At 63.9% G+C, this 41,685-nt stretch carries 32 protein-coding genes and 1 pseudogene (1 of these 33 only partly in view); 14 read left to right on the top strand and 19 right to left on the bottom strand.

From position 1 onward, the window contains the following. The first annotated feature begins 84 nt into the window (after positions 1-84). Together ACNFCH_RS17500 and tssI are read left to right on the top strand one after the other, a co-directional pair. A complete protein-coding gene (locus ACNFCH_RS17500) occupies positions 85-411 on the top strand; it encodes a hypothetical protein (RefSeq protein WP_416743206.1) in 327 nt (108 codons plus the stop codon). Positions 412-461: 50 nt separating this feature from the next. Further along, positions 462-2,318 (top strand): type VI secretion system tip protein TssI/VgrG, encoded by a 1,857-nt coding sequence (gene tssI / locus ACNFCH_RS17495; RefSeq protein ID WP_416743205.1) that lies wholly within the window; start codon positions 462-464, stop codon positions 2,316-2,318. 11 nt (positions 2,319-2,329) lie between these two features. Here tssI and ACNFCH_RS17490 read toward each other — a convergent pair whose 3' ends face one another. Beyond that, positions 2,330-2,995 carry a DUF3313 domain-containing protein gene (locus tag ACNFCH_RS17490; protein ID WP_416743204.1) on the bottom strand — a complete coding sequence of 222 codons (666 nt, stop codon included), beginning with the start codon at positions 2,993-2,995 and terminating at the stop codon, positions 2,330-2,332. A gap of 39 nt (positions 2,996-3,034) precedes the next feature. Further along, positions 3,035-3,346: a hypothetical protein gene (locus ACNFCH_RS17485; protein WP_337159159.1), complete on the bottom strand. Its 312-nt coding sequence runs from the start codon at positions 3,344-3,346 to the stop codon at positions 3,035-3,037. A gap of 147 nt (positions 3,347-3,493) precedes the next feature. Between ACNFCH_RS17485 and ACNFCH_RS17480 the strand changes: the two genes are divergently transcribed. Both ACNFCH_RS17480 and ACNFCH_RS17475 read left to right on the top strand, forming a co-directional pair. Beyond that, complete coding sequence (locus ACNFCH_RS17480; RefSeq protein ID WP_337159184.1) at positions 3,494-4,219, top strand: response regulator; 726 nt, start codon at positions 3,494-3,496, stop codon at positions 4,217-4,219. Next, complete coding sequence (locus ACNFCH_RS17475) at positions 4,216-5,550, top strand: ATP-binding protein (protein ID WP_337159158.1); 1,335 nt, start codon at positions 4,216-4,218, stop codon at positions 5,548-5,550. Before ACNFCH_RS17480 ends, ACNFCH_RS17475 begins: the two co-directional genes overlap by 4 nt. A gap of 12 nt (positions 5,551-5,562) precedes the next feature. Here ACNFCH_RS17475 and ACNFCH_RS17470 read toward each other — a convergent pair whose 3' ends face one another. Beyond that, the gene (locus ACNFCH_RS17470; RefSeq protein WP_416743203.1) at positions 5,563-6,183 is read right to left on the bottom strand and encodes a LysE family translocator; all 621 of its coding nucleotides are present in this window, start codon (positions 6,181-6,183) and stop codon (positions 5,563-5,565) included. Positions 6,184-6,248: 65 nt separating this feature from the next. Further along, positions 6,249-9,041, bottom strand: a complete 2,793-nt coding sequence (locus ACNFCH_RS17465; protein ID WP_416743202.1) for an amino acid adenylation domain-containing protein — start codon at positions 9,039-9,041, stop codon at positions 6,249-6,251. A gap of 234 nt (positions 9,042-9,275) precedes the next feature. Between ACNFCH_RS17465 and ACNFCH_RS17460 the strand changes: the two genes are divergently transcribed. After that, positions 9,276-9,896, top strand: a complete 621-nt coding sequence (locus ACNFCH_RS17460; protein WP_196162109.1) for a TetR/AcrR family transcriptional regulator — start codon at positions 9,276-9,278, stop codon at positions 9,894-9,896. Positions 9,897-10,548: 652 nt separating this feature from the next. Here ACNFCH_RS17460 and preA read toward each other — a convergent pair. The 3 genes from preA to hydA all read right to left on the bottom strand — a co-directional run bounded on the left by preA (position 10,549) and on the right by hydA (position 14,749). Beyond that, positions 10,549-11,823 carry an NAD-dependent dihydropyrimidine dehydrogenase subunit PreA gene (gene preA / locus ACNFCH_RS17455; RefSeq protein WP_337159156.1) on the bottom strand — a complete coding sequence of 425 codons (1,275 nt, stop codon included), beginning with the start codon at positions 11,821-11,823 and terminating at the stop codon, positions 10,549-10,551. After that, complete coding sequence (locus ACNFCH_RS17450; protein ID WP_337159155.1) at positions 11,824-13,191, bottom strand: NAD(P)-dependent oxidoreductase; 1,368 nt, start codon at positions 13,189-13,191, stop codon at positions 11,824-11,826. 118 nt (positions 13,192-13,309) lie between these two features. Then, a complete protein-coding gene (hydA, locus tag ACNFCH_RS17445; protein ID WP_416743201.1) occupies positions 13,310-14,749 on the bottom strand; it encodes a dihydropyrimidinase in 1,440 nt (479 codons plus the stop codon). Between the two features lie 541 nt (positions 14,750-15,290). Here hydA and ACNFCH_RS17440 point away from each other — a divergent pair. Further along, a complete protein-coding gene (locus ACNFCH_RS17440; RefSeq protein WP_416743200.1) occupies positions 15,291-16,781 on the top strand; it encodes an NCS1 family nucleobase:cation symporter-1 in 1,491 nt (496 codons plus the stop codon). 47 nt (positions 16,782-16,828) lie between these two features. After that, positions 16,829-18,115 (top strand): Zn-dependent hydrolase, encoded by a 1,287-nt coding sequence (locus ACNFCH_RS17435; RefSeq protein WP_337159152.1) that lies wholly within the window; start codon positions 16,829-16,831, stop codon positions 18,113-18,115. A 460-nt stretch (positions 18,116-18,575) separates the two neighbouring features. Here ACNFCH_RS17435 and ACNFCH_RS17430 read toward each other — a convergent pair whose 3' ends face one another. The 6 genes from ACNFCH_RS17430 to ACNFCH_RS17405 all read right to left on the bottom strand — a co-directional run bounded on the left by ACNFCH_RS17430 (position 18,576) and on the right by ACNFCH_RS17405 (position 25,242). Beyond that, entirely contained in the window at positions 18,576-19,148 is a 573-nt protein-coding gene (locus ACNFCH_RS17430; protein ID WP_416743199.1) for a nucleotidyltransferase family protein, read from the bottom strand. Beyond that, positions 19,145-20,116: an XdhC family protein gene (locus ACNFCH_RS17425; RefSeq protein ID WP_337159150.1), complete on the bottom strand. Its 972-nt coding sequence runs from the start codon at positions 20,114-20,116 to the stop codon at positions 19,145-19,147. The genes ACNFCH_RS17430 and ACNFCH_RS17425 overlap by 4 nt, the downstream gene beginning before the upstream one ends. A gap of 3 nt (positions 20,117-20,119) precedes the next feature. After that, complete coding sequence (locus ACNFCH_RS17420) at positions 20,120-21,331, bottom strand: cytochrome c (protein WP_337159149.1); 1,212 nt, start codon at positions 21,329-21,331, stop codon at positions 20,120-20,122. 2 nt (positions 21,332-21,333) lie between these two features. Beyond that, positions 21,334-21,873 (bottom strand): (2Fe-2S)-binding protein, encoded by a 540-nt coding sequence (locus tag ACNFCH_RS17415; protein ID WP_337159148.1) that lies wholly within the window; start codon positions 21,871-21,873, stop codon positions 21,334-21,336. Then, positions 21,866-24,697, bottom strand: coding sequence for a xanthine dehydrogenase family protein molybdopterin-binding subunit (locus tag ACNFCH_RS17410; RefSeq protein ID WP_337159147.1), 2,832 nt, complete (start codon positions 24,695-24,697; stop codon positions 21,866-21,868). The genes ACNFCH_RS17415 and ACNFCH_RS17410 overlap by 8 nt, the downstream gene beginning before the upstream one ends. A gap of 245 nt (positions 24,698-24,942) precedes the next feature. Next, positions 24,943-25,242: a hypothetical protein gene (locus ACNFCH_RS17405; protein ID WP_337159146.1), complete on the bottom strand. Its 300-nt coding sequence runs from the start codon at positions 25,240-25,242 to the stop codon at positions 24,943-24,945. Between the two features lie 244 nt (positions 25,243-25,486). Between ACNFCH_RS17405 and ACNFCH_RS17400 the strand changes: the two genes are divergently transcribed. The 5 genes from ACNFCH_RS17400 (at position 25,487) to ACNFCH_RS17380 (ending at position 30,353) form a co-directional block, all read left to right on the top strand. Beyond that, positions 25,487-26,350 (top strand): diguanylate cyclase domain-containing protein, encoded by an 864-nt coding sequence (locus ACNFCH_RS17400; protein ID WP_416743198.1) that lies wholly within the window; start codon positions 25,487-25,489, stop codon positions 26,348-26,350. 90 nt (positions 26,351-26,440) lie between these two features. Continuing rightward, entirely contained in the window at positions 26,441-27,070 is a 630-nt protein-coding gene (locus ACNFCH_RS17395; RefSeq protein ID WP_337159144.1) for a hypothetical protein, read from the top strand. A gap of 92 nt (positions 27,071-27,162) precedes the next feature. Beyond that, positions 27,163-27,819, top strand: a complete 657-nt coding sequence (locus ACNFCH_RS17390; protein WP_416743197.1) for a cupin domain-containing protein — start codon at positions 27,163-27,165, stop codon at positions 27,817-27,819. 488 nt (positions 27,820-28,307) lie between these two features. Continuing rightward, on the top strand, positions 28,308-28,982 hold the full coding sequence (locus ACNFCH_RS17385) for a cysteine hydrolase family protein (protein WP_416743196.1): 675 nt from the start codon (positions 28,308-28,310) through the stop codon (positions 28,980-28,982). A gap of 15 nt (positions 28,983-28,997) precedes the next feature. Further along, entirely contained in the window at positions 28,998-30,353 is a 1,356-nt protein-coding gene (locus tag ACNFCH_RS17380) for a purine-cytosine permease family protein (RefSeq protein ID WP_416743195.1), read from the top strand. A 119-nt stretch (positions 30,354-30,472) separates the two neighbouring features. Here the strand turns inward: ACNFCH_RS17380 and ACNFCH_RS17375 are convergent, their stop codons facing one another. Further along, positions 30,473-32,671, bottom strand: a complete 2,199-nt coding sequence (locus ACNFCH_RS17375) for an OsmC domain/YcaO domain-containing protein (RefSeq protein WP_337159140.1) — start codon at positions 32,669-32,671, stop codon at positions 30,473-30,475. A gap of 399 nt (positions 32,672-33,070) precedes the next feature. Between ACNFCH_RS17375 and ACNFCH_RS17370 the strand changes: the two genes are divergently transcribed. Next, positions 33,071-34,252 (top strand): GGDEF domain-containing protein, encoded by a 1,182-nt coding sequence (locus tag ACNFCH_RS17370; RefSeq protein WP_337159139.1) that lies wholly within the window; start codon positions 33,071-33,073, stop codon positions 34,250-34,252. Here the strand turns inward: ACNFCH_RS17370 and ACNFCH_RS17365 are convergent. After that, positions 34,249-34,377 (bottom strand): annotated as a pseudogene (locus ACNFCH_RS17365) (LysR family transcriptional regulator); the annotation flags it as partial. The gene ACNFCH_RS17370 and the pseudogene ACNFCH_RS17365 sit on opposite strands and share 4 nt — an antisense overlap. Positions 34,378-34,564: 187 nt before the next feature. Between ACNFCH_RS17365 and ACNFCH_RS17360 the strand changes: the two are divergent. Continuing rightward, positions 34,565-36,283, top strand: coding sequence for a hypothetical protein (locus ACNFCH_RS17360; RefSeq protein ID WP_416743194.1), 1,719 nt, complete (start codon positions 34,565-34,567; stop codon positions 36,281-36,283). Between the two features lie 54 nt (positions 36,284-36,337). On the opposite strand, the gene lipA is transcribed toward ACNFCH_RS17360, so the two are convergent. The 4 genes from lipA to gcvP all read right to left on the bottom strand — a co-directional run. Further along, positions 36,338-37,321, bottom strand: a complete 984-nt coding sequence (gene lipA, locus ACNFCH_RS17355) for a lipoyl synthase (RefSeq protein ID WP_416743193.1) — start codon at positions 37,319-37,321, stop codon at positions 36,338-36,340. 24 nt (positions 37,322-37,345) lie between these two features. Beyond that, positions 37,346-38,467 (bottom strand): glycine cleavage system aminomethyltransferase GcvT, encoded by a 1,122-nt coding sequence (gene gcvT / locus ACNFCH_RS17350; RefSeq protein WP_337159136.1) that lies wholly within the window; start codon positions 38,465-38,467, stop codon positions 37,346-37,348. Between the two features lie 77 nt (positions 38,468-38,544). Next, positions 38,545-39,798 (bottom strand): serine hydroxymethyltransferase, encoded by a 1,254-nt coding sequence (gene glyA, locus ACNFCH_RS17345; RefSeq protein WP_323113777.1) that lies wholly within the window; start codon positions 39,796-39,798, stop codon positions 38,545-38,547. A 247-nt stretch (positions 39,799-40,045) separates the two neighbouring features. Continuing rightward, on the bottom strand, positions 40,046-41,685 hold the 3' portion of the coding sequence (gcvP, locus tag ACNFCH_RS17340; RefSeq protein ID WP_337159135.1) for an aminomethyl-transferring glycine dehydrogenase. Its footprint extends 1,231 nt past the window's final position; 1,640 of the gene's 2,871 nt are visible here — the last part of the coding sequence; its start codon lies off the right edge, out of view; the stop codon is at positions 40,046-40,048.

Genomic DNA, 41,685 nt, shown 5'->3' with positions numbered 1-41,685 from the left:
TTGACCGCTTCGATCTTGAATTCTTCGGGGTAACGCTGACGACTCATGGCACCTCCTATTTGGGCCTCATTATGAGGCTTGGAGGTGTCTACGAAACCAGGGGCGATTCAAACAGCCACTATCAATGCAGTATTCTGGAGCGGCATATCCGTCAGTTGCGCAGGCGTTTTAGAATCGCTGTTTCAAGAGCATCCTAGAATCGTACTGATCGGCTCAGCTCTGTTTCCCTCGATTGTAGTGCTAGCAGCCTGGCGAACCCTTGCAGGCCTCGCCCAACTCAAATCAGAAGAAAAACGCAAAGGCGTCCGCTACACCTTCTCGAACCTCGAAGAAATCCAAGCCATCCGCGCCCGCTCCTGGGCCGCGCGACTGTTCATTCTTCTGAACAACGCCATCAGCAAACCCCGCTGACATCCAACGCTATCGAACCAACTCCACCGCCTCAGCACAGGAAGCACACAATGCCAATGGATGACCTCGCCACCCTCTTCGCCCCGCAACATCGCCGCCTGATAAAACTGACGACACCGCTTTCATCCGACCAAATGTTGCTGGTCGACCTGTTCGCTGGCAGCGAGGGGCTTTCTTCGCTGTTCAGCTACGACCTGTCCTTGATCAGCCAGGACGCCCATATCGCCCTCAAGTCGCTGATCGGCAAACCGGTATTGCTGGAAATCGAGTTGGCCGAAGGCAGTACGCAACCCATCCATGGCTACATCACGCATTTTGCCAATCAGGGGAGCGATGGCGCCCTGGCGCGGTATACCGCCACCCTTGAGCCCTGGCTGTGGATGCTCAGCCGACGCTTCGATTCGCGTATTTTCCAGGACCAGACCGTCGAACAGGTGCTCATGCAGGTGTTCTCGGCCTATGGCACCCTGCCCAGGTTCGAGTTCCGCCTCACCCGCCCCCTCAAGGCCCACAGCTACATCACCCAGTATCGCGAGAGCGACTTCAACTTCGTCCAGCGCCTGCTGGACAGCGAAGGCCTGTTCTATTACTTCGAGCACACCCACGAGCACCACACCTTGGTGGTGATGGACAACTCCGGCCTGCTCGACCCTTTGCCGGCCCAACCCAAGATCCGCTTCCACAGCGCCTCGGTCACCGAAACCGCCGACGCCATCACCCACTGGGGTGGTTCGCGCGAATTGCAGTCAGGACGCATGGCCGTGCAGACCTTCGACTACAAGCAACCGCGCAATCTGCTGCCGGTGACCATGAACAGCATCAACGAACAAGGCGATGTCGAAGCATTCGAGATCTTCGATTTCCCCGGCGCCTATACCCACGACACCTACGATGAGGGCGAGCGGCTGGTGCGCAACCGCCTGGAGGCCATGGAAGCGCGCGCCAAGGTGTTCTTCGGCAAAAGCAACTGCCGCGCCATGTGCATGGGGCATACCTTCGAGTTGTTGCAGCATTACGAGCACGACCTGGGCACTCTGGACGACCGTCGCTTTCTGTTGCTGGCCATCCAGCATCGAGGCGCCAACAACTACCTCAACGGCACACCGGCGCACTACGGCAATGACTTCACCTGCATCCGCAGCAAGGTGCCCTTTCGCCCTCAGCCCAGCACGAAGCGCCCACTGCTGCACGGCCCGCAGACTGCCATCGTCGTTGGCCCTCCGGGCGAGGAGATCTTCACCGACAGTCTTGGTCGGGTGAAGCTGCAATTCCACTGGGACCGCAACGGTCAGCACGACGATCACAGCTCATGCTGGGTACGGGTGGCACAGGCCTGGGCCAGCGGCGGGTTCGGCAGCATCCAGATCCCTCGCGTGGGCGATGAAGTGGTGGTGTCGTTCCTCGATGGCAACCCGGACCGCCCACTGGTGACCGGCAGCCTCTACAACAGCCAGAACCAGCCGCCCTGGTCGCTGCCACAGAACAAGACCCAGAGCGGGTTTCTCACCCGTTCGACCCAGAGCGGCGCGGCGGCGGCCAACTTCATCCGCTTCGAGGACAAGCAAGGCGCCGAACAGGTGATGATCCATGCCGAGCGTTTCATGGACACCGAAGTGGAGCTGGACGAAACCCACACTGTCGGCAACAACCGCACCCTGGCCGTGGGCGGCAATTACATCGAGACCATCAAACAGGACGCCCTGATACATGTCGAACAAGGCGCCTACACCCTGGTGGTCGAAAAGAAGCACATCCAGATCCAAGCCAATACCTGCATCACTTTGCAAGTCGGCGGCACCAGCCTCACCCTCACCCCCGACGCCATCACGCTCAAGGCCAACACCATCGTCAGCGAGAGCCAGGGCGAAACACGGATCGAAGGCAACCCCATCAAGCTCAACCGCTGACCCTAGGCTCGTCAACGCTGCAGGGTCGAATACGCCGTGCGCAGGTCCCCTGCCCAGCCATCGAGCACCGCCTTGACGTTATGGGCAGTCAGCACCTGCTTGTCGTCCTCCAGCGGATCCCCCGTGCCCTGACGCACCAGCTCGGCGACGACCGCGCCGGTCTCTCCATCCTCGAACGACACTTCCGTGGCGATCTCGCTGTCCTGATCGCGAATCCCGGTCGCCGCGCTCACGCCAGCGGCCACCAGCGTGACCGGCAGCCACTCATAGAAGCGCAAGCCTTGGGTAGACGTGGCGATTCGGGTGATGGCCGGCCTGACGACCAGCGTGTCCGGGCCAGGCTTCGAGGCCAGGGGGATGACTTTTCCCAACTCCAGCCTCAGGGCCGCATCGTAGTAGCCGGTCACATTGATCAAGGTGCTGCGGGGAATCCGCTCGGTCGGCTCGGGCCGTGGATAGAACTGGCTGGGCTCCAGGTACACCTGCTTGTAACGACCGGCTTTGAGCGTCGGACTGACCCAACTCGACACACGCTGCCCCGAGGGCAGCTGGTGGGGCGCCAACTGGCTGTAGTCCTTCAAAAACCCTGTGTACATCTTGGGGCTGACCGTCTTGCTGCTGCACGCCGACAGGCTCAGGGTGGCCGCCAGCACCAGCGGTAATGCGCGCTTGTTCATCAATCAAGGATCCTTGTTCTGCTCGATGGCCGGCGCCGTTCAGGCGTGGCCGTGGGTGTCCGGGGTGTTGTCCGAGCATTCGACGCGCAGCTGGCCATGGGTCATGATCCAGTGGACGAAGTCGGCCGTGGGGATGGAATGGACGTATTCCACCCAGTGGCCGCAGTCCGGGCTGTAGCGTTCGAAGTAGCGGCGCAGGACGATACGCTCCTGATCCTCGGCCACGCCCAGGCAGGACTGCTGAAATAGAATCGGTGCATCCTGCGCGGGCGCGGTGGTGCGCTGGGCCAGGATCAAGGGGCGTGCGTCAACGCCCCGTTCGGTGGTGTACCTGTTGCTCAAATCCTTCATGCAAGCCCCCAAAAACGAAGGCGTGCAGGGTGCCCGAGGCGTTTTGCCAGAGGATGTCCGCTTGATGTCAGGCCTGCAGGAATATTGCACGATTGAAATAAATGACCCAGGCAGCAGAATGGTTTTAGATACCGCCTTTTTTAGCCTCTGGATCCTGTGAACGTGAGCCGATTGCTGATCGTCGACGACGACGTGGAAATCCTGACCCTGCTGAAGAAGTTCTTCGTTCAGCACGCCTATGAGGTGGACGTCGCGCCTGACGGCGAAGCCATGTGGGCAGCGATCGCAGCGCAGCGGCCCGACACGCTGATTCTCGACCTGATGCTGCCAGGCGAGAACGGCCTGAGCCTGTGCCAGAAGGTCCATGCCCAGACCGGGATTCCGATCATCATGCTCACCGCCATGGCCGAGCTGAGCGATCGCATCGTGGGCCTTGAACTCGGTGCGGACGACTACCTGACCAAACCCTTCGCGCCGCGCGAGTTGCTCGCCCGGGTTCGCGCCCTGCAGCGCCGCGCCGGTCAGCCAAACACCCCGGCGAGCGAACCGACACGGCCGGTGATCAGCTTCGCGGGTTGGCAGCTGGATATCACCTGCCGCGAACTGCGCTCCTGCGAGGGTGTGATGGTGCCGCTCTCCGGTGGCGAGTTCGATTTGCTGGTGGTGTTTCTCGAGCATCCCCAACGCATTCTCACCCGCGAGCAACTGATCGACCTGGCCCACGGCCAAGGCCATGAGGCCTTTGACCGCAGCATCGACGTGCAGGTCAGCCGCCTACGGCGCAAGATCGAGCCGGACAGCAAGCGCCCGGAGCTGATCCGCACCGTGCGCAACGGCGGTTACCTGTTCACGGCCAAGGTCACCCGCTCATGATCGGCACACTGCTGCGCCGGGACACCCTCAGACGCCGCATCGCCCTGACCATCGTCGCCGCGATGCTCGCCTCGCTGGCCCTCAACGCCTTGTTCGTCCAGGTCGCAGGCACCTGGGCGCGCCCCCCCATCGAGCGCACCGGCCTGCTGGAGCAGATCGCCTCCACCACTCGGGTGATCGAAGCCGCGCCCGCCCCGCTGCGCGCGCAACTGGCGGGCGCCGCCAGCAACCCCATGCTGCTGGTGGACTGGCAAGCACAGCGCATCGACTTCAAGCTGCCCAGCGATGGCGCGCGGCTCGATGCGGGCCAGGTGCCGGTGCTGCACCGCTTGCTCGGCGATGGCCGGGAAATCGACGTCCTCACCCCTGACGACTGGCCCAGCGACAGCGCCCAGGCCCGCTACGCGGCGCTCGTGCAGCTCCAGGACGGCAGCTGGCTGTCGTTCACCCCGCCTGAGCGCAGTTGGGGCCTACGCGCCAATGTGCGCATCGCGGTGATCATCGCCCTGGGGCTGGTGGCCACCCTGCTGGTCGCCTGGATCGCCACGCGCCAGCTGGCCAGCCCCCTGCAACGCTTCGCCAGCGCGGCCCGGCGCTTCGGCGATGACCTGCGCGCCCCGCCCATCGAGGTGCAAGGCCCCGAGGAAATCCGCCAGGCCATCATCGCCTTCAACACCATGCAGGCGCAGATCCAGCATTTCGTCGCAGAGCGCACGCACATGCTCGCCTCGATCTCCCATGACCTGCGCGCCCCGCTGACACGCATGCGCCTGCGCAGCGAATTCATGGAAGACCTGGATCACCAGCGCAAGCTCATTCGCGATGTCGAGGACATGCAGTCGATGATCAACGCGGCCTTGGCGTTCTTTCGCGAAGACACCCAGCGCGAGCCGAGCACCGCGTTCGATCTCTCCGAACTCTTGCACACCATCGTCGACGACTACCGCGACCAGGACATCGCCGTCGACTTCACGGGCCCTGCGCACCTGGTGCATGTGGGCCGACCGCTGGGCATCAAGCGGGTGATCGTCAACCTGCTGGAGAACGCCATCAAGTACGGGCGACAGCCGGCCATTACGCTGGCCCAGGACGCCCAGGCGGTGCGCATCGACGTCAGCGACGAAGGCCCTGGGATACCCGAGGCGGCACTGGAACAGGTGTTCGATCCGTTCTTTCGCCTGGAGGCCTCGCGCAACCGCGACACCGGCGGCGTTGGCCTGGGCCTTTCAGCGGCGCGGGCGATCGTTCGCGAACAGGGTGGCGAGCTGACGTTGCGCAATCGCGAAGGCGGCGGGTTGCTGGCACAGGTGGTACTCCCCGTGCGCCGCTAAGCCCCGCGCCGGTCAGCGCCTGCTCAAGGCCAGGCGCGCGGCGAAGGCCACGAAAATCAGGCCGGTGGTCCGGTCCATCCACTTGATCACCGGGCCACGGCGCAACACCGTAGCCAGAGGCTGGGTCGCGGCGATCAGGGCGGTTGCCCAAAGCAGCCCCAGCACCACGTGGATCCCGACCCGGCCGAAGGTCCAGACCACCAGCGGCTGGCCCTGGGGAATGAACTGGGGCAGAAAGGAGACGTAGAAGATTCCGACCTTGGGGTTGAGCAGGTTGCCCATCATGCCCTTGAGAAACCAGTTGGCCACAGGCCTGGCCTGCTCACCCGCAGGCGACAACGCCTGGCGCGGGCGCAGCAGCATGTTCAGGCCAAGGTAGGCGAGATAGGCCGCGCCGCAGTACTTCAGCAGGCTATAGGCCAACTCCGAGACCGCGATCAGCGCCCCAAGCCCGAATGCCACCGCAGCCCCCCACAACAGGCAGCCGGCGTTGATGCCCAAGGCGGCGTGCATGGCCTGTGCCCGGCTCTCCACCGTGGCCGTGCGTAAAATCAGCGCAGTGTCCAGGCCTGGCGTGAGGGTCAATACCGTGGCGGCGAAGGTGAAGGCGATCAGGTTGTCGACGACGGACATGGGGCGAGGCCTGTACGGGTTCAAAGACGCACGTTAGCAGGCCGGTCGCCCCGCGCACAGCCCCGTCACAGGACGCGCTCGAGCTTGTCCGCGCTGCGCTTGGCGCCTCCATTCCAGCGCATCGAAACGAAACGGACAGCTTTGTTCCAGGCATAGGCCACCACGATCCCGCCGATAATGGCCAGGACCACATCGAGCCCAGGCACATCGCCCAAGCGCCGCGCGACGGACTGGAACTGGTAGTGGGTCAAGTAGATGAACAGCGTCGAGGACGCGATCAAGGCGGCCCCACGGGCAAGGAGGTCTGGCAGGGGAACAGCGCGCCACCAGATCATCGCCAGCACGGCCGGTATGGCGACATCGATGTATTGGCTGAAGTCCACCCCATGCACCACCACATCCACCACGCGTTGCCCGCCCAGCACGAGCACCACCACCCCACTGGCCAGCCACTTCTGCGGCGTGGTCCGGGCAAAGTGAATCGCCATGCCCAGCACCAGGACGGCCAGATAATGCTGAGGCACGCGGTTGTAGAGCGCACTTGCGTCGAAGACATAGGCATTGATCAACAGGCCCGCCACGGCCACCGCACAGGCGCCGACCAGCAGCACGCGAAACGGCGCCGCCATGATCACCGCCCTGACCCGCGCGAACGACAGCACCACCGCCATGATCGCCAGCATCTGCACCAACAGTTCGATGTACCAGTACGAAAAACCGCCCGTGACCGCCGGTGGATACCAGTTCGCGATCAACAAGAAGGCCTGCCAATGCACATTGCCGAACACGACCTGGGTCAGCAGCGTGTAGAGCAGCGTTGGCACCACGATGACCGCGATCGAACGGATCAGCGTACGCACACTGCCGTATTCGTCGATGGCCTTGAGCTGAAACCGCGCCAGGGCAAGGCCGGACACCGCGAACAGCACCGAAGTTTCGCCCACGATCGGCCACCCCGAGCCGCCGTGAAAATGCCCGATGACGATCAGCAGGATCGACAGCACCCGCAACAGCACGGGGATCTCCACGGCGCGGAACACCGGTTTGGCCGCCGGGCGCATTGCGCTCAGCCGGCACAGCTCATGGATCGGCTTGAGCTCCCATTGCACCGGTAGCGGGCCAATGAGCGTCTCCAGCACCATCGAGGCCTGGACGAACGACAGCGAATCGCCCCCCAGTTCCACGAACGACAGATTCGGGTCGATGTCAGGCGTCTGCAGGATTTCTGACCAGGCGCTGACCAGCTTCAGTGCCACGGGCGACAGTGCCTCGCTTGCCTGCCCGGTGCCCGTGTCGGTGTCGCCGCGCAATGCCAGCAAGGCACGCTTGTCGACTTTGCCGTTCGGTGTGATGGGGATCGCCTCCAGCATCACGAACAGCGCCGGCACCATGTAGTCCGGCAGTTGGCTCGCCGCATGCTCGCGCAATGTGAGCGACGACACCGGTGAGCTGGTAACGCAATAAGCCACCAGCTTGAGGGCCGGGCCATCGGTGTCAGCCAGCACCACGCACTGCTTGACCTGCGGATGGCGCGCCAGCACCCCCTCGATCTCGACCAGTTCGATCCGGTGCCCCCGGATCTTGACCTGGCTGTCGCCCCGGCCCAGGAAAGTAACGCTGCCATCGGCACGGTAGCTGCCCAGGTCACCGGTTCGGTAGCACACGTCGTCTTCGGCCTGGGTGAACGGGTTGGGCACGTAGCGTTGCCGAGTCTGCGCCGCATCGCCCCAGTATCCTTGGGACAGATAGGGGCTGCGGATCAGGATTTCCCCGACCTGCCCCTCCCCGGCCAGTTGCTGGGTGTCATCCACAACCAGCAATTGCGCGCCGTCGATGCCCTTGCCCAGTGGGATCTTGCTGTTGTCGGCAGCCGGGTTGATCCGGTGATACGCCATGGCCTGAGGCGTTTCGGTGGTGCCGTAGAAGTTGACGCTGCACGCATTGGGGGCGACTTCGCGTATCTGCCCATACAGCGCGCTGCCCAGCGCCTCGCCACCCCAGAACAGGTAGCGCAGCGCATCGAGCCGGATGCCCTCGAGCCGGGCGCCGGTCTCGATCAGCTTGCCCAGAGGCGGTGTGAGGTGAACCACCGAGACCTCCCGGGCTTGCAGCCAGGCCGCCAACGCCGCCGGGTCGATCACAGTGGTTTGTGAAGGGATTGCAACCCTGGCGCCAATGGACAGCGGGGTGAACACATCCCGGTACACCGGGTCATGGCCCAGCCCGGAGAGCAGGGAGAAACAGTCGTCTTGGGAAAACCCATGCTGGCGGACGTGCCAGCCGATGAAATGCACCAGCGGTGCATGGGTCGTCACCACGCCCTTGGGCTCGCCAGTGCTGCCAGAGGTGAAGGTGATGTAGGCCGGTTGCCCCGGATCGACCGACGGCAACGCGTGGGTGTAAGGGGCAAAACGCGACAGCGCTTCGCCTGCGGACTCCGGCACCCTTGCCACCTCAATGGACGCGTCATCGAGCTCGACCTGCGCCGCCCCGCCCAACAAGATGAAGGCGGGTTGCAGCGTGCGAATGATCTGGGCGATACGCGCCTTGGGGTAGGCCATGTCGGCTACCGTGAAGATCGCTCCGGCGCGTGATGCGCCGAGCATGGCATAGACCAACCCCGCACAACGGCTCGAGACGATCACGATGCGGTCGCCTGGACGCACGCCGCTTTCGATCAGGAACGCTGCGATACCCCGGCTGATCGCCTCGAGCGCTCGATAGGAGCATGTGCCTTCCTGGGAAACGATGGCAGGCGCTTGCGGCGAGCGCTGAGCCTGCTCCAGAAATCCCGTGAAGATCGGTTGCCCGGCATCGTGGGGCAAAGGAAGGCGTGGGTTCGGACGGACATCCTGCATTTGCTTGTCTACTCCGTAAGCCAAACGAGTGACGTCGTCCTGACAACTCTGATCCGTGGTCTGGGCATGAAAGTAAGCGATGGATGGCCTATGGATGGCGCCGGCCCCGTTGCTTGAACGGTAGTGCACAGTGGCCAGAGATGCCAGCCAGGGGCTTGGCGGTGATGCATTCGCTTTGGGCCGTGCCCTGTAAAGCTGTTAGCCTTGGCGGGTGAAGGTTGCAATGGACAGGCTATGACCAACCACAAGATCGAGATCCGTCGGCGCAATGTCGAAAAGATCCTGCAGGCTGCCGAAAAGGTATTTGCCGAAAAAGGCTACGCCGGCACCTCCATGGGCGATATCGCCGAACACGCCGAACTGCCTCGCTCCAACCTGCATTACTACTTCAGCACCAAGGACGAGCTGTACCAGGCCGTGCTGCGGGATCTGCTGGAAGTGTGGAAACAGGACGCACAGTGCTTCGAGCGCTTCGACGATCCGCGGGTCGTTTTGACCAGCTACATTCGCGCCAAGATGGGCCATTCGCGTTCACGGCCGCTGGGGTCGAAGGTCTGGGCTGAAGAGATCCTGCATGGTGCGCCCTTGCTCGGCGCCAGCCTGGACGACGACCTCGTGCCCTGGGCGCTGATGAAGGAAGCCAAGATCCGTCGCTGGGTGGACGACAAACGCATCCTGCCGGTGGAGCCCTCGGCCCTGCTGTACATGATCTGGGCCGCGACCCAGCACTATGCCGACTTCGGCTACCAGGTGACGCTGCTCAACGGCGGCGAGCCGCTGTCGGACCCGGCCTTCGAACGGGCCGTGCAGACCGTGACCAGCGTGATCCTGCGTGGCATCGGCCTGGAGCCCTGAGCCCCTGTCCATGAACTGGGCACAACTGTCTTGTCTCGATCTCCTGGCTTACGTTGGCTCTTGTGGGGGCACCCGCGAATACCGGCAACGCCGGTGCCATCCACCACGCAATCTGCTCCGCAGGTAAACCACGCCCGCAAGGCTGGCGGTGATCCTTGTGGGAGCGGCGGTTCGGCGCTCCGATTCACCCGCGAACAACGGCAACGCCGGTGCCATACACCGCGCCGTCTGCTTCGCGGGTAAACCCGCTCCTACAGGGCTGGCGGTGACCTTTTAAGAAATGGGTTCACCCGCGAACACGGGCCAAGCCCGTGCCATCCACCGCGCCGTCTGCTTCGCGGGTAAACCCGCTCCTACAGGGCTGGCGGTGACCTTTAAGAAATGGGTTTACCCGCGAACACGGGCCAAGCCCGTGCCATCCACCGCGCCGTCTGCTTCGCGGGTAAACCCGCTCCCACAGGGCTGGCGGTGACCTTTAAGAAATGGGTTTACCCGCGAACACGGGCCAAGCCCGTGCCATCCACCGCGCTGCCTGCTTCGCGGGTAAGCCCGCTCCCACAAGGATCGTCGCAAGCATTCAAAAGCAAGCCATCCCTGGCGCTACGGCGGTGTGGGCCTTGCGTCGAGCAGCCCCAAATCCAGGCACTTGGGATCAACTGGCTTCGCGATAGGGATTGCGCGGATCCTGGGTCCAGTTGAGGTAGGGCTTGCCGGTGTCCTGCGCCACCATGTCGATGCAACCCTCCACCGGGCAAGTGATCTGGCAGAGGTTGCAGCCCACGCATTCCTTGTCGATCACGCTGTAGGTATGGGTACCGTCGGCCTTGAGGGTGCTGGCGATGGCCTGGTGCGAGGTGTCCTCGCAGGCGATGTGGCAGCGGCCGCAGCCGATGCAGGCCTGCTGGTCGATGTGCGCCACCACCTGGTAGTTCATGTCCAGGTACTTCCAGTCGGTGGTGTGTCCCACCGCCAGGCCACGGAAGGCCTCCAGGCTAGTGTGGCCATGCTGGTCCATCCAGCGCGACAGGCCATCCTTCATGTCCTCGACAATCCGGAAACCATGCAGCATCGCTGCCGTGCACACCTGCACCGCGCCACAACCCAAGGCGACGAACTCCGCAGCGTCCCGCCAGGTGCCGATACCGCCGATGCCGCAGATCGGCAGGCCACGCGTCTCGGGATCCCGGGCAATCTCGGCGACCATGTTCAACGCAATCGGCTTGACCGCCGAACCGCAATAACCGCCATGGGTGCTCTGATCGCCCACGATCGGATGAGCGACCATCCGATCGAGGTCGACACTGGTGATGGAGTTGATGGTGTTGATCAGCGACACCGCGTCTGCCCCGCCACGATGGGCGGCGCGGGCGGACTGTCGGATGTCGGTGATGTTGGGTGTCAGCTTGACGATCACCGGCAGCGAGCAATGGGTTTTGCACCAGCGGGTGACCATCTCCACGTACTCCGGCACCTGGCCGACCGCCGCGCCCATGCCCCGCTCCGGCATGCCATGGGGGCAGCCGAAGTTCAGCTCGATGCCGTCGGCACCAGTGGCCTCCACCAGCGGCAGGATGAATTTCCAGGACTCCTCGACGCACGGCACCATCAGCGACACGATCAATGCGCGGTCGGGCCAATCCTTCTTCACCTGGGTGATCTCGCGCAGGTTGATCTCCAGCGAACGGTCGGTGATCAGCTCGATGTTGTTGATGCCCTGCACCTGACGGTTGGGGCCGTAGTGCGCGGAGTAGCGCGACGACACGTTGACCGCCGCAGGGTCCTCGCCAAGGGTCTTCCACACCACCCCGCCCCACCCGGCCTCGTAGGCGCGTACCACGTTATAGGCCTTGTCGGTGGGCGGCGCGGAGGCCAGCCAGAAAGGATTGGGCGCCTTGATGCCGGCGAAGACGATAGACAAGTCGGCCATTTACGCAGCCTCCACGTTGAGCATGAGTTCGGCATGGATGGCTTGGGCAGCCAGTTTGCCATGTTGCACGGCCTGGACGGTCAGGTCCTGGCCCAGCGCGGTGCAATCGCCACCGGCGTAGACGCCCGGCAGGCTTGTACGCATCTGCGCATCGACGCGGATGCGCTCGCCATCACGTTCCAGTTGCGCCGCCAAGGGGTCGGCCAGGCTTGCGTCATCGAAGCACTGGCCAATGGCTTTGAAGATGGCGTCGGCGGCCAGCTCGAACGTTTCGCCGGTATCGCTCAGGCGTCCATCGACCAGCGCCGTGCGGGCAAAGCGCATGCCGCGCACCCGGCCATTGTCATCGAGCAGTACCGCATCGGGGCGCGCCCAGGTGTGCAGGCGCACCTGGTTGGCCTTGGCGATGTCCTGCTCATGCCCGGTCGCGCCCATGTCGGCCTGGCCGCGGCGATATACCAGGTTGACGTCCCGTGCACCCAGGCGGCTCATCTGCACGGCCATGTCGATGGCCGTGTTGCCCGCGCCGATAACCAGGCAGCGATCGGCCAGCGGCAATTGCGCCAGGTCGCTGGCCTGGCGCAACTCGCGGATGTAGGCGGTGGCGGCGAGCATGCCCGGGGCCTCTTCATCCGCCAGGCCCAGTTGACGCACAGCGCCCAGGCCCAGGCCGAGGAACACTGCATCGTACTGCCCACGCAGCTCCGTCAGCGTGAGATTGCCGCCCAAGGACTGGCCATGGCGGATTTCGATACCACCGATACCGAGCAGGAACTCCACCTCGCGCTGGGCGAAGTCGTCCACCAGCTTGTAGCGGGCAATGCCGTACTCATTGAGGCCACCGGCCTTCTCCCGCGCTTCGAAGATCACCACCTCGTGGCCATGCATGGCCAGGCGATGGGCACACGAGAGCCCGGCCGGGCCTGCACCGACCACGGCAATGCGCTTGCCGGTGGCGGGTGAGCGCTGGAACGGGTGCTCGGTGAACCCTGCGTTATCCAGCGCGTAGCGCTGCAACTGGCCAATCAGCACCGGCGCGCACTCCTGGGCGTTGTTACGCACGCAGGCCTGCTGGCAAAGGATCTCGGTCGGACAGACGCGGGCGCAGCTGCCACCGAGGATGTTCGCCGAAAGAATGCGCTCGGCGGCGCCCTGCAGGTTCTCGTCGGCGATGCGATGGATGAACGAAGGGATGTCGATCTCGCTGGGACAGGCGTTGACGCAAGGCGCGTCGTAGCAATAAAGGCAGCGAGCGCTTTCCACGGCGGCCTGGCGTGCGGTCAGCGGCGGCGCCAGGTCGGTGAAGGCCTCGGCCAGCTGCTCACGGCTGGCACGGGGCTTGGGCAAGTGGTTCAGGGCATCGATCACGGTTGTAGCCTCTCTTTTCTTATTGGCCGGGCAGCGGTCACTCGCCCGGCCGTTCTCGGGATGGCAGTCAACGGCAGTTCGTGGTGGTTTCAGGGGCTGCAAGGGCAGCCCCGCAGGCTCAGCGACTGACTGGCGTCGGCCGCTGCTGCTCAGCTCGCCGGCCCAGCACTTCGTACACCGCAGGGTAAGCCGGGCGCTCCACGTAGCGCCCGGCTCCCGGCTCGGCGCGCAGATCGCCATCGGCCCAGCACACGCGGCCCTGGCTGATGGTGTGGCTGGGCACGCCACGTACCGTGCGCCCTTCGAAGATGTTGAAGTCCACGCGCTGGTGGTGGGTCTGGGCAGAAATCGTGCGCGTACCCTGAGGGTCCCAGAGCACCAGGTCGGCGTCAGCCCCAACGCGGATGGCGCCCTTGCGCGGGAACAGGTTGAAGATCTTGGCGGTGTTGGTGGACGTCAGCGCGACGAAGTCGTGCATCGACAGCCGCCCGCTGTTCACACCGGCATCCCACAGCACCGCCATGCGGTCCTCGATGCCGGCGGTGCCATTGGGGATACGGCTGAAGTCGTTACGCCCCATGGCCTTCTGCTCGGCGCAGAAACAGCAATGGTCGGTCGCTGTGGTGTGCAGGCTGCCCGATTGCAGCCCGCGCCACAGCGCCTCCTGGTGTTCGCGCGGGCGGAACGGAGGGCTCATCACAAAACCGGCGGCGGTGGCCCAATCCGGGTCACGGTAGACGCTGTCGTCGATCAGCAGGTGGCCCGGCAGCACCTCGCCGTACACCGGCTGGCCCTTGGCCCGGGCGTAGGTGATCTCGTCCAGGGCTTCCCGGCTGGAGACATGCACCAGGTACAGCGGTGCCCCGAGTGTTTCGGCAATGCGAATGGCACGGCTGGCGGCTTCACCCTCGACCTGCGAGGGGCGCGACAACGGATGCGCCTCCGGCCCGGTCAGGCCTTGGGCAAGCAACTTCTTCTGCAAGTGGAACACCAGCTCGCCGTTCTCGGCGTGCACCGTGGGCACCGCGCCGAGTTGCAGGCAACGCTCGAAGCTGGCAACCAGGGTATCGTCGGCCGCCATGATGGCGTTCTTGTAGGCCATGAAGTGCTTGAAGCTGTTCACCCCGTGGTGAGCGACCAGCTCGCCCATCTCCTCGGCCACCTGCTCGCTCCACCAGGTGATGGCGACATGAAAACCATAGTCGGCGGCGGATTTCTGCGCCCAGCCACGCCAGGTGTGGAAGGCCTCCAGCAGCGACTGCTGCGGATTGGGGATGACGAAGTCGATGATCGACGTGGTGCCACCGGCAAGGCCTGCGGCAGTGCCGCTGAAGAAGTCCTCGCTGGCGACCGTGCCCATGAACGGCAACTGCATGTGGGTATGGGGGTCGATGCCACCTGGCATCAGGTACTGGCCGCTGCCGTCGAGGATCTCGCAATCGACGGGTGGGTCGAGGTGTTCACCGATGGCGCGGATCAGGCCGTCGGCGCACAGGACATCGGCGCGATAGTGTTCTTCATGTGTAACCACGGTGGCGCCACGGATCAACAGGGACATGCCGTTTTCCTCGCAGGCTGACCGGTCGGGGCCGGTTTTTGGAATTGTTATGTGGCCAAGGCCTGGAGGGGAACACTCAATCCTGTCAGACCTGACAAGATTGGAATCTAGTTGCTGATCTGACTTTGGTCAAAAAAATAATTGGCAAACATAAATATCAATAACTAATTGTTTTTTAAAGATATTAAGCGAAGACAGCAAAAGCGCGCGGCCTCGAAGCAATTTGACGAACTTGACAAGAAGCGAAATTGGTCGAGATTTTCCATGCAAAATCAGCTGTTTGAAATCTGGTCCGAATAGCACGAAAACAGCGGGCGCGGCAGGTACCGCGCCCGCTGTTGTTGTCGATGAATGCTTTGCAGCGCATTACCTTCGGTCGGCGGCGGCCATCCGGGAAGGTCCAGGGCCAACCCGGCACGTTTATTGAGTGCGGCCCCAACCGCCTGGCCGGACCGAAGGTGCAGTACTGGTGGTGTGTGTACTCCGGCCATCGCGTTAGCCCGATGAGCGAACAACTACAAGAAAAAACCTGGAGAGCCCCATGCAACAGAGCAGATCGCAAGTGATCGAGCAGGATGGGCTGTTTGAGCTGTCCGCCGGCAGCGATGTCCTGGACAGCCCCCGCTACAACCACGACATCGCACCGACCAAGGTCCATCAACGGACCTGGAACAAGTGGCACATCACCGCACTGTGGGTCGGGATGTCCATCTGCGTGCCCACCTACACCCTCGGCGGCGTGCTCACCGCCTACTTCGGCCTGAGCGTCGGCGAGGCGTTGCTGGCGATCCTGCTGGCCAACCTGATCGTATTGATCCCGCTCACGCTCAACGCCTTTCCCGGCACCAAGTACGGCATCCCCTTCCCCGTGCTGCTGCGCGCGTCCTTCGGCATTTTGGGCTCCAACGTACCCTGCCTGATCCGCGCGGTGGTCGCCTGTGGCTGGTTCGGCATCCAGACGATGTTCGGCGGTCTGGCCATCCACCTGTTCCTCGGGTCGCTGTTCGAGGGCTGGAAGTCGTTGGGCGGCACCGGCGAGGTGATTGGTTTCATGCTGTTCTGGTCGCTCAACCTGTGGGTGGTGTTGCGCGGTGCGGAGTCGATCAAATGGCTCGAGACCCTGTCGGCCCCGCTGCTCGTGGCGGTGGGCTTTGGCCTGCTGATCTGGGCGCTGCCGCACATGTCGATGACCGAACTGCTGGCCCAACCGCCCAAGCGCCCGGAAGGCGCCAGCGTGGTGGGTTACTTCTGCGCGGGGCTCACGGCGATGGTGGGTTTCTGGGCGACGCTGTCGCTGAACATTCCGGACTTCAGCCGCTATGCCAGAAGCCAGAAGGACCAGATCCTCGGGCAGATCTTCGGCTTGCCGCTGACCATGTTCCTGTTCGCGTCCCTGGGCGTGATCATGACGGCGGCCTCGGCCTCGCTGGTCGGCCAAACGGTCTCGGACCCCGTGAGCCTCATCGGCCACATCCAGAGCCCAGGCTGGGTGGCCCTGGCCATGGCGCTGATCATCATCGCCACGCTGTCGACCAATACGGCGGCGAACATCGTCTCGCCGACCAACGACTTCCAGAACATCGCCCCGCGACTGATCGGCCGCAGCCGCGCCGTATGGCTCACCGGCCTCATCGGCCTGGCCCTGATGGCCCATGAGCTTTTGAAAAAGCTTGGCTGGATCGTTTCCGACCTGAGCCTTGAGAGTGTCTATTCCAACTGGCTGCTGGGCTACTCCAGCCTGCTCGGCCCCATTGCCGGGATCATGGTGGTGGACTACTTCCTGGTCCGCCGGCAACGCCTGGACCTGGCCGGGCTCTACTGTGACGACGTCTATCCGGCCTGGAACTGGGCCGGTTTTGCCGCCTTCGCCCTGCCCGTGGCGCTGACGATCATGGCCATCGGCAACGACCGCTTCAGCTGGTTCTACGACTATGGCTGGTTCACAGGCTCCCTGCTCGGCGGCACGCTCTACTACGCCCTGGGCAGTGTCGCGCTGCGCAAGACCAGCCGCCTGGCCAAACCCATACCATGATGCAGGCCCCGCGCCCAACCGGATAACAACAGCCTGAGGAGAAAACCATGAGCACTCCCGCCCAGCATGTCTTGCAATCGAGCGAGCGCCACGTCGACAGTGCGCGCCTGTGGCAATCCCTGATGGACCTGGCGCGCCTTGGCGCCACCGCCAAGGGTGGCGTCTGCCGCCTGGCCCTGACCGACCTCGACCGCCAGGCACGTGACCTGTTCGTCCAATGGTGCGAAGCCGCCGGATGCAGCGTCAGCGTCGATGGGGTCGGCAACATTTTCGCCCGCCGCCCGGGGCGCAATCCGAAGCTGCCACCGGTGATGACCGGCAGCCACATCGACACTCAACCCACCGGTGGCAAGTTCGATGGCTGCTTCGGGGTCATGGCTGGCCTCGAGGTGATCCGCACCCTCAACGACCTGGGCGTTGAGACAGAAGCCCCCTTGGAGGTGGTGGTATGGACCAACGAGGAAGGTTCGCGCTTCGCCCCGTGCATGATGGGCTCGGGTGTATTCGCCGGTAAGTTCACCTTGGAAGAGACGCTGGCCAAGGTCGACGCCCAGGGCGTGACTGTCGGCGAGGCGCTCAATGCCATCGGCTATGCCGGTCAACGGGCCGTGCTCGGTCACCCGGTGGGTGCCTATTTCGAGGCGCACATCGAGCAGGGGCCGATCCTCGAGGACGAAGCCAAGACCATCGGCGTGGTGCTGGGCGCCCTGGGCCAGAAGTGGTTCGACCTGACCTTGCGCGGCGTCGAGGCCCATGCTGGCCCAACGCCCATGCACCTGCGCAAGGACGCCCTGGTGGGGGCCGCCGACGTGGTGGCGGCGGTCAATCGCACGGCGTTGGGGCACCAGCCTCACGCCTGCGGCACGGTAGGCTGCCTGCAGGCCTACCCAGGCTCGCGCAACGTCATCCCAGGTGAAGTGCGCATGACCCTGGATTTCCGTCATCTGGAGGGTGAGCAACTGGATGCGATGATCGCTGAGGTCCGCGAGGTGATCGACAGCACCTGCAGCCGGCATGGCCTGACCTACACGCTGACGCCGACCGCGGACTTCCCTGCCCTGTATTTCGATCGTGGTTGCGTCGATGCCGTGCGTGACTCGGCACGCAGCCTGGGCCTGGCGCACATGGACATCGTCAGCGGCGCGGGGCACGACGCGATCTTCCTCGCCGAACTGGGCCCAGCGGGGATGATCTTCGTGCCCTGCGAAGGCGGCATCAGCCACAACGAAATCGAGAATGCCACGCCAGAGGACCTGGCCGCAGGCTGCGCGGTATTGCTGCGCGCCATGCTGGCGGCCTCGGAGGCCATCGCCAGCGGGCGCCTGGCGGCATAGCCAGCCGGGAGATTGCCGGGGGCTGCTGCGCAGCCCATCGCGGGACAAGCCCCGCTTCTACGGGTACAGCGCCATCTTCAAGCCCAGCGTTGAACCTGTCGGAGCGGGTTTATCGAGCGTCGAACCGCCGTGAAGAATCCGCCGCGGTGAATGGCACGGGCTTCGCCCGTGTTCGCGGGTGAACCCGCTCCCACAGGGATGGCGTAAGTCTTAAGAGCGACGCAATCCCGGTCGGAGCCTGGGCCTCATATGCACAGTTCAGAAGTATCAAGGAATACCAACCAAAGGCAATTTGAGCTTGTCTAGCACCATAGAATCTCCCACAGGGATAGCGCAGGCCGTGAGAGCGGCGCAATTCCGGTGGGAGCCGGCCTAGTATCGGAGCGTCGAACCGTCGCAAAGCAGACGCCGCGGTACATGGCACCGGCTGCGCCGGTGTTCGCGGATGACGCCCAAGGGATTACGCTGTTGCGGCCAACGCGTCCGGTGTATCCACGTCACGCAAGACACCCGTGTCATCCACCTCCAGCGCCACGCAGCAATCCCGGTGGGCCCGCACCACTGCGCGTGCCCCTTCGTCACCACGCAGGCACTTGAGCTCGGACCAGTAGGCGCGGCCGAAGACCACCGGATGCCCCTGCCGCCCCTCATGCACAGGCAACAGGATGCTGGACGCCGAGGCGGCCTGCACCATCCGCTGTAAGGTGTCCGGCAAGATCCAGGGCATGTCGCCCAACAGGATGGCGACCGCATGAGCATTGCTTTCCTGAAGCGAGGCCACGCCCGCAGCGAGGCTATGGCCCATACCCAAGGCGGCATCCGGGCTAGGGATCACCTGGCATCCCGCAGGCAGTCCCAGCCCCTGAGCCGTTTCGCCCTCACGCAGCACCACCCGCACGTCGTCGAACACCGCCAAGGCCCGCTCGACACTGTGCGCCAACAGGCTGCGCCCGTCGGCCAGAGGCGCACGGCGTTTGTCGCCCCCGAACCGCCTGCTGCAACCGGCGGCCAGCACCAGCGCGACGACCGTCACAGCGCCTCGCGGGCGATGCCGCTACGGGTACGCAGTACATCCGCAAGCACCGCCAGGGCGATTTCCGCAGGGGTCTTGCTGCCCAGGTTAAGGCCGATGGGGGCGTGAATCCGCGCCAGCGCCTGCTCATCCAGCCTGCCGATGCGTTGCAGACGCTCGCGGCGTTTTTCGGAGGTGATGCGCGAGCCCATCACACCGATGTAGAACGCCTCGGTGCGTACCGCTTCGAGCATGGCCAGGTCATCGATCTTGGGGTCATGGGTCAGGGCGACGACCGCCGTGTCACGGTGGCAGCCGCCATTGGCGATGAACACCGACGGCAGCTCACGACGAATCTCGATGCCTTCGAGTTCCACGCCGTCGAGCACCTCCTCGCGGGGCTCGCAGAGGATGACTTCAAAGCCAAGCCCCTTGCCGAACTCCGCGCAAAAGTGCGCGACGCTGGAATACCCCGCCAACAACAAACGCTGGGCCGCACCCACCCGCAAGTGGACGACGGCCTCGTCATAGGCCACACGAGGGCCCTGCTCGATGTCATCGCTCAAGCGGCGCTGGCCATCGCACAGGTTCACCTGGCGCAACAGCCGGCGCTGGCCGAGCAATGCCGACTCCAGTTCACGCAGGTGCGCCTGCACCTCGCAATCCGCTGGCAGGTTCTCCACCAGTACATCGAGCACGCCGCCGCAGGGCAGGCGAATGTTCGAGCGGCTGTCGCTGCCGTCGCCATAACGCACCACCGCGACCGGCCCTGCGAACTCACCCTCGCCCACCCGCGCCAGGAAATCCTCCTCGACGCAGCCGCCGGAGAGCGACCCCACCCACTGCCCTTGCGCGTTGACCGCCAGCAGGGAGCCCGGCGCGCGAGGCGCCGAGCCATAGGTGAAGAGCACGGTACACAGCCACACGCGCTGGCCCTGGCCGGACCATTGCAGCGCCTGTCGCACCACTTGCAGATCAAGATGCTGCACGACTCACTCCGTCTTGAGGTCCGCCAACTGCTGGGTATTCAGGTCCCCGGGCAGCCCGCCCCACGCTTCACGCAGGTAGTTGACCAGATCGGTGACCTGCCCATCGTCGAGTTTTTCAGCAAAGCCCGGCATGGGCTGCATGCGCTCGAAACCGGTGAACTGCTGCTCGCGGATGCCTTCGAGGATGACCTTGGCCAGGTTGCGCGAGTCGGCCTGGCGCAGCACGGTGTTGCCCTGCATGGCCACGGCGATGTGCGGCTTGCCCTCGCCCTCGACACCATGGCAGCCGGCGCAGACGTTGAGGTACTGCTGGCGGCCACGCTTGGCGCTTTCGCCGAGCTGTTCCACCGGCACGGCCTGCACCACCTTGGCCTGGGGCGGCTGGTCGCCCAGCAGGTAGGTGGCCATGGCGGACAGGTCGGCGTCGTCCAGATGCTGGGTGCTGTGGTGCACCACCGGGAACATCTCGTTGAACATGCTGCCCTGGGCGCTGATGCCGTGCTTGAGGAAGGTGGTCAGATCCGGTTGGGTCCAGCCGCGCTCGGCCAGGTCCTGGGCCAGCAGGCTGGGCGCCAGGTAGCCGGCCAGCAGGCCACCGGTCAGGCGTTTGTCCTGCTCCAGGGCGCCGATGCGGTTACGCGGAGTGTGGCATTCGCCGCAGTGGCCAAGCACCTCCACCATGTACTGCCCGCGCTGCCAGGCCTCGCTCTTGCCCTCGGTGGCCTGCAACTGCACGCTCTTGCCGTACAACATGTTCCAGCCAGCCAGGCCCATGCGCACATTGAACGGGAAGCTCAGGCTGGTTTCAGGCGCGGGCCGGTTGATCGGCGGCACGGTCATCAGGTACGCGTGGATGGCGTCGGCATCCTCGCGTTTGATCAGGTGATACGAGGTGTAGGGCATCGCCGGGTACAGGTTGGCGCCGTCCTTGCGCTTGCCCTCGGTGAGGGCGGCGAAGAATTCGTCGCTGCTGTAGTCACCGATGCCGAACTGCTTGTCCGAGGTGATGTTGGTGCCGTAGATGGTGCCGAACGGCGAATGGATCGGCAGGCCGCCAGCGAACGGCGCGCCGCCTTCGGCCGTGTGGCAAGCCATGCAGTCGGCCGCGCGGGCCAGGTACTCGCCACGCTTGACCTGCGCCTGATCGGCCGCCTGTACACCGAGCGACAGCGCCGCACCCACGGCCAGCGCCAGGCCCGAAAGAACGTGCCTCATGCTCAACCCTCCTTGACCAGGCCGAGGTCGCTGAGCACCTCGCGGGTCGCGTCGTAGTAACGCACGTACCCGGTGCAGCGGCAGATGTGGTGACCGAGGCTGGCTTCGATGGCGCCTTCGAGCTCGCTCTTTTTCAGCGGCTGGCGCTGGGCCTTTTCCACCAGCACGGTGGCGGCGTTGACGAAGCCTGGAGCGCAGTAGCTGCACTGGAAGGCAAAGCGGTCGACGAACTTCTGCTGAATCGGGCTCAGCTCGCTCAGGTTGCCCGCCTCGTCGTGCTTGGCGTGGCCCTCGATGGTGCGCACCTTCTTGCCTTCGAAGTAATGCGCGCCGGTGATGCAAGTGCGCACTTCTTCGCTGGTGCCGTCGGGGTTGTCGACGATCACCACGCAGGCGTGGCAGATACCCTGGCCACAGCCCAGGCGGGAGCCGGTGAGGTTCTGGTATTCGTGCAGGTAGTCGATCATCGCCAAGTCTTCAGGCACTTCGGCCGGACCGACGGATTGACCATTCAAGGTCATTTGAAGCGGACGGTTAGCCATTGAGGGCCTCCTTGACGCGGGCGGGGGTGATAGGCAGGTCGCGAACACGCTTGCCGATGGCATGGGCCACGGCATTGCCGATCGCGCCGACCACCGGGATCATCACCACTTCGGCGATGCCCTTGGAGGGGTCGGTGGGTGACAGCGGCGGCAGGATTTCCGAGCTCTGCTGCCACACCGCCACGTCCTTGGCCATCGGCAGGCGATAGCGGTTGAAGTTCCAGTCGCCCTCGCCCGGGCCACCTTCGTACAGCGGCATTTCTTCGGTCAGCGCATGGCCGATGCCCATGGCGATGCCGCCTTCGAGCTGGCCCTTGACCAGTTCGGGCACCAGCACACGACCGCACTCCACCCAGCTGTGGTGGTTGAGCACTTGCACCTGGCCGCTGCCCTTGTTCACCTTCACCTGCACCAGGGTCGCCACCGGGCTGTAGTAGGTCACCATGGCGTTGTTCAGTTGGGTGGCCGGGTACGCGGCGTTCTGCCGGTCCAGCAGGTGGTAGCTGGCGCTGCTCATCTGCGCTTTCTTCACGTTCGGCGCGCCGTCGCCATACTTGACTGCCAGCGCATCGAGCGGCAAGCGTTCACGCACGCCATCGATGACGAAGTCGGACTCGGCCCAGCTCCAGCGGTTGAACGCGTGGACGCTGACGCCGGTCACCAGCCCCATCTCATGGGCCTTCTTGGCCAGCTCGGCGAACGGGATCGGTGCCAGGCCATTGCCGGTGAGTTCACCGTTGACCCAGACCGCGTTCTCGCGACGTACCACCAACGGGTTGGCCTGCCCGCCGAACGGGCCCTGGCGCCACAGCGACAGCGCGGCCGGCCACAGGCCGTGGTTGAACAGCACACGTGCAGCTTCGCGCGTGGCATGGCTGAAGTAGAACGCCGAGTTGGTCGCCGAGGATGGCGAGGCCAGCTTGCCGACCCAGCGCGGGTCGCGCAGGGCGGCGTCCTGCTCGGCCTGGCTCATCAGGTAGGGATTGCCGTGGGTGGCCAGTTGCAGCTCCGGCCACTCGGTTTCGGCGGTTTTCACTTCGTCGGCCGGACGCCCCAGGAAGTCGCTGACCACGAACGCTTGCGAGGTCGACATGCCCGTGCCCAGCTCAGTGCCGATATGACGCAGGCTGATGCGCCCGTCGGCGGTGAACTCGATGCTCGCCATCGGCGCTTCGGAGCCGGTGCCGAAGTCTTTCTGGCAGATGGCGAAGCCCACGCCGTACCAGTTGTCGGCGTCCTTGGCTTCCATGGACTTTTTATAGGCCTCGCGGTTCTTCCACAGCTCGTGGGCGCTGGCCTTGTCCAGGATCTCGTGCAGGCGCAGGGCACCGGCAGGCACGGCGCCCTGGGTGTTTTTCATGCCCGACTTCAGGGCATTGACCCGGCGCAGCTCGATGGCATCCACCCCCAGGCGACCGGCGATTTCATCGACCATCATCTCGGTCGCGGCCATGGTCTGCAGGGTGCCGTAGCCACGCATGGAGCCGGCCTCGACACCTCGGGAGTGGTAGGCGGTCACGGCCAGGTCGCTCTGCGGCATGTAGTAGATCGACTGCGCCGCGGTCGCGCCCACGGCGGCCACCGAGGAGCTGTAGTTGGCGCGTCCGCCGCCGTCGACACTCATGTCGGCGCGGAAGATCTTGAAGGACATGTCCTTCTTGTCCACCGCCAGTTGGTAGTGGATGTCGAAGGCATGGCGCTTGATGCCGCTCTGGAACTGCTCGTAGCGGTCATTGGCCAGGCGCACGGGCACACCGTTGCCATACAGGGCGGCGACGGCGGCGTAGAACACGAAGATGTTGTTGTCCTTGGAGCCGTAGCCGACCGTGTAGCCCGGGTGCATGTTCAGCGCCTTGAGGGCAAAGCGCGACGGCTTGATCATGTGCACGCATTCCTGCGCCACCTCGAAGGGGCACTGGGTCGCGACCACAAAATGCAGCGTGCCGCTTTGCGGGTCGTACCAGCCATTGCCGTTGTCCGGCTCCAGCGCCGCCGGCTCGATCGAAGGCGTCTTGTAGCGCTCATCGAACACCAGCCAGCCCTCAGCGGGCTGCTTGAGCTGGTCGGCCATGCGGTTGGCGTAGAACAGCCCTTGCTCGGTGAGGGTGCCGTGCTGCTTGGGCTCGTTGGTCCAGACTGGTTTGCGGTTGAGGATGGTGGGGAACAGCATGGAGTTCTTCAGGCTGGAGAACTCGTCATCCTCGAACGGCGTCTTGCCCGCCACCCGCACGAAGCGGAAGCTGCCGTAGGGGTCGCCCTGGTACAACGGCGCCTGGGCGCCATAGCGGATCGCCTTGTCGTTGAACTGCAGCTTGAGCTTGGCCTGGCGGTAACGCTCGAAATCGTTCCAGATCAGGATCGCCACGGGGTGGCCAATGAACATCGGCACCTTGCCAGGCGGCAGCAGTGGGTCCGGCGAGTGGGCCTCGGGCCAGGCGATGCCGTCCTTCTGTAGGTCCTCGGCGGTGACGACGCGGTCCGGCTGCAGGTCGGCGCCCAACCAGGCAAGGTCCAGGCCTGCATAGATGCGGTCAGCCTTGATGGTCTTGAGCAGCAGCGCATGGCCCTGCTGCTGGGGCCAGCCGGGCATGTCCTTGGCGCGGATGTCGCGGGCGAACACCTTGTTGCCGCACACCTTGGACAGCGCATCGTTGCGAAAACGTGTCTTGCCGTCATGGCTCATCCACTTCTGCGGCGAAGTGGTGACACTGTTTTCCATCAGGGCGGCGAAGGCCGGGCTGCCGAGCGGCGCGAGGGTCACCCCTACGCCCGCGATCACGCCGCCTTGCAGGAAGGCGCGCCGGGAAATATCACGGTTGGTCATGCTTCATCCTCTGGGCAGAGCGAGTCTGCCCATGACGTATTCTGGTACTTGATAGCTCGGAGGGCGGAATCATTGACGTTCCGAAAGCAAGGTCGGAGTGGAAATCACAAAAACTGACCTTGGCGTCAAGTTTAACGCAACGATTGTGCCCCTGGCAAAGTCAAGCAGACAACTTGTCGCGCCGATGTACGAATTTTCGCCATAGACATTAAGGATGAAGACATTCGCTCAGGTTGCGCAGGCCATCAGCGCTTGCATTTGGCCAATACCACCTGGCACGTATGCGGCGTACCGCCGGAGCGGCTGGCGTAGCGCATGCAGTTATGAAGGGACTTCTGCCGGGCAATGCTCATGCTCGCGCCCCAGGCCAGACCACCCTCGCCTGCCGTCGGCAAGGCCTTGGCATAGCAGTTCGACCCCGCTGCCGCTGCGGCGTATCGAGACGTGTTGGCCTTGCTGCTGCAGCCGGCGGCCAACACCAGGTTGATGGCAAGCAAGGTGCATAAGGCCCACGACGGGCTCTGGCGCGCAGGTTTTCCCCACATCTCGATGACTCCAAGATCAAAAGCTGCAGAGCCTGGCCGGTATGCCCGAAGATTTCAACCGCGACCACTCGGCCCTGAAACGCCAGACGATCTCGACCCCATTAGCGAAACTCTAGAAGAAGTTGAGCGACCTGCCGGCCATCGACACCGAGAGTTTTCTTTCCCAGCCCAGTAGTGACGCGGGCATGACCCTTGTATGCTGTCCTGCGCCGCGAACACCCCCTGTACCGGATCTGCGTGACCTATGCCCGTCGACCTCCAAGCGCTTTACCCCAAACTGATCCACCTGATGCTGGACACGGTCTTTGTGGTCGACCGGGACAACGAAATCGTTTTCGTGAGCGACGCCTGCGAAACCCTGCTCGGCTATCGAGCCAGCGAATTGGTCGGCACCCCGATCACCCACTACATGCACCCCGATGATCTGGAGGCCACCCGCGCCTCGATCATCCGCATCATGAATGGCCAACCCCATGTGGATTTTCGCAACCGCTACATCCGCAAGGATGGCGGGGTGGTGCACATCCTCTGGGCAGCCTTCTGGTCCGATGAGGTCGGGGCGCGCATCGGCGTCGCGCGCAACGTCACGGCCCTGGCCCAGGCCGAGAGCGAGCTGCGCTTTCTCGCCCACCATGACCCACTGACCAAGCTGACCAACCGCTCGTTGTTCAACGACCGGCTGGCATCGGCCCTGCGCACGGCGCACCGCCATCAGCGCACGCTGGCGCTGCTGTTCGTGGACATCAACGATTTCAAGGGCATCAACGATGTCCACGGCCATGCGGCGGGCGACCGTGTGCTGTGCACGGTCGCGCGACGGCTCGAAGCCTGCGTGGGCGAGACCGACACCGTGGCACGCATGGGCGGGGACGAGTTCATCGTGCTGCTGACCGACATCCCGTCGCAGAGCGCGGTGTCCGAAAAGATCGCGCAGATCCTCGCCGCCATGGCCGAGCCGCTGGGCGCCGAGTTCGGCGAAATCAAGATGCCCTCCTGCAGCATCGGCGTGGCCTGCTACCCGGCGGACGGCGAGGATGCCGACGCACTGCTCAGCCATGCCGACCGCGACATGTACCGGATCAAGCGACAGCGCTCGGGCACCCGCTGATACGCCTCTGAAATCAAGCGTTTGAGACAACCGGGCGCGATTGCGCGATACTATTGTGCCACCTCATCTACTGGAAAAGGACTTCACCCCATGAAGCGTCTGTTTGCCTGCACCCTGGTCGCGCTGGCCCTGGCCGGCTGCGACAAAGCCGAGCAGAACACCGCCCAGGCCACCGCGCCCGCCGGCCAATGCGCCAAGGACATCGATTGCAAAGGCGATCGCATCTGCGAAAGCGGCCAGTGCGTCAGCCCGCAGGCCCCGCAAGCTCTCGCCGCCAAGCCCCCGGTAGCGCCGGAGCTGGCCCCCGCCGCACCGACCATGGCCTACGAAACGCTGCTGGTCAGCGGCGACAGCGCAGGCCCTTTCAGCATCCAGACCATGGAACTGGGCACCGCGCTGATGTACCCGTCGCGCGCCGGCGTCGTGAACGTCATGGAGTCAGTCGTCGAGGATGCCGAAGCCACCGGCTATGTCACCATCGAAAAAGCCTATTCGTTCGGTCCCAGCAAGTACGTCGTGGTGGTGTCCACCGGTGAAGGCGGTAACGCCTGTCCAGCCTCCACCTATGTCTTCAGTTTCGACACCAAGGGCGAGTACGTGGACGGCAAACAGGAAGTCGATGGCTGCTCCGAAGTCGTCGAGTCGCTGGCCGAGGGCAACAAGCTGACCATCAAGAAGGATGGCGTGGCGACGGTGGTGTACAACGGCCTCGTGCAATGACACCGTAAAGCCCCAGCCCAGCGCACGCTGGGCTTTTTTTGCCCTCGATTTTCCAGCGACGGCGGTGGATCATGCTGATTGGATAGCGGGAGATGACTTCGATGGCAATGCCGGCCCTGATCAATGCCGACCTGCGGCAAACGGTGATCGTGCAAGGGCGCGACCTGCCCTGGATCCCCAGCCCCCAAGTCGGGGTGGAGCGCCGCCTGTTGTTCCGCATCGGCCAGGAGCAGGCCCGGGCCACCTCACTGGTGCGCTATGCCCCTGGTAGCCGGTTCAATGCCCATGCCCATCCGGGCGGCGAGGAGTTCCTGGTGCTGGAGGGGGTCTTCGAGGACGAACATGGCCACTATCCGGCCGGCAGCTACGTACGCAACCCTCCCGGCAGCCAACATTCGCCGGGGTCCACCGAGGGCTGCGTCATCTTCGTGCACCTGCGCCAGTTCCATCCCGAGGACCGCGAGCGTGTGGTCGCGCAGGTGCCCGACCAGGGTAGCCAGGCGCTGTGGCACAACACCCATGAGCGGGTATGGGTGCAGCAGGCCCAGCCCGGAGAGACGCTGGAGATTGCCAACCCGCAAGGCCTGGAGCTGTTCGTGCTCGACGGCCAGTTACGGGGGGACGACTTTGCGTTGCACCCCTGGAGCTGGATGCGCCTGCCGCCAGGCACTGCGTTCCAAGCGGTGGCGGGCGAGGCTGGGGCCCGGGTCTGGATCAAGGATGCGGTGCTGGACCTCACGGGCTGTTGATCCCTGTCACGCCTCGCTACTTTTGGTATCACAGTATTACGGCATACCAAGTTGCACTCATCCTCTGCGATGCCGAAAGGCTCCTGGAATGCGCCTTACAGCCAATATGCTGATCATGGCCTGAAGATTGCTATCTCTAGCTCAACTGTTCCAGGGCCTCCCCATATGGGCACTTTCTTCACCACCACAGCCTGTCGTCATATCCCTGCCCCGCTCGTGGCCGGGTATGACAGGCATGCCGTGCCCAGCGCCATGCAAGGCTTCCTTCGCCATGGGGTAGCCCCTTCCCAGGTCACCCTGCCACGCCTCCCTGCCTGCGTGGCGGCCAAACAGAACGGGTTCTGGCAGATAGTCGCGTAAGTCTCTCTTCGAGCGTCGTCTCGACTTTTCCCAACAGCGCCCCGCTCACCTGGGCGCTGCGACTGTTCGTTCGCCCTCAAGGCGCCTCCTTCGACGGCGCCAGGGGCACTGTACCCGAGAGAGTTACCATGACCTGCAAGAGCGCACTTCTCGTGATCGACCTGCAACAGGAAGACGGCTTTCCCCTGGCGCGTTTCGATGAGGTCGTCGGCAATGCCGGCGCCCTCCTCGACGCGGCCCGCCGCCTCGCTATCCCGGTGATCTACACCCGCCACGTGAACAACGCCCAAGGCCACGACCTGGCCCCCGGCGAACCCGTGGACGCGCACGGTCGACCGACCACCTACCGCGCCGGCACCCCAGCGGTGGAAATCCTCGACGCCCTGGCGCCACAGGCCGGCGACGTGGTGCTGGACAAGCACCGCTACAGCGCCTTCCATGGCACCGACCTGGCGCAGAAACTCCGTGAACAAGGCATCGAGCACCTGGTAGTGCTCGGCGTCTTGACCGATGTGTGCGTCATGGCCAGCGTGTTCGACGCCTACCAGCACGACTTCGCCCTCAGTCTGGTGGCCGATGCCTGCGCGGCAACGACCCTGGGCGCGCACTATTCAGCCCTGATGATTCTCTCCAACTGGATCTACGGGCTGGAAATCTTCTCCACCCCACAGCTGCTGCGCCGCTGGCAGCAGCAGCCGGCAGGCTCGGTGCGTACCGACACGCCCGACCACCTCGCCTTCCACCCCGAGGCATTCGTCGAAGCGATCCAACGCTTCGATAGCCGCCTTGCCCGTGATTGCTGAGTGTGGAGACCCGTCATGAAAGTTGAAAATCGCAGCATCGATTTCATCCCCGAGCACGAGCGCTACGGGCAGGCGCGTTCGCTGTTCTTCGTGTGGTTCGGCGCCAATGCCAACATCACCACGGTCGCGGCCGGCGTCCTGCCCATCAGCCTGGGCCTCAACCTCTTCTGGAGTGCGCTGTCGATCTTGCTGGGCTCGATGATCGGCGCCGTGTTCATGGCCTCCCATTCTGCCCAAGGGCCGAAACTTGGCATTCCGCAGATGATCCAGAGCCGAGCCCAGTTCGGCGTCTACGGCGCCATCGTGCCGCTGCTGTTCGTGATGCTGATCTACCTGGGCTTCTTCGTCAGCAACACCTTGCTCGCCGCCCAGGCCGTCGCCAACGCCAGCCCGATCGGCAATGGCGGCAACATCGTGGTGTTGGGTGCGGTGTGCTTCCTGGTCGCGCTGTTTGGCTACCCATTGATCCACCGCCTGCAAAAGCTGCTGACGCTGACATCGCTCGGGGTATTCGGTATCGCGACCTGGTTGGCGCTCAGCTTGCCATTGCCAGCGGGGCAATGGTCACTCGAAGGGTTCAGCCTGCCGACCTTCCTGGCCTCGGTGAGTATCGCGGTGACCTGGCAGCTCTCCTATGCGCCTTACGTGGCCGACTACTCCCGGTACCTGCCTACCGCTACCCCCACGCGGCAGGTGTTCTGGTACAGCTACCTGGGCACGGTGATCGGTGGGAGTTGGATGATGTTGCTGGGTGCGGTGCTGGCCAAGGCGCTGGTCGGATTCGGGGACAACGTCGGCCTGAATCTGGTGGCGGTGCTCGGCGGCAGCACGGTGTTGATGTTCGCCTTCGTGCTCTACGGCCAGATCGCCATCAACGTCTTCAATCTGTACGGGGCGTTCATGTCGACGGTGACCGTGATCGAGCCGTTCACCGCGCTCAAGGTCACCGCGTGGGTGCGGGCGGGCTTTTTGCTGGTGATCGCCGCAGCGGCCACCGGGCTGTGCACCCTTGCCCAGGATGACTTCATTGCGTTCTTCCTGAACTTCATCTTCTTCATGAGCTACTTCCTGATCCCCTGGACGGCCATCAACCTGGTCGACTATTACGTCGTGCGCAAAGGGGTGTACCGCATCGAGGATATCTTCCGGCCGAGCGGTATCTATGGCCGGGTGAATGGCGTCGCGATTGGCGTGTTCCTGGTCACCATCGTGCTCGAGGTGCCGTTCATGAACACCTCGATGTACGCCGGGCCCATCGCCACCCACCTGCAAGGGGTGGACCTGGCCTGGGCGGTCGGCCTGGTCTTCCCGGCGCTTGGCTACTACTGGCTGATGGGCAGACGCAAGACGCTGGCCGGCGCGTGCGCATAAGACCAGGCCCTTCTGCGGCGTGTTCTTCGCGGGTAAACCCACCCCCACCGGATCGGCGCCGATCCAGTGGGAGCGGGTTCATCCGCGAAAAAAAGTAGCCGCCAAGACTGGCGACTGGGTCAGCGCAGGGTCACCTTGGCCCGTGCGCTGTGCAGCTTCTGGTAGCTGTCGATCAAGCGCAGATGGCGGTCGAGGCCTTCGAGCTTCATGCTCGTCGGCGTCAGGCCATGGAAACGCACGCTGCCGTCAACCGAACCCAGTACCGCATCCATGCGCGCATCGCCGAACATGCGGCGGAAGTTCGCTTCGTAGTCGGCCAGTTCCAGGTCCTCGTCCAACGCCACTTCCAGCACCACGTTCAACGCCTGGTAGAACAGCCCGCGCTCGACGGTGTTGTCGTTGAACTGCAGGAAAGTCTCCACCAGCTCCTTGGCCGCCTCGAACTGTTCCAGAGCGAGGTAGATCAGCAGCTTGAGTTCCAGAATGGTCAACTGGCCCCAGACCGTGTTGTCGTCGAACTCGACACCGATCAAGGTGGTGATGTCGGTGTAGTCATCCAGCTCGCTCTCCTCCAGTCGCTCGACCAGCGCCGCCAGGGCGTCGTCGTCCAGGCGATGCAGATTGAGGATGTCGGCGCGGAAGAACAGGGCCTTGTTGGTGTTGTCCCAGATCAGGTCATCCACCGGGTAGATCTCCGAATAGCCCGGCACCAGGATGCGGCAGGCGGTTGCACCGAGGTGCTCGTACACCGCCATGTACACCTCTTTGCCCATGTCCTCGAGAATGCCGAACAACGTGGCCGCCTCTTGGGCGTTGGAATCCTCGCCCTGGCCCGAGAAGTCCCATTCGACGAACTCGAAATCGGCCTTGGCGCTGAAGAAGCGCCAGGACACCACGCCGCTCGAATCGATGAAGTGCTCGACGAAGTTGTTCGGCTCGGTCACCGCATGGCTGGAGAAGGTCGGCTGGGGCAGATCGTTCAGGCCCTCGAAGCTGCGGCCCTGCAGCAGCTCGGTCAGGCTGCGCTCCAGCGCCACCTCGAAGCTTGGGTGCGCGCCGAAGGAGGCGAACACACCGCCGGTGCGCGGGTTCATCAACGTGACGCACATCACCGGGAACTCGCCACCGAGAGAGGCATCCTTGACCAGCACCGGGAAGCCCTGCTCTTCGAGCCCCTGGATACCGGCCAGGATGGCCGGGTACTTGGCCAACACCTGCTGCGGCACATCCGGCAGCGCCAGCTCGCCTTCGAGGATTTCACGCTTGACCGCGCGCTCGAAGATTTCCGACAGGCACTGCACCTGCGCTTCGGCCAGGGTGTTGCCGGCGCTCATGCCGTTGCTCAGGAACAGGTTCTCGACCAGGTTGGACGGGAAGTACACCACTTCGCCATCGGACTGGCGCACATACGGCAGCGAGCAGATACCACGCTCCACGTTGCCGGAGTTGGTGTCGTACAGGTGCGAGCCACGCAGCTCGCCCTCGGGGTTGTAGATCTCCAGGCAGTACGGGTCGAGAATCTCGGCCGGCAGCGCATCTTTGCGGCCCGGCTTGAACCAGCGCTCGTCCGGGTAGTGCACGAACGGGGCGTTGGCGATGTCCTCACCCCAGAACTGGTCGTTGTAGAAGAAGTTGCAGTTCAGGCGCTCGATGAATTCGCCCAGTGCCGAAGCCAGGGCGCTCTCCTTGGTCGCGCCCTTGCCGTTGGTGAAACACATCGGCGAATGGGCATCGCGAATGTGCAGCGACCACACGTTGGGCACGATGTTGCGCCACGAGGCGATCTCGATCTTCATGCCCAGGCCGGCCAGGATCTGCGACATGTTGGCGATGGTCTGCTCCAGCGGCAGGTCCTTGCCAGGGATATAGGTGCTCGCGTTCGGGTCGCTGTCCACCATCAGCAGCGCCTGGGCATCGGCGTCGAGGTTTTCCACCTCTTCGATGACGAAGTCAGGCCCGGTCTGCACGACCTTCTTCACCGTGCAGCGATCGATCGAGCGCAAGATGCCCTGGCGGTCTTTTTCGCTGATATCGGCCGGCAGTTCCACTTGGATCTTGAAGATCTGCTTATAGCGGTTTTCCGGGTCGACAATATTATTCTGCGACAGTCGAATATTATCGGTCGGAATGTTCCGCGTATTGCAGTACAACTTTACAAAGTACGCCGCACACAAGGCCGAGGACGCCAGGAAATAATCGAACGGCCCCGGTGCCGACCCATCGCCTTTATAGCGAATCGGCTGGTCGGCCACGACCGTGAAGTCATCAAACTTGGCTTCAAGCCGAAGATTGTCGAGAAAGTTGACCTTGATTTCCATGCGGGGGATACCATGACGAGCAAAACGAAATGGCCGCCATTATCCGGTTTTCCCCCTCGAAAGTCTTGTGCTTTTCGACCTTTGGCCTTGCGCCCGCCAGGCCAGGTGCAGGGCGCCTCCAATGCCTGTTTCGCCTCGTTCGGGGCCTGTATTGCTCCGCTTCTGGTTGCAGGCAGTGGCCCTGTTGAGACGAGCGACGCCGGCATTTCCCCGCCCAAGAAACAGGTTGTTTAAAAATACTGTTGCTCAACATATAACAACCCTGAAAATATTCTCGCCGCACTAAGGGCGGTCACGCTAATACCGGGACCTGCAACTTTCTGTGCATTGGCAAATTGCCACGCTGGCGCTTAACATGGAAAAACTGATGGACCTGCCGCCGAGCCCAAAGGACGTCCCGTGCTCTTGAGTATCCCCACCCTCATTCTCGTCACCGTCTTCCTGCTCGGGCTGATGGGCACGCTCACCCTGCACACCTGGGCGCGTGGCAAACGTGAACGGCCTTTGGGTTATCTGGGCGCAATGTTGCTGCTCGCCTCGGTGGGCGTCGCCCTGATCAGCCTGCGCGGGCGCGGCTACGACCTCGTCCCGTTGGTACTGGGCAATATCGTGCTGTTGCTGTCCGCCGCGCTGGGCTGGACGGCCATGCGCACCCTGGCCGGGCGCGCGCCCTACCCGCCCGGCATCGCGCTTGGCATGGTGGTGTGGTTGTTGTTCTGCCTCACGCCGGTGTTCTACGAGTCGCTGGCGCTGCGCATTACGGTGTACTCGACCCTGGCGGCAGCCTATTCGGGCCTGGGCATCATCGAGCTGTGGCGGTGCCGCAAACGCACGGACATGGCCTATCTGCCGGCCCTGACGATCATGAGCCTGCACACCGGCTTCTATATCGTGCGCATCCTCGTTGATGAAGGCCTCTCGTTGGAGACCGCTTTGTCCGGCAGCGGCGACGGCGCGCGGTTCTTTGCCGTCATGCTGTTGGAGTCGATGCTCTATGCCACCGGTATCGCCTACATCACCCTGGCGATGGTCAAGGAGCAGGCCGAGAAGAAGTACAAGACCGCCGCCAACACCGACGAGCTGACCGGCATCGGCAACCGCCGGGCGTTCATCAGCCAAGGCGAGCAGATACTGGCCGAGGCCGAGCGTACCCATACCCCCATCGCCCTGCTACTGTTCGACCTGGACCACTTCAAGCGCCTGAACGACAGCCTCGGCCACCAGGCAGGCGACCAGGCGCTGATCGCCTTCAGCCACCTGGCGACCCGCAACCTGCGCCACGGCGATGTGTTTGGCCGGATCGGCGGCGAGGAGTTCGCCTGCCTCCTGCCCGGTGCGGGGGAGCAGATCGCGACCCTCGTCGCGCAGAACATTCGCCAGCGCTTTCACAGCGCCGCACTGCCGACGCCAGGGAGCCTGAGCGTCAGCATCGGCATCGTCACCAGCGAGGCCGCCGGCTACGAACTCTCGCGCCTGCTGGCACTGGCGGACGACGCGCTGTATGCCGCCAAGGCCGCAGGCCGCAACCGTGTCCATGTGTTCGAGCAGGGTGCAGCCAGCGAGCCGGCCATCGAAGGCTAGGTGTTCAGTCCCGTGCGCTCCAGGTATGCCGCCAGGTATTCGATGAACGCCAGCACCTTCCCCGTCGCCCGCCGATGGCTGGGGTACACCGCCAGGATCTTCGGCCCGAAGGCGTCCCCCTGTACTACTTCAACGACACCGGCAGCGCCCTGGGCGATGACCAGGAGACGTGTGCTCGACGACCTGAGTGGCGATGTGAGCAAGAAGTTCTGAAGTGGCTGATCCCTACAGCGCCAGCCTCGCACGGCTGGCACTTCTTGAGAGTAATGGCATACTGCCTCTATCTACTCGGTATCAAGACGGAACGTTTGCATGAGTTTTTTCAAAGGGAAATTCGAGTCTCTGGGCAACAAGCTCTCCGAGGCCGTCTCGAGCAGCAAGGACGCCTTGATCGATACCAAGGACAAAACCGTTGACTACTCCAAACGCTTGGCTGACGGCGTAAGCGACGCTTATTCGGCCACCCGGGAAAAAGTCGGCGACCTCGCCGACTCGGCCGTCAGCAGCACCCTGGTGGTTTCCAGCAAAGAGCAGTTGTCCTGGCTGTCGGATGAAGCCAAGGAAAAGTACGGACAGATCAGTGCGTCCACCTGTGCGTTCTACTCCAGCTCCTCTGAAAAAGTCCGAGGTTATGCAAGCTTCAGCGCTGAGAAAGTGTCTTCGTACTTTTCCAGAACGATGGAAATCGACAAGGACACCGATCAGATCATTTCCGAAGTCAAGAACAAGCTCCCGGCGCGCCCTAGGGATGTCGACCATATCTTCGAACAAACCAAGCAGGAAGCCCTGCGCAGAGCCATTGCCGCCTTCTGCTTGTCCCCGGTCGTCGCCGGCCTTGATCGCAGCAACGAAGCCAAGTACGACAACCTCTCAGTCAGTTACAAAGACTTCAAGAAAGAAAACAACCTGCACGACCATGAAAACTTTGCGGCCATGAACGACAGCCGTTTAGAGGGGCGCAACACCTTCAACTGGCTCCCCAATGGTTATGACGCAAGCCCTGACAACACGCTCGATCCCTGGTCAACCGACATCGAGCACATCATTCCCAAAAAGCAGATCTACAACGATTTGCTGCTGCGGATAGCCACCGATGACGACGGCATCATCGATGCCATCAACTTCAAGCAAAACCTCATTTTCGCCGATGACTCGCTCAACGGCTCCAAGGGCGACAAGGACCTGATCGATTACATCGATCGATACGGCACGCGCGACCCCGACAACCCGGACATCATCCGGTTCGTCATTGGCGCCAACGACAAGGAGGTGACCATCAGCGAAAAGGATGCGCTCGAGAAGTATGAAAAAGCCCAAGCGCAGCTCGCCTCGATCCGGCTCCAGGCGCTCAAGGAGATCGGCCTGTCCGTTGCCGATGCCGGGGCGAGAATGGCCGCGCAGCAAGTCGTCGGGGTCATCGTCGCCGAAACCGTCGATATTTTCGTGGACGAAATCAAGGACATCACCCAGCAAGGCCTCATCACCGATAAACAAGGCGTTCTCAAAGGCCTGGATGAGCGCCGCCAGAAGCTGTCCGCCAAACTCAACGCCCGCTTCGAGGAGCGCAATGTCATGGCGCAGGCCCGTCAGGCAGGTATCGAGGGCGGTGTGGCGGGTGTGCTCAGTGCAATCCCACAGATCCTGATTTCCATGCTGGTCAAGCTGCCAGCGCTGGTTCTATCGATCATCAGGGAGTGCACTCTGTCCACCGTGCGCTGCGTTCGCGTACTCATCAGCGAGGCGGAACAGAAGTACGAGAAAATTGCCGTCGTGTTATTCGGTACGGCGTCCACAGTGATTGGCCTGTATGTCGCCAATACCTTGTCCAAGGCACTCATGCCTGTACCGCTGCTCAACCTCTTCAATCATGCGGTCGCCGATGTGCTCACCGGGGTGCTGATCACGGCCATTCCGCTAGCAGCGATCTATGTGTTCGACCAGAACAAAAGCAAGTTCCTGTTCCGTCGCATCGACACCAAGGCGCTGGCCGCCCCGGACGTCAGCCCAGCGCAAGGGCTGGCCTCGACATAGGCCGTCGCTGGACACGCGGGCGGACGCTTTCGACCGCCTGCGCATCCAGTCCTGCTACCCGACGCTTGCCACAACCGCCGCCACCTGCTGATCGGCATGGTACGAAGAGCGCACCAACGGCCCCGAGGCCACGTTGCTAAAGCCCATGGCCAAAGCCTGCTCGGCGAACCAGGCAAAGGTGTCCGGATGCACGAAGCGCTGCACCGGCAGATGGCTGCGCGAGGGCTGCAGGTATTGCCCCAGGGTCAGCATGTCGACCTGGTGCTCGCGCATGCGCTGCATCACCTGAAGCACCTCTTCGTCGGTTTCGCCCAGCCCCAGCATCAGCCCTGATTTGGTCGGCACGCCGGGGATGCGCTGTTTGAAACCTTCCAAGAGATCCAGCGACCACTCGAAGTCCGAACCCGGCCGTGCCGCCTTGTACAGGCGCGGCACGGTTTCCAGGTTGTGGTTGAACACATCCGGCGGCTCCTGCTCGGTGATCGCCAGCGCCACGTCCATGCGCCCACGGTAGTCCGGCACCAGGGTTTCCAGTTGGATACACGGCGAACGCTGGCGGATCTCGCGCAGGCAATCGACGAAGTGCTGCGCCCCGCCGTCGCGCAGATCGTCCCGGTCGACCGAGGTGATGACCACGTATTTCAAGCGCAACTCGGCGATGGCGATCGCCAGGTTGCGGGGCTCATCGACATCCAGCGGTTTGGGCCGTCCATGGCCGACGTCGCAGAACGGGCAACGGCGCGTGCAGATGTCGCCCATGATCATGAACGTCGCCGTACCGCCAGAGAAACACTCTCCAAGGTTCGGGCAGGAGGCCTCCTCACACACGCTGTGCAGCTTGTGTTTGCGCAGCAAGGCCTTGATGCGCGCCACCTCCGGCGTGGTCGGGATCTGCACGCGGATCCAGTCCGGTTTGCGCGGCACCTCCTCGGTGGGCAGGATCTTCACCGGGATCCGCGCTACCTTCTCGGCGCCGCGCAGCTTGATTCCGGGCTCCAGGGGGGCTGGGCGTGTGGCGACAGGCAGGGTTTCGTTCATGTTCATGCTCCGGCAAGAAGGCCTTCAGCCTCGGTAGTAACGTTGCGCCACGAACGGCGTGCGGGTCACGCTCATCGGCACCCGCTTGCCACGCACCTCGGCGAAGACCTCGGTGCCCAGGGCCGCGAATGCGGTCTGCACATAGCCCATCGCCAATGGGCCGCCCAGGCTCGGGCCGAAACCACCGCTGGTGACCTGGCCGATCACCTGGCCTTGGGCATCGAGCAACGGCGCGCCTTCGCGCACCGGCACCCGCTCCTGGGTCAGCAGCCCGACCCGCTTGCTCGGCACACCATCGCCCAGCTGGGCGAGGATACGTTCGGCACCGGGGAAGCCACCTGGGCGCGCGCCGTCGGCACGGCGGGCCTTGGAGATCGCCCAGCTCAGGCTCGCCTCGACCGGCGTGGTGTGCTGGGCCATGTCGTGACCGTACAGGCACAGCCCGGCCTCCAGACGCAGCGAGTCACGCGCGCCCAGGCCGATGGCTTCGACCTCGGGCTCGGCGAGCAACGAACGGGCCAGCATCAGTGCATCCTGGGTCGGCACGGAGATCTCGTAGCCGTCCTCACCGGTATAGCCCGAGCGGCTGACATAACAGTCGACACCCAACAGCCGCACGCGAGCGAACTGCATGAAGGTCATGGCTTTGACTTCAGGGGCCAGGCGCGCCAGCACCGTGGCCGCCGCCGGGCCCTGCAGGGCGAGCAAGGCGCGGCTGTCGAACAGCGACTCGACCTCGCACAGCCCTTCCAGATGCTGCTTGAGGTGCTGCAAGTCCTGGGCCTTGCACGCGGCGTTGACCACCAGGAACAGGTAGTCCCCGGCGTTGGCCACCATCAGGTCATCGAGGATGCCGCCTTGGGCGTCGGTGAACAGCGCATAGCGCTGCATGCCCACCGGCAGGTCGACGATATCGACCGGCACCAAGGTCTCCAGGGCCTTGGCGGCATTGGCGCCGTGCAGACGGATCTGCCCCATGTGCGAGACGTCGAACAGGCCGGCCTGTTCACGGGTGTGCTGGTGCTCCTTGAGCACCCCCAGTGGGTACTGCACTGGCATGTCGTAGCCGGCGAACGGCACCATGCGGGCGCCCAATTGCAGATGCAGGGCATGCAGCGGCGTTTTTTGTAGTAGTTCGTTGGACACGGATGACTCCTGGCATTCGATGAAGTTGTCGATCAAGCCGCCGCGCGCACCAGGCACGCGGCGGCGAGCACGGTGGGTCAGGCCGAATAGACCGGGAACCGCGCGCACAGCTCGCCGACCTGGCGGGCCACCTGGGCCTCGACCTCGGCATCGCCCAGGTGCTCGAGGATGTCGCAGATCCACGACGCCAGGGCGCGGCATTCCGGCGCCTGGAAACCACGGGTGGTGACGGCCGGTGTGCCCAGGCGCAGCCCCGAGGTCACGAACGGCGATTGCGGGTCGTTGGGCACCGCGTTCTTGTTGACAGTGATATGCGCACGGCCCAAGGCGGCATCGGCGTCCTTGCCGGTGATGCCCTGGCGGATCAGGCTGACCAGGAACAGGTGGTTGTCGGTGCCGCCTGAGACCACATCGAAGCCGCGCTGCATGAAGATCTCGGCCATGGCCTGGGCGTTGGCGACCACCTGCTGCTGGTAGGCCTTGAACTCCGGCGCCAGCGCTTCCTTGAAGCACACCGCCTTGGCCGCGATCACATGCATCAACGGGCCGCCCTGCCCACCCGGGAACACTGCCGCATTGAGCTTTTTCTCAAGCTCCGGGTCGGCCTTGGCCAGGATCAGACCACCACGCGGACCGCGCAGCGTCTTGTGGGTGGTGGTGGTGACCACATCGGCGTAGGGCAGCGGATTGGGGTACACACCCGCAGCCACCAGGCCCGCGACGTGGGCCATGTCGACGAACAGGTAGGCACCGACTTTGTCGGCGATGGCGCGAAAACGGGCAAAATCCAGGGTCTTGGAGTAGGCCGAGAAGCCGGCGACGATCATCTTCGGCTTATGCTCGAGCGCCAGGCGCTCGACCTCGTCGTAGTCGATCAGGCCATTGGCGTCGATGCCGTACTGCACCGCGTTGTACAGCTTGCCCGAAGACGACACCTTGGCCCCGTGGGTCAGGTGCCCGCCGTGGGCCAGGCTCATGCCCAGCAAGGTGTCGCCGGGCTGCAACAGGGCCAGGTACACCGCAGCGTTGGCTTGGGAGCCGGAGTGCGGCTGGACGTTGGCGTAGCCTGCGCCGAACAGCGCCTTGGCCCGGTCGATGGCCAGCTGCTCGACCACGTCCACGTGCTCGCAACCGCCGTAGTAGCGCTTGCCCGGATAGCCTTCGGCGTATTTGTTGGTCAGCTCGGTGCCTTGGGCCTGCATCACCTGCGGGCTGGTGTAGTTCTCCGAGGCGATCAGCTCGATGTGGTCTTCCTGGCGTTTGGCCTCGCGAGCGATGGCCTCGAACAGCGCAGGGTCGAAATCGGACAGCGTCAGGCTTTTATGAAACATGTGCGTGAATCCTTCTTGTTCGGTTGAACACAAAAACCCCGACTCAGGCCGATGGGCATATGGCACCGGCGATGCCGGTGTTCGCGGGTGAACCCGCTCCCACAGTGCCCGCGTCAGCCGAAGTCACAGATAATCAATTGATTGGCTCGACTCGTGTGGGAGCGGGTTTACCCGCGAAGGCGGCCAAAAGGCCAACCTCGCATTCGCAGGTGCATCCGCTCACACCGGGCGCGCGCAGCCCTGACGATCAGGCGTCCTGGTAGATCGACATCGGTGGACAGGCGCAGGCCAGGTTGCGGTCGCCATAGACGTTGTCCACGCGCCCCACCGGCGGCCAGTACTTGTTGTCGCGCAGCGAATCCTGCGGGTACACCGCCAGCTCCCGGCTATAGCCGTGGGCCCACTCGCCGACCAGCTCCGCCGCCGTGTGCGGGGCGTTCTTGAGCGGGTTGTCGTGCTTGTCCAAGGTGCCGTTCTCGACCGCGCGGATCTCTTCGCGGATGCAGATCATCGCCTCGCAGAAGCGGTCCAGCTCGTCCTTGGACTCGCTCTCGGTCGGCTCGACCATCAAGGTCCCGGCCACCGGGAAGGACATGGTCGGGGCATGGAAGCCGAAGTCGATCAGGCGCTTGGCCACGTCCTCGACGCTGATGCCGCTGCTGTCCTTGAGCGGGCGCAGGTCGAGGATGCATTCGTGGGCCACCAGGCCGTTCTCGCCGGTATAGAGCACCGGGTAGTGCTCCTCCAGGCGTCGGGCGATGTAGTTGGCGCTGAGGATCGCCACCTGCGAGGCGCGCTTGAGCCCTTCCCCGCCCATCATGCGGATGTACATCCAGGTGATCGGCAGGATGCTGGCGCTGCCATAAGGCGCGGCGCTGACTGCGCCGTCCTTGCGCGCCATGTGCCCATGGCCCGGCAGGAACGGCGCCAGGTGCGCCTTGACGCCGATCGGGCCGACACCTGGGCCGCCACCGCCATGGGGGATGCAGAAGGTCTTGTGCAGGTTCAGGTGCGAGACGTCGCCGCCGAACTTGCCCGGCGCGCACAGCCCGACCATGGCGTTCATGTTGGCGCCGTCCAGGTACACCTGGCCACCGTGCTCATGGATGATGTCGCAGATGCGGGTGATGCCATCCTCGAACACGCCATGGGTCGAGGGATAGGTGATCATCAGCGCAGCCAGGCGGTCCTTGTGCTGCTCAGCCTTGCTCTGCAGGTCGGCCACATCGACGTTGCCACGCGCGTCACAGTTGACCACCACCACGCGCATGCCAGCCATCTGCGCCGTGGCCGGGTTGGTGCCATGGGCCGAGGACGGGATCAGGCACACATCGCGCCCGGATTCGCCACGGCTGGCATGGTAGGCGCGGATCGCCAACAAGCCTGCGTACTCGCCCTGGGAGCCAGCGTTGGGCTGCAACGACATGGCGTCATAACCGGTCGCAGCGCACAGCATGGCCTCCAGCTCGTCGGTCAGTTGCCGGTAGCCCTGGGCCTGTTCGGCCGGGGCGAACGGATGCAGGGCGCCGAACTCCGGCCAGGTGATCGGCATCATCTCGCTGGCGGCGTTGAGCTTCATGGTGCACGAGCCCAGCGCGATCATGCTGCGGTCCAGGGCCAAGTCCTTGTCGGCCAGGCGACGCAGGTAACGCATCAGCTCGGTTTCGCAGTGGTAGCGGTTGAACACCTCGTGCTGCAGGAACGCACTCTCGCGCAGCAAGGGCATCGGCAGGCAATCCACGCCACTGGCCGCCAGCGCGGCGAAGTCAGGCAAGGCCTGGCCCGGCGCCGCGAACACCTGCCACAGGGCCTCGACGCTCTGCTGCTCGCAGGTTTCATCCAGCGACAGCCCTACGCGCGTCGAATCGATCGGACGCAGGTTCAGGC

This window comes from Pseudomonas sp. NY15354, assembly GCF_048068075.1.
Taxonomy (GTDB): Bacteria; Pseudomonadota; Gammaproteobacteria; order Pseudomonadales; family Pseudomonadaceae; genus Aquipseudomonas; species Aquipseudomonas guariconensis_C.
The sequence above is the reverse complement of the archived record's forward strand: the minus strand, read 5'-3'. Positions and strand labels throughout refer to the sequence as shown.

Bases quoted from the DNA above. Each gene is read 5' to 3' on its own strand.
- tssI (WP_416743205.1), top strand. From the start codon at position 462: ATGCCAATGGATGACCTCGCCACCCTCTTCGCCCCGCAACATCGCCGC.
- ACNFCH_RS17490 (WP_416743204.1), bottom strand. From the start codon at position 2,995: ATGAACAAGCGCGCATTACCGCTGGTGCTGGCGGCCACCCTGAGCCTG.
- ACNFCH_RS17485 (WP_337159159.1), bottom strand. From the start codon at position 3,346: ATGAAGGATTTGAGCAACAGGTACACCACCGAACGGGGCGTTGACGCA.
- ACNFCH_RS17475 (WP_337159158.1), top strand. From the start codon at position 4,216: ATGATCGGCACACTGCTGCGCCGGGACACCCTCAGACGCCGCATCGCC.
- ACNFCH_RS17470 (WP_416743203.1), bottom strand. From the start codon at position 6,183: ATGTCCGTCGTCGACAACCTGATCGCCTTCACCTTCGCCGCCACGGTA.
- ACNFCH_RS17465 (WP_416743202.1), bottom strand. From the start codon at position 9,041: ATGCAGGATGTCCGTCCGAACCCACGCCTTCCTTTGCCCCACGATGCC.
- ACNFCH_RS17460 (WP_196162109.1), top strand. From the start codon at position 9,276: ATGACCAACCACAAGATCGAGATCCGTCGGCGCAATGTCGAAAAGATC.
- preA (WP_337159156.1), bottom strand. From the start codon at position 11,823: ATGGCCGACTTGTCTATCGTCTTCGCCGGCATCAAGGCGCCCAATCCT.
- hydA (WP_416743201.1), bottom strand. From the start codon at position 14,749: ATGTCCCTGTTGATCCGTGGCGCCACCGTGGTTACACATGAAGAACAC.
- ACNFCH_RS17440 (WP_416743200.1), top strand. From the start codon at position 15,291: ATGCAACAGAGCAGATCGCAAGTGATCGAGCAGGATGGGCTGTTTGAG.
- ACNFCH_RS17435 (WP_337159152.1), top strand. From the start codon at position 16,829: ATGAGCACTCCCGCCCAGCATGTCTTGCAATCGAGCGAGCGCCACGTC.
- ACNFCH_RS17420 (WP_337159149.1), bottom strand. From the start codon at position 21,331: ATGAGGCACGTTCTTTCGGGCCTGGCGCTGGCCGTGGGTGCGGCGCTG.
- ACNFCH_RS17415 (WP_337159148.1), bottom strand. From the start codon at position 21,873: ATGGCTAACCGTCCGCTTCAAATGACCTTGAATGGTCAATCCGTCGGT.
- ACNFCH_RS17410 (WP_337159147.1), bottom strand. From the start codon at position 24,697: ATGACCAACCGTGATATTTCCCGGCGCGCCTTCCTGCAAGGCGGCGTG.
- ACNFCH_RS17405 (WP_337159146.1), bottom strand. From the start codon at position 25,242: ATGTGGGGAAAACCTGCGCGCCAGAGCCCGTCGTGGGCCTTATGCACC.
- ACNFCH_RS17400 (WP_416743198.1), top strand. From the start codon at position 25,487: ATGCCCGTCGACCTCCAAGCGCTTTACCCCAAACTGATCCACCTGATG.
- ACNFCH_RS17395 (WP_337159144.1), top strand. From the start codon at position 26,441: ATGAAGCGTCTGTTTGCCTGCACCCTGGTCGCGCTGGCCCTGGCCGGC.
- ACNFCH_RS17390 (WP_416743197.1), top strand. From the start codon at position 27,163: ATGACTTCGATGGCAATGCCGGCCCTGATCAATGCCGACCTGCGGCAA.
- ACNFCH_RS17385 (WP_416743196.1), top strand. From the start codon at position 28,308: ATGACCTGCAAGAGCGCACTTCTCGTGATCGACCTGCAACAGGAAGAC.
- ACNFCH_RS17380 (WP_416743195.1), top strand. From the start codon at position 28,998: ATGAAAGTTGAAAATCGCAGCATCGATTTCATCCCCGAGCACGAGCGC.
- ACNFCH_RS17375 (WP_337159140.1), bottom strand. From the start codon at position 32,671: ATGGAAATCAAGGTCAACTTTCTCGACAATCTTCGGCTTGAAGCCAAG.
- ACNFCH_RS17360 (WP_416743194.1), top strand. From the start codon at position 34,565: ATGAGTTTTTTCAAAGGGAAATTCGAGTCTCTGGGCAACAAGCTCTCC.
- lipA (WP_416743193.1), bottom strand. From the start codon at position 37,321: ATGAACGAAACCCTGCCTGTCGCCACACGCCCAGCCCCCCTGGAGCCC.
- glyA (WP_323113777.1), bottom strand. From the start codon at position 39,798: ATGTTTCATAAAAGCCTGACGCTGTCCGATTTCGACCCTGCGCTGTTC.